The 56,049-nt window shown below is 69.5% G+C and carries 58 protein-coding genes, 1 tRNA gene and 1 other RNA gene (1 of these 60 only partly in view); 26 read left to right on the forward strand and 34 right to left on the reverse strand.

Going from position 1 to position 56,049, the window contains the following annotated elements; genetic code table 11:
• On the forward strand, nt 1-919 hold a 919-nt coding region (locus ATM97_RS09475; protein WP_218717586.1), incomplete at its 5' end, for an arabinosyltransferase C-terminal domain-containing protein.
• 62 nt (nt 920-981) lie between these two features.
• Here ATM97_RS09475 and ATM97_RS09480 read toward each other — a convergent pair.
• The 3 genes from ATM97_RS09480 to ATM97_RS09490 form a co-directional block, all read right to left on the reverse strand.
• Complete coding sequence (locus tag ATM97_RS09480; RefSeq protein WP_255587472.1) at nt 982-2,145, reverse strand: alpha/beta hydrolase family protein; 1,164 nt, start codon at nt 2,143-2,145, stop codon at nt 982-984.
• Nucleotides 2,146-2,307: 162 nt separating this feature from the next.
• Nucleotides 2,308-3,966 carry a serine/threonine-protein kinase gene (locus ATM97_RS09485; protein WP_218717642.1) on the reverse strand — a complete coding sequence of 553 codons (1,659 nt, stop codon included), beginning with the start codon at nt 3,964-3,966 and terminating at the stop codon, nt 2,308-2,310.
• Nucleotides 3,967-4,028: 62 nt separating this feature from the next.
• Complete coding sequence (locus tag ATM97_RS09490) at nt 4,029-4,904, reverse strand: PHB depolymerase family esterase (RefSeq protein WP_218717587.1); 876 nt, start codon at nt 4,902-4,904, stop codon at nt 4,029-4,031.
• 142 nt (nt 4,905-5,046) lie between these two features.
• Between ATM97_RS09490 and ATM97_RS09495 the strand changes: the two genes are divergently transcribed.
• Nucleotides 5,047-6,162 (forward strand): metallophosphoesterase, encoded by a 1,116-nt coding sequence (locus ATM97_RS09495; RefSeq protein ID WP_218717643.1) that lies wholly within the window; start codon nt 5,047-5,049, stop codon nt 6,160-6,162.
• Here the strand turns inward: ATM97_RS09495 and ATM97_RS09500 are convergent.
• Together ATM97_RS09500 and ATM97_RS09505 are read right to left on the reverse strand one after the other, a co-directional pair.
• Nucleotides 6,159-6,857, reverse strand: a complete 699-nt coding sequence (locus tag ATM97_RS09500; protein WP_218717588.1) for an LppP/LprE family lipoprotein — start codon at nt 6,855-6,857, stop codon at nt 6,159-6,161. The two genes, ATM97_RS09495 and ATM97_RS09500, sit on opposite strands and share 4 nt — an antisense overlap.
• A 230-nt stretch (nt 6,858-7,087) precedes the next feature.
• Nucleotides 7,088-7,558: a hypothetical protein gene (locus ATM97_RS09505; RefSeq protein ID WP_218717589.1), complete on the reverse strand. Its 471-nt coding sequence runs from the start codon at nt 7,556-7,558 to the stop codon at nt 7,088-7,090.
• Nucleotides 7,559-7,704: 146 nt separating this feature from the next.
• On the opposite strand from ATM97_RS09505, the gene ATM97_RS09510 reads away from it, so the two are divergent.
• The 3 genes from ATM97_RS09510 to ATM97_RS09520 all read left to right on the forward strand — a co-directional run bounded on the left by ATM97_RS09510 (nt 7,705) and on the right by ATM97_RS09520 (nt 12,386).
• Nucleotides 7,705-8,067, forward strand: a complete 363-nt coding sequence (locus ATM97_RS09510; RefSeq protein WP_218717590.1) for a PadR family transcriptional regulator — start codon at nt 7,705-7,707, stop codon at nt 8,065-8,067.
• Complete coding sequence (locus tag ATM97_RS09515; RefSeq protein ID WP_374104844.1) at nt 8,058-9,413, forward strand: permease prefix domain 1-containing protein; 1,356 nt, start codon at nt 8,058-8,060, stop codon at nt 9,411-9,413. The genes ATM97_RS09510 and ATM97_RS09515 overlap by 10 nt, the downstream gene beginning before the upstream one ends.
• 78 nt (nt 9,414-9,491) lie before the next feature.
• Nucleotides 9,492-12,386 carry a UPF0182 family protein gene (locus tag ATM97_RS09520; protein WP_218717592.1) on the forward strand — a complete coding sequence of 965 codons (2,895 nt, stop codon included), beginning with the start codon at nt 9,492-9,494 and terminating at the stop codon, nt 12,384-12,386.
• 21 nt (nt 12,387-12,407) lie between these two features.
• Here ATM97_RS09520 and ATM97_RS09525 read toward each other — a convergent pair whose 3' ends face one another.
• From ATM97_RS09525 to ATM97_RS09540, 4 genes are all read right to left on the reverse strand, one after another.
• Entirely contained in the window at nt 12,408-12,791 is a 384-nt protein-coding gene (locus ATM97_RS09525) for a DUF1304 domain-containing protein (protein WP_218717593.1), read from the reverse strand.
• A 218-nt stretch (nt 12,792-13,009) separates the two neighbouring features.
• On the reverse strand, nt 13,010-14,041 hold the full coding sequence (locus ATM97_RS09530) for an acyl-CoA desaturase (RefSeq protein ID WP_308248429.1): 1,032 nt from the start codon (nt 14,039-14,041) through the stop codon (nt 13,010-13,012).
• A 63-nt stretch (nt 14,042-14,104) separates the two neighbouring features.
• Nucleotides 14,105-15,580, reverse strand: a complete 1,476-nt coding sequence (locus tag ATM97_RS09535) for an MFS transporter (RefSeq protein WP_308248430.1) — start codon at nt 15,578-15,580, stop codon at nt 14,105-14,107.
• A gap of 576 nt (nt 15,581-16,156) precedes the next feature.
• Nucleotides 16,157-16,558, reverse strand: a complete 402-nt coding sequence (locus ATM97_RS09540; RefSeq protein ID WP_308248431.1) for a DUF1801 domain-containing protein — start codon at nt 16,556-16,558, stop codon at nt 16,157-16,159.
• Between the two features lie 260 nt (nt 16,559-16,818).
• On the opposite strand from ATM97_RS09540, the gene ATM97_RS09545 reads away from it, so the two are divergent.
• A complete protein-coding gene (locus ATM97_RS09545) occupies nt 16,819-17,106 on the forward strand; it encodes a hypothetical protein (RefSeq protein ID WP_308248432.1) in 288 nt (95 codons plus the stop codon).
• Nucleotides 17,103-17,249 (forward strand): hypothetical protein, encoded by a 147-nt coding sequence (locus ATM97_RS34860; RefSeq protein ID WP_308248433.1) that lies wholly within the window; start codon nt 17,103-17,105, stop codon nt 17,247-17,249. The genes ATM97_RS09545 and ATM97_RS34860 overlap by 4 nt, the downstream gene beginning before the upstream one ends.
• 106 nt (nt 17,250-17,355) lie before the next feature.
• Here the strand turns inward: ATM97_RS34860 and ATM97_RS09550 are convergent, their stop codons facing one another.
• From ATM97_RS09550 to ATM97_RS09600, 11 genes are all read right to left on the reverse strand, one after another.
• The gene (locus ATM97_RS09550; RefSeq protein ID WP_218717596.1) at nt 17,356-18,270 is read right to left on the reverse strand and encodes an RNA polymerase sigma-70 factor; all 915 of its coding nucleotides are present in this window, start codon (nt 18,268-18,270) and stop codon (nt 17,356-17,358) included.
• Nucleotides 18,271-18,397: 127 nt separating this feature from the next.
• A complete protein-coding gene (locus tag ATM97_RS09555; RefSeq protein ID WP_218717597.1) occupies nt 18,398-20,131 on the reverse strand; it encodes an L-aspartate oxidase in 1,734 nt (577 codons plus the stop codon).
• A gap of 62 nt (nt 20,132-20,193) precedes the next feature.
• A complete protein-coding gene (locus ATM97_RS09560; protein ID WP_218717598.1) occupies nt 20,194-20,934 on the reverse strand; it encodes an SDR family oxidoreductase in 741 nt (246 codons plus the stop codon).
• Nucleotides 20,935-21,040: 106 nt separating this feature from the next.
• A complete protein-coding gene (locus ATM97_RS09565) occupies nt 21,041-22,087 on the reverse strand; it encodes a ferritin-like protein (protein ID WP_218717599.1) in 1,047 nt (348 codons plus the stop codon).
• Between the two features lie 192 nt (nt 22,088-22,279).
• A tRNA-Ala gene (locus ATM97_RS09570) sits at nt 22,280-22,352 on the reverse strand.
• Between the two features lie 179 nt (nt 22,353-22,531).
• Nucleotides 22,532-23,272: a thioredoxin domain-containing protein gene (locus ATM97_RS09575; protein WP_218717600.1), complete on the reverse strand. Its 741-nt coding sequence runs from the start codon at nt 23,270-23,272 to the stop codon at nt 22,532-22,534.
• A 70-nt stretch (nt 23,273-23,342) separates the two neighbouring features.
• Nucleotides 23,343-24,677 carry an MFS transporter gene (locus ATM97_RS09580; RefSeq protein WP_218717601.1) on the reverse strand — a complete coding sequence of 445 codons (1,335 nt, stop codon included), beginning with the start codon at nt 24,675-24,677 and terminating at the stop codon, nt 23,343-23,345.
• Nucleotides 24,674-26,311 carry a phosphoglucomutase (alpha-D-glucose-1,6-bisphosphate-dependent) gene (gene pgm / locus ATM97_RS09585; protein WP_218717602.1) on the reverse strand — a complete coding sequence of 546 codons (1,638 nt, stop codon included), beginning with the start codon at nt 26,309-26,311 and terminating at the stop codon, nt 24,674-24,676. The genes ATM97_RS09580 and pgm overlap by 4 nt, the downstream gene beginning before the upstream one ends.
• Before the next feature lie 47 nt (nt 26,312-26,358).
• Nucleotides 26,359-26,721 carry a CrcB family protein gene (locus tag ATM97_RS09590; RefSeq protein ID WP_218717603.1) on the reverse strand — a complete coding sequence of 121 codons (363 nt, stop codon included), beginning with the start codon at nt 26,719-26,721 and terminating at the stop codon, nt 26,359-26,361.
• Between the two features lie 63 nt (nt 26,722-26,784).
• A complete protein-coding gene (gene crcB, locus ATM97_RS09595) occupies nt 26,785-27,198 on the reverse strand; it encodes a fluoride efflux transporter CrcB (protein WP_218717604.1) in 414 nt (137 codons plus the stop codon).
• 206 nt (nt 27,199-27,404) lie between these two features.
• On the reverse strand, nt 27,405-28,904 hold the full coding sequence (locus tag ATM97_RS09600; RefSeq protein WP_218717605.1) for an MFS transporter: 1,500 nt from the start codon (nt 28,902-28,904) through the stop codon (nt 27,405-27,407).
• Between the two features lie 132 nt (nt 28,905-29,036).
• Between ATM97_RS09600 and ATM97_RS09605 the strand changes: the two genes are divergently transcribed.
• The 4 genes from ATM97_RS09605 to ATM97_RS09620 all read left to right on the forward strand — a co-directional run bounded on the left by ATM97_RS09605 (nt 29,037) and on the right by ATM97_RS09620 (nt 32,085).
• Entirely contained in the window at nt 29,037-29,714 is a 678-nt protein-coding gene (locus ATM97_RS09605; RefSeq protein WP_218717606.1) for a TetR/AcrR family transcriptional regulator, read from the forward strand.
• Nucleotides 29,715-29,774: 60 nt separating this feature from the next.
• Nucleotides 29,775-31,076 carry a D-arabinono-1,4-lactone oxidase gene (locus ATM97_RS09610; RefSeq protein WP_218717607.1) on the forward strand — a complete coding sequence of 434 codons (1,302 nt, stop codon included), beginning with the start codon at nt 29,775-29,777 and terminating at the stop codon, nt 31,074-31,076.
• Between the two features lie 131 nt (nt 31,077-31,207).
• On the forward strand, nt 31,208-31,621 hold the full coding sequence (locus tag ATM97_RS09615; protein WP_218717608.1) for a heat-shock protein HtpX: 414 nt from the start codon (nt 31,208-31,210) through the stop codon (nt 31,619-31,621).
• Nucleotides 31,622-31,686: 65 nt separating this feature from the next.
• Nucleotides 31,687-32,085, forward strand: a complete 399-nt coding sequence (locus tag ATM97_RS09620) for a VOC family protein (RefSeq protein ID WP_218717609.1) — start codon at nt 31,687-31,689, stop codon at nt 32,083-32,085.
• On the opposite strand, the gene ATM97_RS09625 is transcribed toward ATM97_RS09620, so the two are convergent.
• The gene (locus tag ATM97_RS09625) at nt 32,061-32,549 is read right to left on the reverse strand and encodes an NUDIX hydrolase (protein WP_218717610.1); all 489 of its coding nucleotides are present in this window, start codon (nt 32,547-32,549) and stop codon (nt 32,061-32,063) included. The genes ATM97_RS09620 and ATM97_RS09625 overlap by 25 nt on opposite strands.
• A 123-nt stretch (nt 32,550-32,672) precedes the next feature.
• A complete protein-coding gene (locus ATM97_RS09630) occupies nt 32,673-33,368 on the reverse strand; it encodes a DUF6597 domain-containing transcriptional factor (RefSeq protein ID WP_218717611.1) in 696 nt (231 codons plus the stop codon).
• Nucleotides 33,369-33,477: 109 nt separating this feature from the next.
• Here ATM97_RS09630 and ATM97_RS09635 point away from each other — a divergent pair, with 109 nt between their 5' ends.
• The 3 genes from ATM97_RS09635 (at nt 33,478) to ATM97_RS09645 (ending at nt 35,246) form a co-directional block, all read left to right on the forward strand.
• Nucleotides 33,478-33,933, forward strand: coding sequence for a DUF4442 domain-containing protein (locus ATM97_RS09635; protein ID WP_218717612.1), 456 nt, complete (start codon nt 33,478-33,480; stop codon nt 33,931-33,933).
• A 17-nt stretch (nt 33,934-33,950) separates the two neighbouring features.
• Nucleotides 33,951-34,289, forward strand: a complete 339-nt coding sequence (locus ATM97_RS09640) for a YnfA family protein (protein ID WP_218717613.1) — start codon at nt 33,951-33,953, stop codon at nt 34,287-34,289.
• A gap of 117 nt (nt 34,290-34,406) precedes the next feature.
• On the forward strand, nt 34,407-35,246 hold the full coding sequence (locus ATM97_RS09645; protein ID WP_218717614.1) for a DUF1266 domain-containing protein: 840 nt from the start codon (nt 34,407-34,409) through the stop codon (nt 35,244-35,246).
• Here ATM97_RS09645 and ATM97_RS09650 read toward each other — a convergent pair.
• The gene (locus ATM97_RS09650; protein ID WP_218717615.1) at nt 35,224-36,111 is read right to left on the reverse strand and encodes a hypothetical protein; all 888 of its coding nucleotides are present in this window, start codon (nt 36,109-36,111) and stop codon (nt 35,224-35,226) included. The genes ATM97_RS09645 and ATM97_RS09650 overlap by 23 nt on opposite strands.
• Before the next feature lie 120 nt (nt 36,112-36,231).
• Between ATM97_RS09650 and ATM97_RS09655 the strand changes: the two genes are divergently transcribed.
• The 3 genes from ATM97_RS09655 (at nt 36,232) to ATM97_RS09665 (ending at nt 38,011) form a co-directional block, all read left to right on the forward strand.
• Complete coding sequence (locus tag ATM97_RS09655) at nt 36,232-37,398, forward strand: serine hydrolase (RefSeq protein ID WP_218717616.1); 1,167 nt, start codon at nt 36,232-36,234, stop codon at nt 37,396-37,398.
• Nucleotides 37,395-37,721: a hypothetical protein gene (locus ATM97_RS09660; protein WP_218717617.1), complete on the forward strand. Its 327-nt coding sequence runs from the start codon at nt 37,395-37,397 to the stop codon at nt 37,719-37,721. Before ATM97_RS09655 ends, ATM97_RS09660 begins: the two co-directional genes overlap by 4 nt.
• Before the next feature lie 77 nt (nt 37,722-37,798).
• A complete protein-coding gene (locus ATM97_RS09665; protein ID WP_218717618.1) occupies nt 37,799-38,011 on the forward strand; it encodes a DUF5302 domain-containing protein in 213 nt (70 codons plus the stop codon).
• Between the two features lie 45 nt (nt 38,012-38,056).
• On the opposite strand, the gene ssrA is transcribed toward ATM97_RS09665, so the two are convergent.
• Nucleotides 38,057-38,428, reverse strand: a transfer-messenger RNA (tmRNA) gene (gene ssrA / locus ATM97_RS09670).
• A 225-nt stretch (nt 38,429-38,653) separates the two neighbouring features.
• On the opposite strand from ssrA, the gene ATM97_RS09675 reads away from it, so the two are divergent.
• Nucleotides 38,654-39,946: an ABC transporter substrate-binding protein gene (locus tag ATM97_RS09675; RefSeq protein WP_255587475.1), complete on the forward strand. Its 1,293-nt coding sequence runs from the start codon at nt 38,654-38,656 to the stop codon at nt 39,944-39,946.
• Nucleotides 39,947-39,951: 5 nt separating this feature from the next.
• Here ATM97_RS09675 and ATM97_RS09680 read toward each other — a convergent pair whose 3' ends face one another.
• From ATM97_RS09680 to ATM97_RS09715, 8 genes are all read right to left on the reverse strand, one after another.
• Nucleotides 39,952-40,815, reverse strand: coding sequence for an EamA family transporter (locus tag ATM97_RS09680; RefSeq protein ID WP_218717619.1), 864 nt, complete (start codon nt 40,813-40,815; stop codon nt 39,952-39,954).
• On the reverse strand, nt 40,812-41,285 hold the full coding sequence (gene smpB, locus ATM97_RS09685; RefSeq protein ID WP_110036321.1) for an SsrA-binding protein SmpB: 474 nt from the start codon (nt 41,283-41,285) through the stop codon (nt 40,812-40,814). The genes ATM97_RS09680 and smpB overlap by 4 nt, the downstream gene beginning before the upstream one ends.
• 55 nt (nt 41,286-41,340) lie before the next feature.
• Nucleotides 41,341-42,285, reverse strand: coding sequence for an acyl-ACP desaturase (locus ATM97_RS09690; RefSeq protein ID WP_218717620.1), 945 nt, complete (start codon nt 42,283-42,285; stop codon nt 41,341-41,343).
• A 124-nt stretch (nt 42,286-42,409) separates the two neighbouring features.
• The gene (locus tag ATM97_RS09695) at nt 42,410-43,009 is read right to left on the reverse strand and encodes a YdcF family protein (RefSeq protein WP_218717621.1); all 600 of its coding nucleotides are present in this window, start codon (nt 43,007-43,009) and stop codon (nt 42,410-42,412) included.
• 223 nt (nt 43,010-43,232) lie between these two features.
• On the reverse strand, nt 43,233-43,469 hold the full coding sequence (locus ATM97_RS09700; protein WP_218717622.1) for a hypothetical protein: 237 nt from the start codon (nt 43,467-43,469) through the stop codon (nt 43,233-43,235).
• 51 nt (nt 43,470-43,520) lie between these two features.
• Nucleotides 43,521-45,512 carry a DNA helicase RecQ gene (gene recQ, locus ATM97_RS09705; RefSeq protein WP_218717623.1) on the reverse strand — a complete coding sequence of 664 codons (1,992 nt, stop codon included), beginning with the start codon at nt 45,510-45,512 and terminating at the stop codon, nt 43,521-43,523.
• 95 nt (nt 45,513-45,607) lie between these two features.
• Complete coding sequence (gene hisN / locus ATM97_RS09710) at nt 45,608-46,393, reverse strand: histidinol-phosphatase (protein WP_218717624.1); 786 nt, start codon at nt 46,391-46,393, stop codon at nt 45,608-45,610.
• Between the two features lie 133 nt (nt 46,394-46,526).
• Complete coding sequence (locus ATM97_RS09715) at nt 46,527-47,117, reverse strand: NADPH-dependent FMN reductase (protein ID WP_218717625.1); 591 nt, start codon at nt 47,115-47,117, stop codon at nt 46,527-46,529.
• Nucleotides 47,118-47,258: 141 nt separating this feature from the next.
• Between ATM97_RS09715 and ATM97_RS09720 the strand changes: the two genes are divergently transcribed.
• From ATM97_RS09720 to ftsX, 6 genes are all read left to right on the forward strand, one after another.
• On the forward strand, nt 47,259-48,116 hold the full coding sequence (locus ATM97_RS09720) for a helix-turn-helix transcriptional regulator (RefSeq protein WP_218717626.1): 858 nt from the start codon (nt 47,259-47,261) through the stop codon (nt 48,114-48,116).
• 56 nt (nt 48,117-48,172) lie between these two features.
• A complete protein-coding gene (prfB, locus tag ATM97_RS09725; RefSeq protein ID WP_218717627.1) occupies nt 48,173-49,291 on the forward strand; it encodes a peptide chain release factor 2 in 1,119 nt (372 codons plus the stop codon).
• Between the two features lie 140 nt (nt 49,292-49,431).
• Nucleotides 49,432-50,289, forward strand: a complete 858-nt coding sequence (locus ATM97_RS09730; protein WP_218717628.1) for a mechanosensitive ion channel family protein — start codon at nt 49,432-49,434, stop codon at nt 50,287-50,289.
• Nucleotides 50,276-50,425 carry a hypothetical protein gene (locus tag ATM97_RS09735; protein WP_218717629.1) on the forward strand — a complete coding sequence of 50 codons (150 nt, stop codon included), beginning with the start codon at nt 50,276-50,278 and terminating at the stop codon, nt 50,423-50,425. Before ATM97_RS09730 ends, ATM97_RS09735 begins: the two co-directional genes overlap by 14 nt.
• A gap of 71 nt (nt 50,426-50,496) precedes the next feature.
• Nucleotides 50,497-51,186 carry a cell division ATP-binding protein FtsE gene (gene ftsE / locus ATM97_RS09740; protein WP_218717630.1) on the forward strand — a complete coding sequence of 230 codons (690 nt, stop codon included), beginning with the start codon at nt 50,497-50,499 and terminating at the stop codon, nt 51,184-51,186.
• Nucleotides 51,186-52,088, forward strand: coding sequence for a permease-like cell division protein FtsX (gene ftsX / locus ATM97_RS09745; RefSeq protein ID WP_218717631.1), 903 nt, complete (start codon nt 51,186-51,188; stop codon nt 52,086-52,088). The genes ftsE and ftsX overlap by 1 nt, the downstream gene beginning before the upstream one ends.
• A 27-nt stretch (nt 52,089-52,115) precedes the next feature.
• Here ftsX and ATM97_RS09750 read toward each other — a convergent pair whose 3' ends face one another.
• Entirely contained in the window at nt 52,116-52,490 is a 375-nt protein-coding gene (locus ATM97_RS09750) for a MerR family transcriptional regulator (RefSeq protein ID WP_218717632.1), read from the reverse strand.
• 60 nt (nt 52,491-52,550) lie between these two features.
• Here ATM97_RS09750 and ATM97_RS09755 point away from each other — a divergent pair, with 60 nt between their 5' ends.
• Nucleotides 52,551-53,312 carry an alpha/beta fold hydrolase gene (locus ATM97_RS09755; RefSeq protein ID WP_218717633.1) on the forward strand — a complete coding sequence of 254 codons (762 nt, stop codon included), beginning with the start codon at nt 52,551-52,553 and terminating at the stop codon, nt 53,310-53,312.
• Nucleotides 53,313-53,319: 7 nt separating this feature from the next.
• Here ATM97_RS09755 and ATM97_RS09760 read toward each other — a convergent pair whose 3' ends face one another.
• Nucleotides 53,320-54,738, reverse strand: a complete 1,419-nt coding sequence (locus ATM97_RS09760; protein WP_218717634.1) for a glycosyltransferase family 39 protein — start codon at nt 54,736-54,738, stop codon at nt 53,320-53,322.
• A 130-nt stretch (nt 54,739-54,868) separates the two neighbouring features.
• On the opposite strand from ATM97_RS09760, the gene ATM97_RS09765 reads away from it, so the two are divergent.
• Nucleotides 54,869-56,049: the 5' portion of an acyl-CoA dehydrogenase family protein gene (locus ATM97_RS09765; RefSeq protein WP_218717635.1), read on the forward strand. 214 nt of this gene lie beyond the right edge of the window; 1,181 of the gene's 1,395 nt are visible here — the first part of the coding sequence; its start codon is at nt 54,869-54,871; its stop codon lies off the right edge, out of view.

The following is a 56,049-nucleotide window of genomic DNA, read 5'->3' on the forward strand; positions in this document are numbered from 1 at the left end:
GCCCGGCGGCTCAGGCGCGGTCGGCGCAGACCCAGGCGGCGCGGCACCCGGCGGTCCCGGTGGGCCCGCGGGCGGTCCCGGCGCCACCCCCGGCGTGAACGGCAGCACCGTCGCCCTCCCGTTCGGCCTCGTCCCCGAACGCACCCCGGTCCTGGGCAGCTACTCCACCGGCGCGCCCCAACGCACTCAGCTGACCACCCAGTGGTATCGCTTGGACCTCGCTGCCGCCCAACAGGATTCGGCGTACCGGGTGGTGATCCTCACCGTGGCGGGCCGCATCGAATCCGTGGCCCCCGACGGCAGCCCCCTGCCGGGACAGCGCTTGCGGGTCGAGTTCGCACGCCGCGCGGACGACGGAAACGTCACGCCCACCGGCGAACTCACCCCGCCCACGGTCGGCGGCGCGCCCGGCTGGCGGAACCTGCCGATCGACCTGGACGAGATTCCCGCCGGCACCACGGCGGTCCGGCTCGTCGCCGCGGCGGGCGAACCCGATCCGATGCAGTGGCTGGCGGTCACGCCCCCGCGCCTGCCGAAACTCTCGTCGCTGAACACCGTGGTCGGCACCACGGCTCCGGTGCTCGGGGATTTCCAGGTGGGACTGGCCTTCCCGTGCCAGCGGCCGTTCGATCACCGCAGCGGTGTCGCGGAGATGCCGATCTGGCGGATCCTGCCGGACAAGCTCAACGCGCAGGTCTCCGAGACCTGGCAGGGCGACACCGGCGGCGGCCCGCTGGGCTGGACGGGGCTGCTCATGCAGTCGCGCACCCTTCCGGCCTACCTCGCCGAGGACTGGACCAGGGACTGGGGCGAACTCCAGCGCCTCACCCGCCTGATCGCCGCACCGACGGCGGAGATCACGGTCCGCGCCGACGACCGGTGGGGCTGGACGAACGAAAGCCCCATCAGGACAAGCTGACCCGGCGCAAAAGAAACCGCCGTTGCCTCCATGGAGACAACGGCGGTTTCGCGCAGGAAAGACTACTTCGGCGGCTCACCCGCGGGCGGCTGGCCACCGGCGGGCGGCTGCCCCGGCGCACCGGCCGGCGGCTCCCCACCGGCGGGCGGCGCACCGGCGGGCAGCGGCTTGCCGATATTGCGCGCCATGTCCGGCATCAACCGGATGGCGACCTGCTCCCAGGTGCCCCAGTTGTGGATGCCGATGTCGGGGAAGTCGTAGCTGACGTTGGTGTATCCCAGTGCGGTGAGCCGCTTCTCGAACGAGCGGGTGTTGGCCAGCGCGATCGCCTCGAGCGGCATGCCCTGGGTGATCGCGTCGATCGAGGACAGGTCCTGATCGGCCGGCTTGGCGCTGCCCGCAGAGATGTAGAGGCGGGTGTTGTTGGCGATCAGCTTCTCGGCGAACCCGTAGGGGTCCATCCGCTTCCACTTCTCGCTGCCCGCGGGCGCCATCGCCTCGATGTTGTAGCCACCACTGGCGATCATCGCGCCGGCCAGCGCCTCACGCATGCCCGGCATGGACATGTGCAGGTAGCCCGACAGCGAGCCGGCGTAGGTGAACTGCTCGGGGTGGTAGGCCGCCATCAACAGTGCCGCGCTGCCACCGCTGGACAGCCCGACCACGCCGTTGCGGCTGTTGCTGAAGCCCAGCCGGGACTTCAGCGCGTCCGGCAGGGTCTTGGTGATGAAGGTTTCCCACTGATAGGTGTTGGTCTTGCCCTGGGTGTCCTCCCAGCCGCCGATGGCCGAACCGGAGTCGGCGCTGGGCAGCAGGGACCCGTCGGGGTTGACGCCGTTGAAGCTGCTCGGCTGGTCCCAGTCGGCGTAGAAGCTGGACTGACCGCCGACCGGCATCACCACGTTGATGTTGAACTTGGCGATCTGGGCGGGGATGGAGGTGTGCTTCTCCCAGCCGTTCAGGTCGTCCTCGGCGCGTTCACCGTCGAGCAGGTAGACCACCCGGTCGGTGTTGCCGTCGGCCGCCCGCAGGATGCGGGTGTTGATGGTGCCCATCGAGGAGTCGACCGGGAAGTCGATCGCCGCCGGGTCGGCGTCGGCCGCCGCCGGAGCGACCGTGGCCACCGACGCGCCGAACGGCAGCAACGCGGCCACCGCGGCACTCGCCAGGAGTCTGCTCGTGCGGTGTCGGCGCTCCTGCGCCCCTCCCACAGTTACGCCACGCATGATCGTGTTCGGACCTTTCCGTTGTGCGGCCGAGCCGCTCCCCACTCCATCCGGCCGCGGCGAGACAGCCTGCGGACGGATCCTGCCGGGCAGCATAGCGCGCCCCCGATCCGAGGGGCATATCGAAAACCGATGTGACGCAGTTCTCTTCGGCGCGCGCGCTCACCCGGTCGCGTCGACGCGGGAGACACAGAATCCGTCGGTGCCGTGGTCGAGGGTGAGATACACCTGCTTCGAGGCGCCATCGGCGCTGGTCACCGGCGCGCTGACGGTGACGGCCGAACCGGTCGAGCCACGCACCGTGAGCGCCTTGTCGTCGAAGCGCTTCGCCCCCGACAACGCGGTGCCCAGCTGGGCGCCGGTGCACAGCAGCGGATAGTCGGGTTCCACGTCGGCCGGATTCACCGGATACCCGACCACCCGGCTCAGATACCGCTCGGCGGTGTAGCGGGCCTGTTCGTCGGTGAGCCGCGTCGCCGACCGGTCGCTGACGATCGGGCAGCCGTAGCCGGACCGCAACTCGCTGGGGCGCAGGCTCACCTTCAGCACGTCGTTCTGCCAGTACGGACCGAACTGGCCGAGGACGCCGGGGCGGCGCACCGCGTCGGTGATCTGTTCCACGTCGCCGTACATCCGGGGGATCTCGACCGGCGACTGGGTCCAGCACTTGCGGATCAACGCGGCGATGTCACCGGCGCGGACGTCGTCGAGCCAGGGCCGCAGCACCGTCGCCGCGGTCGGGCTGTCGGGAACCGCGCCGATCTGCGCCGCCTGTGCCGGTCCCGGCGCGTTCGAATTACCGGGCGAGACAAAATCTTTGGCGGTGAGCACGGCGATCGCGGTAAGTCCGGCGACGGCGGCGGCCGCGCCGACGCCGACCAGGATCGACCGTGTCCGCGACCGGGGCCTGTCCGCGGGTCCCGGCAGCTCGGCCGACCGGGACACCAGCGTCTGGGCCGACAGCGCGGTGTCCGGCATGGTGCCCGCCAGCGCCGCGACCGCCGCGTCGGCGAGCTCGCCGCACGAGGCGAACCGGTCGCGCGGATTCTTCGCCATGGCCCGCGCGATCACCGCGTCCATGGCGGGCGGCAGCGCCGGGTTGCCCGCCGACGGACGTGGCGGCGCTTCGATCAGGTGCGCGCTGATCATCGCGGCCGGGCTGTCGCGCTGGAACGGCACGAAGCCGGTGAGCAGCTCGTAGAGGGTGCCGCCGAGCGCGTACACATCGGTGCCGACGTCGAGCGGTTCGCCTTCGAGCTGCTCGGGCGCCGCGTAGGCCAGGGTGCCGAGCACCGAGCCTGCCGAGGTGAGGCTGGTCGTCTCGCCCATGCTGCGGGCGATCCCGAAATCGGTGACCAGCACCTCGTCGGCGCCGTCGTCGGTGCGCGCGATCAGCAGGTTCGCCGGCTTGATGTCGCGATGCAGCAGCCCCTGCCGGTGCGCGTAGTCCAGACCCTTGGCCGCCTCGGCGACGATCCGCACCGCCCGCTCGGGGGTGAGGATCGCCAGGCCGTGGCGCAGCAGCTGAGCCGCGTCGAGGCCGTCCACGAACTGCATGGCGATCCACAACCGGTCGCCGTCGACGCCGCGGTCGAAGATCTGCACCACGTTCGGATGCCGCAGCCGCGCGGCCAGATCCGCCTCCCGCTCGAAGCGGGCGCGGAAGGTCGGTTCCACCGCGAGCCGCGCGTCGAGCACCTTCAGCGCGTCCCGGCGCGGCAGCCGGGGATGTCGCGCCAGATACACCGCGCCCATGCCCCCGCCGCCGAGCCTGCGTTCGATGCGGTATCCCGCAAGGCTCGCCCCTGGCCCGAACTCCATCACCCGGTCAGGCTAACGGCTGTCTTCCGGCGCCGCCGCCGGCTGGATCGGACTGCGCCGGTTCATCGGTGGTGGGCGGCGAAGAAGTCCCAGATCAGCCTGGTTGCGTCGAGGGGGCCGCGCTGGTCGGCGCCGGGCCATTCGTGTCCCGCACCGGCCACCGTGACGAGGTCGACCGCACGGCCGTCCCGGCAGGTCGCGCGCAGGGTCGTCACCCGATCGCCGGCCGTGGCGACCGGTGCCGCGCAGGCGTCGACCATCCGCCAGAACGCGTTCAGCTCCGGCACCGCCGGCCCGTCGATTCGCGCTGCGCCGCTGCCGGGCGCACCGTCGTAGCGAATGTTCTCGTCGTCGGTGCCGTGCACATGGATCACCGAAGCGGGCGCCGGATGCTCGCAGTCGCCGAGCTGGGTACCCGCGACCGCACCGACGGCGGCGGCGAGCGCGGTGCGGCACGCCATCGCGTAGGCCATCATGGCGCCGTTGCTCATGCCGGTGAAGTAGATCCGCTCGTGGTCGATCGGCAGGGCGCGGGCGATCTCCGCGAGCATTCCGGTCAGGAAGCCGACGTCGTCCACGCCGGTCCGGCCGGGAGTACCGCAGCAGTCACCGCCGGCGTTCCAGGCCCGGCCGATTCCGTCGGGATAGGCGACGACGAAACCGGCGTCGTCGGCGGCGGCGTCCCAGCCGTAGGCGCGCTGCGCCTGCGCACCGGAGCCGAGGCCGCCGTGCAGCACGACCACCAGCGGCGCACGCGCCGACAGCACTGCGGGCCGGTAGACGCGGTAGCTCCTGGTGTGGCCGTCGTGCGCGAGCTCGTGCGACGAGGTCACGGCGCCGACCGGCGTCGCGCTCCCCGGATCCTCCCGGAGTACGACGATGCCCGCGACGAGCAGCACCGCGGCGACAGCCGCCGCGGTGAGCGTAGCGATCCGCATGGCACCAGTGAACCGGCCCACGCGCCGCCGGGCAACAGGGCGGCAGATCCGGCGGCGCTAGGCTGGATGATCTATTCGTGGCCGCGACCTCACCCGGCGGCCCTGCGCAGGACGGGACCCCGTGAGACTCGCTGTACGCCTGATGTTGATGCTGTTGATTCCGGCGGTGCTGTTCGCGCTGCCCTGGTGGACGCTGGTCGCGGCGCCGTCCGGCGGCACCGGCACGCTGTTCTGGGTCGGGACCGCGGTGTGCGTCCTCGGGTATCTGTGCCTGCCCGCCACGATGTTCCTCGGCCACGGTCCGGCCCAGTCCGATCCGGCGGTGATCGTCGGCGACACCCTGCTCGGGGTGCTGTGGGTGGTGTTCTCGTGGTCGGTGCTCGGCGTATTCGTGCGCGGTGGGCTGGCCGTCGCCGGGGTACAGGGCCTGCTCGCCGCGCGGATCGTGGCGCTCGGGGTACTGATCGTCTCGGTCGCGCTGATCGCCTGGGGTGTCTACGAGGCGCGCCGGGTGCCGCGGGTCCGCACCGTCGACGTCGCCCTCCGCGGCCTGGCCGCGGGCCTGGACGGACTGCGCGTCGTGGTCGTCACCGACACCCACTTCGCCGCGCTCGATCGGCAGCGCTGGTCGGAGCGCGTGGTCGACGTGGTCAATGCCCAGCGCCCCGATATCGCCTGCCACGCCGGTGATCTCGCGGACGGCTCGGTGGTGAAGCGGCGCGCCCAGGTCGACCCGCTGGCCCGTGTCGAAGCCCCGCTGGGCCGGTTCTACATCACCGGCAACCACGAGTACTTCGGTGACGCGCAGGGCTGGATCGACCACATGGCCTCGATCGGCTGGCAGCCGCTGCACAACGCGCACCGGACCGTCGACCGGGACGGCGACCGCCTGGTCGTCGCGGGGATCGACGATCCCACCGGCGCGGGCCTGCCCGGCCACGGCCCCGACCTGCCCGCCGCGCTCGCCGGCGCCGACCCCGCGCTGCCGGTGCTGCTGCTGGCCCATCAGCCCAAGCAGATCACCGACAGCGTCGCGGCCGGGGTGGCGCTGCAGATCTCCGGACACACCCACGGCGGGCAGATCTGGCCCTTCCACTACCTGGTGCGCCTGGACCAGCCGGTGGTCGCCGGCCTGAGCAGGCACGCGAACCACACTCAGCTCTACACCAGCCGCGGCACCGGCTTCTGGGGTCCGCAACTGCGGGTGTTCGCGCCCAGCGAGATCACCGTGCTGGTGCTGCACCCGGAGCCGGTCTAGCGGTGCGGCTGGGTCACTTCCGCCGGAAGCGGCCCGCTCATCACGACCTTCGAGCCGTTCCAGGTGTAATGGATCGCCACCGGGCCGCCCTGCGGGGCGGCGAAGGGCTCGTCGCCGGCCAGCCACTTGTACTCGACGGTCACGGTGGTGTCGGTGTAGCCCACCACCGAGGTGAAGGCGTAGGCCTCGGACGTGGCTGTGCCCAACCAGTTCCCGTCGTGGAAGAACAGCACATGGATCGGCGCGCCGGCGGAGTTGCCGCCGACCGCGCGCACCCACAGCAGCTGGGCGCACTGGCCCGGTAGGTCCGCCGAGGCCTGTTGGGCGACCCAGTTGCCGTCGAGGCGAGCCAGCGCGTTGCGCACACCGGCCGAGCCGGGGTCGATGCAGCGTCCCGGACCGCTGATGTCGTTGGCCGGCTGCGGTTTCGTGGTCGCCTGCGTCGTGCCGGGCGCCACGGTCACGGCGGGTGCCTCGGTGACGGCGGGGACCTCGGTGCCCGCGGGCGCCCCGGTGCCGCCGGGAGCCTCGGTCGCCTGCGGCTGCTCTCCCGGAGTCCGCGGCGCGCTTGCCGCGACCGTGGTCGTCGCCCGGCTCGTCGACGGCGAGGTGGCCGAACCGTTTTCCGCGTTGCACCCCGCCACCGCCGCCGCGGCGACGGCGATCAGCGCACTCATCCGAACTGCGTTCTTCATGATCCCTCGACTCCTGTCCGCCGCGCCGGTAGCGCGTTCTGCTGACTCCATCGGGACCCTGAACAGCCCTGTTAGGCGTACATCGGCGATCATCACCCTAGGGTGCGAAATCATCACCCTTGCTGAGGAAATCCCCTGCGGGGTAGAGCGATCCGCGACACGGACACCCGAAGAGCCTGCCGCACACACAGATCCGGCCGAGGGCGCACCCTCGGCCGGATCGTGGGCGATCAGACGATGTCGGTGGTCCCCGAGCAGGTCACGACCGGCACCGGCACGGGGCCGGTGTTGACGACCGACAGGTCGATCCGCACCGGCCCGGTCCCGGTCGGCACGTCGGTGAAGTACACCGTGCCGCCGGTGCCGAAGAACGAGGAGATGTTCGTGTGCCCGGTGAGCGAGCCCGATGCCCCGGTGGCCAGATTGGTCCAGGTGAGCGTGGGGTGGGTCTGGTAGCCCCAGATGCTGGCCCCGGAATGCACGGTGAACGACGGCAATCCCGACTGGTCGTACAGGTAGGAGACGATCACCTGGTTGCTGTAGGGCACATCGACGATATTGGGGCTCAGCCCCAGGCAGTTGATGCCGACCAGGCTGCTCGGCAGCGCGTTCGCCGCCCCCGCTCCCGCGACCATCGTCCCCGCCACCACCGCGGCGCCCGCCGCGAGACCGGCGATCGTGGACCTCACTCGCATAGTCATACAGATCCTTCCACTCGTGTCGTGTCACCCCGCGTATCCCACCGGGACGCCACATTGTTACCGACCGAAAGCATCCTTCGAGGTCCGACACACCCATACCTAGGTCTGCTAGGTTATGACCTAGCGGTTCTAGGTATAGGAGTGCGATGCGGATAGACAAAGACCTGGTGGCGGCCTCGGCGACCCCGCTGGTGCTCGGCATTCTCGCCGAGGGCGAGTCGTACGGTTACGCGATCCTGGAGCAGGTCAACGCCCTGTCGCGGGGCCGGATGCAGTGGACCGACGGCATGCTCTACCCCCTGCTGCACCGCCTGGAACGGCAGGGCCACGTGACCTCGACCTGGCGCACCGCCGACAGCGGACGACGGCGCAAGCACTACCTGATCACCGACTCCGGCCGGGCGGCCCTCGCCGAGCGCCGCGCGCAGTGGGCCGTCGTCGCCGAGGCGCTCGACCAGGTCTGGCGCGACGCCACGACATCACCCATCGTGACGAAAGGATGGGCGTGATGGACGCCGAGACGCAGTTGCAGACCAACATCGAGCAGTGGCGCGGATACGTCCAGCGCCACCGCGCGATCTCGGTCGCCGACGTCGACGAGATGGAAGATCATCTGCGCGAACAGGTCTCGTCCCTCCAAGACGCGGGACTGTCGGCCGACGAGGCGTTCCTGGTCGCGGTGAAGCGGATGGGTAGCCTGGACGCGCTGTCGCGCGAGTTCGCGATCGAGCACTCCGAAAGGCTCTGGAAGCAGCTGGTTCTGCTGCCCGCCGAGTCCGACGAGACCGGGCGGCAGAGCAATCGGGAACTGGTGGTCGTCCTGTCGCTGGCGATCGGCGCCGCCCTGTCGCTGAAGGCCGGCTTCGCCTGGCTGCGCGGTTCGGCCGTGGGTGTGAACGCGGCCCTGCTCGTCCTTCCGTTCCTCGCAGCCTATTTCGCCTGGAAACGACAGGTGACCGCGAAGGTCGCCGCCACGCTGATCGTGCCGTTCGTGCTCGTGGCACTGGTGCTGAATCTCTTTCCCTTCGAGCCCGACGGCGCGACCGAGGTGATCGCCGCGATCCACGCGCCGATCGCGCTGTGGTTCGTGATCGGCCTGGCCTATGTCGGCGGCGACTGGCGATCGGACCGGCGCCGGATGGACTTCATCCGGTTCACCGGCGAGTGGTTCGTCTATCTCACCCTGCTGGCGCTGGGCGGCGGCGTCCTGATCGGGTTGACGGTCGGCGCGTTCGGCACGCTCGATCTGAACATCGAGCCGTTCATCGAGGACTGGGTGCTGCCGTTCGGCGTCGCGGGCGCGGTGATCGTCGCCGCCTGGCTCGTCGAGGCCAAGCAGAACGTCGTGGAGAACATCGCGCCCGTGCTCACCCGGGTGTTCACGCCGCTGACCATCCTCATGCTGCTGGCCCTGCTCGCCGCGTTCGCCACGACTCCCAGCGTGATCGACGTCGACCGCACCCTGCTCATCCAGATGGACCTGATCCTGGTGCTGGTCCTGGGCCTGCTGCTGTATTCGATCTCCGCGCGCGACCCGCTGGCCCCGCCCGGCTTCTTCGACCGGGTCCAGCTGGTCCTGGTGCTCAGTGCCCTCGCGGTCGATGTGGTGATGCTGACCGCCATGCTCACCCGCATCGCGGAGTTCGGATGGTCGCCGAACAAGATCGTCGCCCTCGGCCTGAACGTCGTGCTGCTGGTGAACCTGGTGTGGTCGGTCCGGCTGGGCATCGGATTCCTGCGCGGCCGTCAGGGATTCGCCGAGCTGGAACGGTGGCAGACCCGCTATCTGCCCGTGTACGGGATCTGGGCCGCCGCCGTCGTGATCGCCGTTCCGCCCGCGTTCGACTTCGTCTGAGCCCGAACCAGCGCGAGTAGACTCGGGGGATGCACGCGGCGCCGGCGTGCCCGGCGCCGCGGTCCACGGGAGTGGCGGATGAGCGCTGGTGACGGGTCGGAGCGGATACCCCGGACGTGGCGACTGCTACTGACGGCAGTCGTGGTGCTCTTCCTGTCCCTGCTCGTCGTACCCCGGCTGATCGGCCTGTACGTCAACTGGTTGTGGTTCGGCGAGGTCGGCTACCGCGGCGTCTGGTCGACGGTGCTGCTCACCCGGCTGACGCTGTTCGCGGTGATCGCGACGATCCTCGGCGCCGCCCTGTTCACGGCCATGTGGCTGGCCTACCGATCGCGCCCGGCCTTCTTCCCCGGCGGGCGCGACGACGACCCGATCACCCCCTATCGCACGGCGGTGAGCCGGTGGCCGTTGCGGTTCGGGCTCGGCATCGCCGCGGCCTTCGGTCTGCTCTGTGGCCTGGCCGGGCAGTCGCGCTGGCAGACGGTACAGCTGTTCCTGCGGGGCGGCTCCTTCGGCGAACGTGACCCCCAGTTCGATCTCGACGTGGGCTTCTACGTCTTCGACCTGCCGTTCTACCGGCTCGTGCTCAGCTGGCTGTTCGTCGTCGTGTTCGTCGCCTTCCTGGCCTGCCTGGCGACCCACTATCTGTTCGGCGGAGTGCGGCTGTCCGGGAAGTCGATCGGCATCACCGCGGCGGCGCGCTGTCACCTCGCGGTGCTGGTCGGCGTGTTCTTCGTGCTGAAGGCGGGCGCGTACTGGCTGGACCGCTACGCGCTGCTGTCGAGCGGGCGGCGCGAGCCCACCTTCGCCGGCGCGGGCTACACCGACATCAACGCCGTGCTGCCCGCCCGCTTCATCATGTTCGCCATCGCGCTGATCTGCGCCGCCGCGGTGTTCTCGGCGGTCGTGGTGCGTGATCTGCGGGTGCCCGCCATGGCCGCGGCTCTGCTGTTGCTGTCGTCGATCGTGGCGGGCGGGGTGTGGCCGCTGGTCGTCGAGCAGTTCTCGGTGCGCCCGAACGCCGCCGACCTGGAGAGCCCCTACATCGAGCGCAATATCGCCGCGACCAGGCAGGCCTATGGGATCGGCGCGGATCGGGTCCACTACCAGCCCTATCCCGGTGTCGGCACCGCGCCGCCACCGGAAGTCCCCGCGGACGCGACCACGCTCGCCAACCTGCGCCTGCTCGACCCGCACGTGCTCTCGCGCACCTTCACCCAGCAGCAACAGCTCAAGAACTTCTACAGCTTCCCCGACAACCTGGACCTGGATCGCTACCGGGTCGACGGGCAGCTGCGCGACTACGTCGTCACCGCCAGGGAACTGACCCCCGCCGCGCTCAGCGGCAACCAGGGGCACTGGGTCAACCGGCACACCGTCTACACCCACGGTGACGGGTTCGTCGCCGCCCCCGCGAACCGGGTCAACGCAGCCGTCGTCGACGCGGCGAGCGACAGCGCCGCGGGCAACAGCGGATACCCGATCTACGCGGTCAGCGATATCGCCACCCAACACACCGGGCACCAGGTGATCCCGGTCGACCAGCCCCGCGTCTACTTCGGCGAGGTGATCGCCAGGGGCGAGCCCGACTACGCCATCGTCGGCGGCGGCACCGAACCCCGCGAATACGACACCGACAGCACCAAATACACCTACGCGGGCAAAGGCGGTGTGCCGATCGGGAACTGGCTGAACCGGCTCGCCTTCGCCACCGTCTACACCGAGCGCAACATCGTGTTCTCGACCGCGATCGGCGCCGATTCCAAGATCATTTTCCACCGTGCTCCCGGTGAGCGGGTCGAACTGGTCGCGCCGTGGCTGACCACCGACGGCAATCCCTATCCCGCCGTCGTGGGCGGGCGCATCGTCTGGATCGTGGACGCCTACACCACGATCGACGGCTACCCCTACGCCGCGCGCAGCTCGCTCGCGGCGCTCGGCGCGGTCGAGGACCAGGGGTTGCGCGAACCCGGCGAGATCTCCTACATCCGCAACTCGGTCAAGGCCACCGTCGACGCCTACGACGGCACGGTCACGCTGTATCAGGTCGACGAGCAGGACCCGATCCTGGCCGCCTGGATGCGCGTGTTCCCCGGCACCGTCGAACCGCCGTCGGCGATCAGCGACGAGCTGCGCGCCCACTTCCGCTATCCCGAAGACCTTTTCGTCATCCAACGCGACATGCTCGCCCGCTACCACGTCGACGAACCACGAGAGTTCTTCACCAACAACGCGTTCTGGTCGGTACCCAGCGACCCGACCGTCGAGACCAACCCGCACCAGGCCCCGTTCTACGTACTGGTCGGCGACCCCCGGACCGCCGAGGCCTCGTTCCGGCTGGCCGGCGCGATGGTCGGCTTCCGCCGGGAGTTCCTGTCGGCCTACATCTCCGTGCATTCCGACCCCGAGGACTACGGCGAGTTCAGCATTCTCCAACTGCCCACCGACACCCTCACCCAGGGACCACAGCAGATCCAGAATTCGATGATCTCCGACACCAGGGTGGCCTCCGAACGCACGCTGCTGGAACGCTCCAACCGCATCCAGTACGGCAACCTGCTCACCCTGCCGATCGCCGACGGCGGCGTGCTGTACGTGGAACCGCTGTTCACCGAACGGATTTCGACCGCTCCCAACGGGTCGACCTTCCCGCAGCTGGCCCGCGTGCTGGTCAGCTACCGCGAACCCGGTACCGGCGGTGTCCGGGTCGGGTACGCGCCGACGCTGGCCGAGGCCCTCGACCAGGTGTACGGCCCGGCCACCGGCGATCTCGCCACCGCCCCCGGCGGCAGCCCCGGCGCCCCGCCACCCCCGGGCCGACGTCCACCGGCGCAGGCCCCGCCGCCGTCGGCCACTCAGGCACCGCTGGACGAGGACGCGATCGCCCGCATCGAAGCCGAACTCGACGCGGCCAGGGCCGCCCTGGAGCGGCTCGAACAACAGCTGGGCATTCTGCGCGGCCCGGACAAGTGAGCCTCACCGATCACACGCGACTCAGAGCTGGGCGAGCACCAGCGCGACACCACCGATCAGCGGCGGAACCAGCTGGATCGATGCCGCCCGCGCCTTGTCCGGCGACGACACCAGCAGCACCACCCCCGCCGCCACCATCGACCCGGCACCCGCCAGCACCAGCGCCACCCCGATCCCGGTGTCGCCGAACACGGTGAACCCCATGCCGACCGCCGCGACGACGGCGAGGAACAGGTTGTAGAACCCCTGATTGAACGCCATCTCCCGGGTCGCCTCGGCCTGCTCCGCCGAGATCCCGAACGTCGCCCTCGTTCGCGGACGCGTCCATTGCAGCGACTCCAGCACGAAGATGTACCCGTGCAACAGCACGGCGATCCCGACGAACACCAACGCCACGACCGTCATCGCGCCACCTCCAGAAGGGCAGGGCCCGCACCGGGCTTGCCGCGATTATCACCCACCACCCCACCGCGCACGCCCTCGCCGGGCCGGGTTCTCGCCCCGGAAAACCGCTGGCCCGCCATCGACGGCCGCCGAATCGCTCCCTTCGCGCTGTTGGCGGCGGAGAGCACGAGCTACGCCGGGCGTGGCGTGGCCACCCGCGCCGATCGAGGTGCGGGTGGCTAGCCGACGGGTGCGGGTGCGCGGACCTGGCGGCCGACCTCGTCGAGATGGCCCAGGGCCTGGGCGTAGGACTCGAGCAGCGACGTCTCGCAGTAGGGGACCCCGATTTCGGCGCAGAAGTCCGCGACGATGGGCTGGGCCCGATGCAGGTTGGGGCGGGGCATGGACGGGAACAGGTGGTGCTCGATCTGGTAGTTCAGACCGCCCAGGGCCGTGTCGACGAGGAAGCTGCCGCGGACATTGCGAGAGGTGAGCACCTGACGGCGAAGGAAGTCGGTGTTGTCGCCCTCGGGCAGCACCTCCATCCCCTTGTGATTGGGGGCGAAGGTCGATCCCATGTAGAGGCCGAACAAACCCTGCTGAACAGCGATGAACACCAACGCTTTCCCCGGCGACAGCACCAGGAACACCGTGCCCAGATAGGCGCAGGCGTGCGCGGCGAGCGTCAGGCCTTCGACGAGCCGGTTCGGGATCGGCCAGCGCAGCACAGCTCGCACGCTGGCGAAGTGCAGGCTGCCGCCCTCGAGCAGCAGCATCGGGAAGAACAGCCAGGCCTGGTAGCGGAAAATGAAGCGCCGCCAGCCTTTTCCGGCCCGGGCCCGCTCCGCCGAGAACGCCAGGACGCCCATGGCATCGGGATCGGCACCCTCGGTGTTGGGGTGGGCGTGGTGGCGGTTGTGATTGCTGGTCCACCAGCCGATGCTCAGCCCGATCGCGAGATTGCCCGCGATCAGCCCGTACAGGTAGTTGGCGCGCCGAGACGCGAAGATCTGCTTGTGTCCCGCGTCGTGCCCGAGGAACGCGATCTGGGAGAACACCGCGGCCAGGAACACCCCGATCCCCACCGCCCACCACGAATCCCCGAGGGCGACGAACGCCGCCCACCCGCCGAGGAACGCCGCCGCGGTGAGCGCGCTCTTCCACCCGTAGTACCGCAGGTCACGGTCCAACAGGCCCGCCGCCCTGATCCGACGCAACAAGATCGAATACTCGCTGCCACGCACCGGGGCCACATCAGAGACAACTACCACCGCACCAGCATGACGGATGCAGGCCACCACCAGGTGAACTCGGCGCATCTGCGCGAGATCGCCCTACGGCGCGTCGCTTCGGGAACGCTCCGTGTCCAGCGCCGTGAACGCCGCGGCGGCGAGAATCAGCACCGCCGACACCACCAGGGCCACATCGAGCCCGTGATGGAACGCCACCTTGCCCTCGTTGAGCACCTCCGACACTTTCGACAGGTACTTCAGATAGGGCCCGATATCGACACCCTCGGGGATACGGCCACGTTCCACCGCTTGAACCGCGTCCGGCTGCAACGTGGTTGGCAGCCCCAGTGCGTCCATCTTCTTCTTCAGATCCGACGACAGGAACGAGCTCACCAGGACGCCGAGCACGGCGACACCGAACGCCGAACCGACCTGGCGCATCGTATTGGTCACCGCGGCCGCCATGCCCGAATGCTCGGCCGGGACGCCCGACATCACCGCCGAGGTCAACGGCACCACCGCGATGCCGAAGCCGAGCCCGGCCACGCCCATCGCGGCGGCGATCCACGGATCGTGCAACGTCCCCGACAGCGCCTGGCGGGTCAGCAGGATGCCACCCGCGCCGAGCACGCACCCGAGGATCATCGGCACCCGCGCGCCGCGACGCGACACCCAGTAGCCCGCCACCAGGGAGCCGATCACGATCGCGACGGCCATCGGGACGAAGATCGCGGCGGTGCGCGCGGCCGAATACGACTGCATCACTTGCAGATACAGCGCGGTAAAGAAGAAGATCGAGAAGATGCCGAAATAGACCGCGAAGGCGACCACCAGCGCACCGCGCACGGCCCGCAGGCGCAAATAGCGGAAGTCGAGCATCGGTGCGCGCGCCCGCTTCTCGACGACGACGAACGCGGCGAACGCGATCGCCCCCAGCGCGAACAGACCCAGCACCGACGGTGCCGTGTAACCCCGATCCTGGCCGACGGTCGCGGCGTAGATCACCGCGCCGAACGCCGTGGCGCCGAGCACCGCGCCGGCCCAGTCGACCGGCGCCTGCTGCGGGTCCGCGCTCTCCGGCACCGACCACCACGCGACGACCATCGCCACCGCGCCGATCACCAGGTTGAACCAGAAGATCGAACGCCACCCGTACAGATCGACCAGCACACCGCCGAGCACCGGCCCCGCCGCCAGCGCCAGCCCCGACACCGCCGCCCACACACCGAGCGCCTTGGCTCGCGCGCGCTCACCCGGGAAGATGTGGCGCAGCACCGACAGGGTGCCCGGCTCCGACGCCGCGGCACCGAGTCCCATGATCGCGCGGCCCGCGATGAGCAGCGCGACGCTGCTCGCGAGCGCGGAGACCACCGATCCGGCGCAGAAGATCACCAACCCGACGATCATGACCTTCTTGCGTCCCCACCGGTCACCGAGCGATCCGCCCGCCAACATCAGCCCGGCGAAGACCACCGTGTAGGCGTTGACCACCCACTGCAGCAGGGTCACATCGGTACTCAACTCACGTCGGATATCGCCGAGCGCAACGCTGACCACGGTGGTGTCCAAGAAGGTCACGAATACCACTGCCACGACTGCTGCCAGAGCGACTCCCGGCCGCGCCGGTGTCCCCGGCGCCGTCCCCATCGGTCTCACGGGCACAGGTTACTGGCGAGTTCCCCCGGACGCCGACCCAACCTCGCCGACGGAGCGAACACACCGGACTTCGACGGTTCCCGTTGGGCGAGCCGACGTCTCGCCGTCACCAGTCGTAGGTCGGCGGGCCGGTCCGGCGTCCAGGTGGCGGCCGAGGCGGTGCTCAGCCGCAGGCGCTCGGTGCGCGGCCGGGCACGGAAGAAGCCGACGAGGCCGAACCCGATCAGCGTGACATCGGCCGACGTAAACTCTTGGGCGAACCGCTCTTCCGCCTCCAGCAGCGCTCGTCCCTCCCCGCAGCACACATCGATCCAGGTGACCGCGGCGTCCTGGTCGGCGCGCAGCCGCTGCGCCGACCACCGGTACGGATCGAAGCCGAGTGCCCTGGCATAGCTGTTGACCCCGACAGCCCGCGCCCGCGATTCATCGCGTTGTTCGCCACCACCGACGACAGTTCCAGCGCGGCGTCATCGAGCAGGCGGGGTGCGGATTCCGTGGTCACCCCGCCATTGTGCCGCTTCCCGCCGACGACTCGTTCAGCCCGACAGCCGCCCGCACCAGACCCTTGAATCCCTCTTCATCGAGCGCGTCCCCCTCCCGCAGATCGATCACCCGCCGGGTGTTCCCGTCCAGCCCGGAGTTGAAAACCCCACGCGGATCAGGCAATCGAGCCCCTTTGGCGAAGGTGACCTTCACGATCTGCTGGTACGTCTCCCCCGTACACGCCATCCCGTCGTGATACCACACCGGCACCCCACGCCACTTCCACTCCTCGACGATCCCCGGGTCCGCCTCGTGCACCAGTGCCCGAATCCGCGCCAGCACCTCCCCCCGCCAATCCCCCAACTCCGCGATCCGCTCATCGATCCGTCGCCCAGCCGAACCCTGATCACCCGTCACCGCCATCACCCCGGTCGCTCTCGTCGTTGTCGCAGGTCCGATCCCCGAGTATCCCCCGACCTCCAGCAGAACCCGGTCGGTCCCGCTCGAGCATGTCGACCGGGATAGTCACCTCGACCGGTTCGTCGAGCAGGAGAACTCTGCGATGGACGGTGCGTGCTCGGCAGCGTCGTCCGGACCAATCACGGCCGTGGTGAGACACACCGAGCGGGCGTTGACAAGGTGTCCTGGCTCACACGCATAGCCACGAAGGAGTCTCCATGCGTCTGCTGAAATCCCGTCCGCCCGCGATCCTCGGATCGATCATCGCGGCAGGGGCCCTCATCGCCGCCGGCAGCGGTAGCGCCGCCGCCGCGCCGCACACCGGTGAAGTGTTCCTCACCTTCGTTCGCCACGCCGAGTCCGCGGGCAACACCTCCGGCCTGATCGACACGTCGGTGCCGGGCCCCGGCCTGACCAGGGCTACCTCGCCGCCCCGATCCAGTGGCTGCAGGGCAACCGCGGCGACAAGCGGGCCGTGGTCTTCTCCCACGGCGGCGCCATCATGATCTGGGCCCTCATGTCCGTCAACAACCCGGACATGAGCAAGCTGCGGACCGACCCCCTGCACAACACCGGCCGGGTAGTCGTCAAGGGCAGCCCCGCCAAGGGCGGGAAGCTCGTCTCCTGGGACGGCCATTCCGTCTCCTGAGCCGAACAAGCAGCGGCGGGATCGCGCCGAGAACCGGTCGCGATCCCGTCGCCGAGGTAGTCGTCCAGGCGCTGACCTAACCGACGCCGACGGAGCCGACGACGTTTCACGGCGCGGCGGGCTCCCCGGGGGCAGCGGCGATATGACCGAGCTTCGCCGGATTGAAGACCCAGTAGAGCCGGTCGATCGTCTCGTCGTCGGCCGCACCGACCCCGAGCCAGGCGATGGGGGCTCCGTCGCGGCTGATCACCACCGACGCGCGACCGTTGGCGTCGACCCAGTCGATGGCGACCCCCGTCCAGAAGTGTGAGGCGAAGGCGGCCACGTACTTCGCCACGCGTGTCCGGCCGAATACCGGAATGCGCGAGGCATTGCGCACCGCGCCTCCGCCGTCGGAGTAGCTGGCGACATCGGTGGCGAACAGCGCCTCGAGTTCGTCGAATTCACCGGCGCGCGCGGCATTCAAGAAGGCAGCGAGCAGCCGTCGCTGATGCACGGCGTCGACTGATACCCGCCGATCGGACTCGATGGCCTGGCGTGCCCGGCTCACCAGCTTCCGGGCGGCTGGTTCCTTGATTTCGAGCACTTCGGCGATGCGGCCGTAAGGGTAGTCGAAAGCTTCCCGCAGGACGAATGCCGCCCGCTCGGTCGGTGTCATCTTCTCCAAGACGAGCAGGACCGCGGTCTCCAACGCCGCGGCGCGCTCCGCGCCGAGCGAGGGATCAGCAGTGGTGTCCACCGGCTCGGGCAGCCACGGACCGATATAGGTTTCCCGGCGCACCCGCGCCGTCTGCGTGGCATTGATCGCCTGCCGGGTGGTCATGGTGACGAGGAACGCCGCCACGTCACGCACAGAATCGCGGTCGGCGTAGGACTGCCATTTCACCCAGACGTCCTGGACGATGTCCTCGGCGTCGGCGACACTGCCGAGCATTCGGTAGGCGATACCGAACAGCCGACCCTTGTGCGCGGAGAAATCATCGACGGCTTTGTCCAGGTCGATACCCGTGGGTCCACTCATCGCGCGGTCGTTCCGGCGCCACCGGCAATCGCGTGATTCATATCCCCCGCCTCGATTCGGCCACCGTCGTCCACGACATTACTCGAGCCGGCCGTACGCCGGTGGCGAGTGCACCCACCCGACGCCGTCATTCGACCAATTTGCCTTCCGTCGACACCTCTCGCATGAGCCGGGCGATGTCGTCGGGGATCGCGGGGATCTCCTCGCGTTCGAGCTTGCCGGGACCGGACCACACGAGGTTCACCCGCAGCGCCGGATCCAGGTCGGGGTAATCGGACCGATTGTGGCAGCCACGTGTTTCGCGTCGCTCCAGCGCGGCTTCCAAGGTGGCGCGCGCCGCGAGCACCGAGGACTTCAGATCGAAGGCGTGCGCCAGATCCTGGAACCCGGCGGCGTCGGGATGCACGCCGATATTCGTCATGCGATCCTCGACCTCGTCGAGTTCGGCCAAGCCTGCCCGAATCCCGGTCTCGTCGCGCACCACGCCCGCGTGCTCGGTCATGGTGTCGCGCACGGCGCGTTGCAGGGCCCGTACGTTCTCCTGTCCGTCGACGGCCAGCAGCTCATCGATCTCGGCGCGGGCCTCGACGAGCGCACTGTGGGACCGACGCTGTGCGACCAGCTCGGCCGAGTACCGCGCCGCCGCCTCGCCGACGATCCGGCCGTAGACGAGCAGTTCGATCAGCGAGTTGCCGCCGAGCCGGTTGGCGCCGTGCAGACCACTCGATGCCTCGCCGATCGCGTAGAGACCCTCGACGCCGGTACCGTGATCTTCGGAGCGAACCCACACTCCGCCCATGGAATAGTGCGCCGTCGGCGCGATTTCGATCGGATCGCGAGTGATGTCGAGCATTTGCAGCTCCAACATCGTCTGGTAGACGCGCGGCAGTCGCCGCATGATCGTTTCGCGGGGCAGATGCGAAACATCCAGCCAGACAGCACCGTTCGGTGTTCCTCGACCTTCCTTGATTTCGGTATAGGCGGCCAGTGCGACCCGGTCGCGGGTCGAGAGCTCCATGCGTTCGGCGTCGTAGCGCCGCATGAATCGCTCTCCCGTGGCGTTGCGAAGAATGCCGCCCTCTCCCCGTGCCGCTTCCGATACCAGTGTCCCGGCCGCGTTCTCGGGTTCGATGAGCCCGGACGGGTGGAACTGCACGAGCTCCGGGTCCCGAATCCGGCCGCCCGCGAGTAGGGCGAGCCGGAACGAATCACCGGTGTTCTCGTCACGTCGAGAGGAGGTACGACGCCAGATGCGGGTGTGCCCACCGGCGGCGAGGATTACCGCGTCGGCCCGGACCACGGAGCGCTCGCCACTGTCGAGATCGAAACCGTAGGCGCCGAAAACCACGTTGTCCCGCACCAGAATTCGGGTCACGTAGCAGGTGTCGATGATCTGGATGCCGAGCTGCGCGGCCCGGTTCACCAGGGTCCGCTGGATCTCGAGGCCGGTGTAGTCACCGGCGAACGCGGTGCGCCGGTAGGTGTGCGCGCCGAAGAATCGCAGCGCGATCCGGCCGTCGGATTCGCGAGCGAACGGCATCCCCCAACGCTCGAGGTCCTCGATTCCGCGCGCGGCGTTCTCGGCGACCACCTGGACGGTATCGGGCCGCGCCAGCAGGTAGCTTTCGGTGATCGTGTCCGCCGCGTGCTGCTGCCAGCTGTCCTCGACGTCCATGGTCGCCAGCGCGGCATTGATGCCGCCGGCGGCGAGGGTGGTGTGCGCGTCCGCCTTCGGCCGCTTTCCTACCACCAGCACGTCGATGCCGCGCTCGGCCAGTTCGATCGCCGCACGGAGGCCGGATCCGCCGGTGCCGACGACGAGCACCGACGTCGCGATCTGACGTTCGTCGGATGTGAGCATCGCTTCGTTCCCTTCGACGGGTAGTTCGCGCGGGCGGGGCGATCGCCGCCCGCGCGAACAGTTCAGTTGCTGGTCAGCCACTCCGACAGCCGTGTCTGCGCCAGCTGCGCATCGCTGCCGGGCAGCAGCTCGCGCTGCGGCACCGCCCCGAAATACCGGGCCTCGGGATCGGTGACCACCGTGCGCGCATCCGATCGCGCGCTCAGCACGGTGCGGATCCATTCGTCGAGGGCGATGACCACCGGGCCGCCGACCTCGATGGTCCCGTTCTTCGGCTCGCTCGCCGCCGTCCGTCCGACAGCGGCAGCCACATCGTCCGCGGCCATCGGTTGCATACTGGAACCCGGCAACCGCACCTGACCGTCGACGGTCGCGGAATCCGCGATACCACGGGCGAATTCGAAGAATTGCGTGGCGCGCACGATCGAGTACGGCAGACCCGATCCCTCGATCAGCTCTTCCTGCGCCACCTTCGCCCGCAGATACCCGGAATCCGGCAATCGATCCGACCCCACCACCGACAGCGCGACGTAATGCCCGACACCGGCCGCGGCAGCGGCCTCGAGCAGGTTCGTCGTGGAGGTCCGGAAGAACTCCATCACGTCGTTGTCGGCGAACGACGGCGAGTTGGAGACGTCGATCACCACGTTCGCGTCCTGCAGTACTTCTTCGACTCCCTCACCGGTGAGCGAGTTCACGCCGGTATTGGGTGCGGCCGCAACCGCCTGGTGCCCGTGCTCACCGAGTCGTGCGACGAGCTTGGAACCGATCAGGCCGGTGCCGCCGATAACGACGATCTTCATGCTCATTCCTTTCGTTCGGACGTTGTGCGGGGCCAGCGACACTCCGCTGTATCAAGGACAGGGCAGGCGGTGATTCTGTGACAGTGCTGGTGCCGAGGCCGTTCGATCACGCTCGATCCTGCGGCGCGACGTACTCGAAGGTCGGCCCCGCAGTGGTGTGGCCGTCACCGCTGGGCATCGTCATGAGCGCTTGCGCCTGGGCCTTCAACGCGTACATCGTCCCGACCGCCTCCCGCATCTGCGACGGGCTGCCGTTGAAGGTGTCCTCCAGCAGATACAACAGCAGGCAGTAGGTGTTGTTGAATTCCACCTGCGCGCGGCGGACCGCGCTGCCCTCCGGATAGTCGGCCGTGCGGGGGTTGGGGCGCATCGGCAGCACTTTGCCGGGATCGAACAGGATCGGTGCACCGGTGGGCCCGGACTGCGGCGTATCACCGAGCTGGAACCGCTTACCTTCCTTCAGTTCGACGAAGCGATAGTAGTGAGCGACCTCGTCGCGATCGGGATGGAAGACGTCCTTCTCGCCGTCCCACACCTCGGTCCGCGCCGCGCCTTCGCCCTGCTCGACGATCTCGGCCAGCGCCGTCAGCGCCGACTTCAGATCGTGTACCGGAACGACCTGTCCGCCGCCACTGGTGAAGTGCATCTCGTTGAGCTGCCGAGCGGGGTCGCCGCAGAAGACGACCTCCTCGCCGAGGGTGTCGACCAGCGTGACGAGACCGAGTTCGACGGCCGCGTAGAACTGCCCGATCGTGTGATAGCCGTCGGATTCGGGCAGCGCGTCCGCCGAGGCGGGCCGTTCGATGTTCAGGAACAATTCGAGGGCTTCGGAACCGAACGGCGCGAGCTGTATCTGTACCGATCGATCGCCGTGCGGCAGCGGATGCGGATAGGCGGGCAGCAATTCGGGCGCGTCGAGCCTGGGCTCGCCCCCTACCGCGTTGAGCAGATTCGCCGCCAGTGCCAAGTGCAGCATCTCCTCGACGAACACGCTGCTGATGACTTGTGCCGCTTCGGCATTGGCGCCCGGCTCCAGCGAATACAGCGCGCACATGTACGGCGGTATCGTCGCGTGCTCGAGCTCGATCGCCCACTGTAGATGCCGACGCAGATCGTCCATCGTCTCGATGGCGTGCCCCGTGCTGATGTCCATGCTCGAACCTCGTCTCGACAGGTGTACCTGCGGTGTCGAGAACTAGGACAGTGCGTCCGGGAGAACTGTGACAAGAACGGGCGACTCGCCGCCGCCGAACCACGACCCAACCACAACGTGGCGTGACCGCGGGTCGGACACAACGAAACAGGTCAGGCCCGGTCTGTGACCGGGCCTGACCTGTTTCTCGAGTGGAGCTAAGGGGACTCGAACCCCTGACCCCCACACTGCCAGTGTGGTGCGCTACCAGCTGCGCCATAGCCCCGTGTTCTGTTGTTTCAGCCGCTCTCGCTGCTGCCTGAATGAAGTTACACCATGCCTCTCGGCGACAACAAATCGGCTGGTAGACGGCGGAAAAGTGGGGTTCTGGGCGGGGCGGGAGTGGCGGGCGTGGGGGGCGGGGAGGGTGGGGACGGAGTAGAATGTGCCGAACCTCACGTGGGGTCAGGGGGCGAGGGTCACGACCCAGTTCGCGTCGGTCCAGTCGATCTTGGTGGTGCCGTCGTAGATGGCGGGGGTGGCGGCCTTGTTGCCGGTGCGGGCGTCGAGGTCGTCGAGGTTCTTCTTGGCGGCGGCGCGGGCGGCGTCGAGCTGGGTGCCGTTGGTGATGCAGGGGCCGACCGACTCGGGGGCGCCGGACTCGACGGCCAGGGTGGCCAGGGCGGGGTTGCTCAGGTCGTCGCCGCCCTCCTCGGGCTGCTTGGTGGTGAACAGCGCCTCGTGGAACTTGCTGTAGGCGGGGCCAGAACCGGCCTGGGCGACACAGAGATTCGCGGCGAACGCGCGGGTGGAGTAGTCCTTGCTCTTGGACTGGGGGTCGAGGAACGTCACGAAGTGGTAGTTCACCGCCAGCTTGCCCTCGTCGATCTTCTGGGCGAGTTCCTGGCCGAAGGTCGTCTCCATGACGCCGCAGGCGGGGCAGATCGGGTCCTCGAAGATGTCGATCGTCTTCGTCGCGTCGGGCTTGCCCAGGCGGATGACACCCTCCGGCGTGGTCGTGACCTGCACGGCGGCGTCGCGCACGGCACCGTAGCCGTCGTTGCGGACCTCGGTGGGCGCCTGCTTGGTCCACTTGAACGCGGCGAACACGAGGAGCCCGATCACGACGACAGCCACCGCGGCCAAGGCGTAGGTGGTGTTGCTGGAAACGGGACGGGGATTGTGCTGGGAACCGACGCTACTCACCCGTCCACAATGCCTCGAGTGCTCGGCGATGTGCCGCCGGGGCGGTCGATCGTGCCGCTGAACTGGGGATCTATCGAGTCGGCGTGTCGGAGTCGAGCGGCTTGCGCAGCGGAACCAGCCCCGCGCGCACCACCGGCACGCCGTCGGGACAGCCATCACAGCTGCATTGCGGGTCCAGGCCGTCGCCGGCGTGGTCGAGATGCTCCGGGTCCTCGGGGTGGCGGATGCGTGACGGCTCGGGCGTCAGCACCCAGACCGTCGCCGAGACCGCGAGCACACCGCCGGTGACGGCCATGCCCACCCCGAACGAGGTGTGCTCGGCGATCCAGCCGATCCCGATCGGCCCGAGCACCGTGCCCAGGTCTGCCGCCATCTGGAACGCCGCCAGCACCGGTCCACCGCGCGAGCGGGTGCCGAGGACATCGGCCAGCGCCGCCTGCTGGGCGGGGCTGAACATGCCGGACCCGACCCCGGCCACGAACGAGGCCACCAGGAACCAGGGCAGCGACGGCGCGAACCCGAGCACCCCGGTGCCGAGCGCGCAGATCGCCGACCCGGCGATCAGGAACGGTTTGCGGCCGAACCGGTCCGACAAGCGGCCCGAGACGAACAGCACGGCCGCGTTGCCCGCCGCGAAGACCGTCAGCGCCACGCCCGCCATGCCGGATTCCTGGTGCAGGGTCTCCACGACCAGCAGCGGGACGAAGGCCATGCGCACGCCGAACACCGCGATGCCGCCGGCGAAGCTCGACAGCAGGATCGCGCGGTAGGCGGGTTCGGACCACGCGTGCCGGAAGGTGAACGCCGGTGCCGCCGCGCTCTCCTCGGCCGCCAGCACCGGCGACTCCCGCAGACCGAGGAAAACGATGAGGCACACGATCAGCAGGGCGGCGGCGTAGATGAGGAAGGGCGCGCGCAGCCCGAGCCCGGCCAAGGCGCCGCCGACCAGCGGGCCGAGCAGCGAGCCGATCAGGAAGCTGGTGGAGTACACCCCGGAGACCCGGCCGCGCGCGGCGGGCGGGGACACCCGGATGATCAGTGCCATCGACGACACCGTGAACATCGTCGAGCCGACGCCGCCGAGCGAACGCAGCACCAGCAGTTGCCAATACGTCTGCGCCAGCGCGCACGCACCCGTCGACAGCGCGACGATCAGGATGCCCGCCAGGTACACCCTGCGCTCGCCCAGCTTCTGCACCAGCCGCCCGCTGGCCGGCGCGAACAGCAGCCGCATCAGGGCGAACGCGCTGACGATCGCCGAAGCCGCCGCGATGCCGACGCCGAACTCGCGCGCGTACTGCGGCAGCACCGGGGCGACCAGCCCGAAGCCGAGCGCGATGACGAACGCCGCCGCGATCAGGACCCAGATCTCGGCGGGTAGCCGGACCTTGGCGGGTGCGCTCACTCGCTCAGCGCCTGGGTCACCATCTCCTCGGCGGCGGCCTGCACCTGGGTGAGGTGCTCGGCGCCGAGGAAGGACTCGGCGTAGATCTTGTACTTGTCCTCGGTGCCCGACGGGCGGGCCGCGAACCAGGCGTTCTCGGTGGTCACCTTCAGCCCGCCCAGCGACGCGCCGTTGCCGCGCGCGGTGGTGAGGATGCCGGTGATCTCCTCACCCGCGATCTCGGTGCCGGTGATGGCCTCCGGGGTCAGCGCGGCGAGCTTGGCCTTCTGCGGGCCGGTGGCCGCGGCGTCGATGCGGGCATAGGCGGGGCTGCCGTACTGGCGCTCGAGCTCGCCGTAGCGGGCCGACGGGGTCTGCCCGGTGACGGCGGCGATCTCGGCGGCCAGCAGCGCCAGCAGGATGCCGTCCTTGTCGGTGGTCCACACGGTGCCGTCCATCCGCAGGAACGACGCGCCCGCGCTCTCCTCACCGCCGAACGCCAGGCTGCCGCTGAACAATCCGGGCACGAACCACTTGAAGCCGACCGGGACCTCGTAGACGTCGCGGCCGAGCACATTGACGACCCGGTCGATCATCGACGAGCTCACCACCGTCTTGCCGATCTTGGTCAGCGCGTCCCACCACATCCGGTTGGCGACCAGGTATTCGATCGCCACCGCCAGGAAGTGGTTGGGGTTCATCAGGCCACCGTCGGGGGTGACGATGCCGTGCCGGTCGGCGTCGGCGTCGTTGCCGGTGGAGATGTCGTAGTCGTCCTTGATGCCGACCAGCGCCGCCATCGCGTGCCGGGAGGACGGGTCCATCCGGATCTGGCCGTCGCTGTCGAGGGTCATGAAGCGCCAGGTCGGGTCGACGAACGGGTTGACCACCTCGAGTTCGAGATCGAACCGCTGCCCGATCTCCTCCCAGTAGTCGACGCTCGCGCCGCCCATCGGGTCGGCGCCCATCCGGATGCCCGCGCCCCGGATCGCGTCCAGGTTCAACGCGTTCGGCAGGTCGGCGACGTAGTGGTCGAGGTAGTCGTAGCGCTCGACGTGGGTGCTCAGTGCCTGCACCAGCGGCACCCGCTTGACCTCGGCCAGGCCGCCGCGCAGCAGTTCGTTGGCGCGCGCGGCGATGGCGTCGGTGGCCTTGGTGTCGGCCGGGCCGCCGTGCGGCGGGTTGTATTTGAAGCCGCCGTCGCGCGGCGGGTTGTGCGACGGGGTGACCACGATGCCGTCGGCCTGGTGCTTGGTGCCGCCCCGATTGTGGCGCAGCACAGCGTGACTGAGTGCCGGGGTCGGGGTGTAGCGGTCGCGCGCGTCGACCACCGCGGTGACGTCGTTGCCCGCGAGCACCTCGAGCGCGGTGGTCCAGGCCGGCTCCGACAGCGCGTGGGTGTCGCGCGCCAGGTAGACCGGGCCGGTAATCCCGCGGGTGGCGCGATACTCGACGATCGCCTGGGTGATCGCCATGATGTGCGCCTCGTTGAACGCGCAATCCTCGCTCGAGCCGCGGTGTCCCGAGGTGCCGAACACGACCTGCTGGCTCGGTTCGGCCGGATCGGGCACCCGGCTGTAGTACGCGGTGACCAGGTGGGCGATGTCCACCAGGTCGGTCGGGCGGGCGGGCCGTCCGGCGCGATCGTGGGCCATGGTGGGTGTTCCCTTCCGTGTCGGCTGCGCGCGGCTGGTCATGAGGATCATGCGCACAACCACTGGGTAAGGGACGCGGCGGCGTATACCGCGGCCAGGCTCGCCGCGACACTGATCACGACGTTGCCCACGGCATACACGTAGGCGCCCTCGGTCACCAGACGGATCGTCTCGTAACCGAACGTGCTGAACGTGGTCAGCGCACCACAGCAGCCGGTTCCCGCGAAGGCGAGCAGCGTACTGCCCGCACTCGCGCCGATCAGACCGCCGAGCAACGCCGAACCGACAATGTTAACGGCAAGCGTGCCCCACGGCAGCCCAGTGGGAAAGCGCGCGGACACCGACCGATCGACCAGGTAACGCGCCGGTGCGCCGAGCATTCCGCCCGCCAGGACCAGTGCCGTCGTCATGCCCGGCCTCCCCGTCCCCGCGCCCACATCTCGATCATCGGATGGCACCTTCCGTCGTCGGATTCATGTGGTCCGCCCCGCCACCCACCTGGTCGCGCCCATGGCCACGACGACAGCGCCGAGCCCGGCGAGCATCGACAGCCCGAGATAGGCCACCGCCGTGGCCGCCGCGCCGGCGTCGATCAGTCTACGAAGCTCGAGGGCGAAGGTGGAGAAAGTCGTGAACCCGCCCAGCACACCGATTCCCAGGAACGGGCGCACCAGCTTCGGCGCCGCCCACAGTTCGGTGACCGTCACCATCAGCACACCGATGGCGAAGCAGCCGACCACGTTGACCGCCAGCGTCGACCACGGGAACTCCCCCGGCCGGACCGGCCACCACTGCGCGACGCCGAAACGCGCGGTCGCACCGAGGCCACCACCCACCGAGATCGCCGCCAGGACGGCCGGATCGAGCGCCGGGGGCCGCGATGCCATGCGCTGCCCTCCCCTGCCGATCCGATGATGGTCGTTGCTCATGGTATCGAGAAGCACCGACAGCCGGACGGGCGGTCGCCCGCAACGACGGCGCGAGCGCGGACTCGGGCAAACTTCCAGCACCCACGCGGCGGCACCCGCCGGGAACGCGAAACACGACGGCCCGGACCGATCTCGGTCCGGGCCGTCGTGGCGTTTCCGGCAGGTCAGTGCGCGAGCACCGGCTCGCCTTCGGCGGGCGCGGGCACCGTGTTCGGCATGAGCAGACCGATCACGATCGCGCCCAGCACGAACGTCGCTGTCGCCCACCAGAAGCTGGTGGTGTAGCTCTCGATCGCGCCCTGCGCCATGGTCAGCGGGCCCGGCTGGTGCGAGGACACGTAGTCGGTCATCGCCGAGGCCGCGATCGTGCTCAGCAGCGCGGTGCCGATGGAACCGCCGACCTGCTGGCTGGTGTTGACCATCGCCGAGGCCACGCCCGCGTCGTCGTGGTGCACACCGGCGGTCGCGCCCTGGAACGCCACCGACATCGCGCCACCGAGGCCGAGGCCCAGCAGGATCAGCGCGGGCAGGATGTGGGTGACGTAGCCGGTGTCGAGACCGATCCGGGTCAGCCACAGCATGCCCGCCGCGGCGACCAGGAAGCCGCCGCTGATGACGACCTTCGGCCCGACCTTCGGCAGCAGCAGCGAGGGCGCGGTGGTCGAGGAAGCCACCATGCCCGCGACCATCGGCAGGAACGCGACGCCGGTCATGATCGGCGAGTAGCCCAGGGTCAGCTGCATGTAGTAGGTGAGGAACAGGAAGATCGCGAACATCCCGATGCCCATGATGAACACGGTCAGGTAGGACGCGCCACGAGTGCGGTCGGCCACGATGCGCAGCGGCAGCAGCGGATGCGCGACCCGGGTCTCGATCCAGGCGAACGCGGCCAGCAGCACGGTGCCACCGATCAGGAAGGCCAGGGTCGACGGCGCGGTCCAGCCCTCGGTCTCGGCCTGCGAGAAGCCGTAGACGATGCCGAACAGCGCGGCGGTGACGGCGATCGTGCCCGGCCAGTCGAGCTTGGGCCGGGTGGTCGAGACGTGCTTGGCCAGCAACAGCACGGCACCGACCAGGGCGACCGCGGCGAAGATCAGGTTGACGTACATCGCCCAGCGCCACGACGCCCATTCGGTGAGCGCGCCGCCGAGCAGCAGGCCGATGGCGCCGCCGGCACCGGCGACCGCGCCGAAGATGCCGAAGGCCTTGGCCCGCTCACCGGGTTCGGTGAAGGTGACCGTCAGCAGCGACAGTGCGGCGGGGGCGAGCAGCGCGCCGAAGACACCCTGGCCGACACGGGCCGCGACGAGCATCTCGAAGCTGGTGGCCGCGCCACCGATGGCCGAGGCCAGCGCGAAGCCGATCAGGCCGATGATGAAGGTGTTGCGGCGGCCGAACAGGTCGCTGAGCCTGCCGCCGAGCAGCAGGAGGCTGCCGAAGGCCAGGGCGTAGCCGGTGATGACCCACTGCCGGTCACCGTCGCCGAAGCCGAGGTCGGCCTGGGCCGCGGGCAGGGCGATGTTCACGATCGTCGCGTCCAGCACGACCATCAGCTGGGCGATGCCGAGAACGGCAAGCACCCACCAGCGCAGGGCGTGGGACCCGCGGCGGCCGGTGTCCGCGGCCGCGGGACTCTTCGTCCCGGTCTCGAGTGTGGTGGTCATAACTCCCCTTGTAGGTCGGCTGGGTTCGGTGCGAGTGGCATAATCGGAGATACCGCCTCCGCTTCATTCGAAGCTACCAGATTAACGGAGAAACCACCTCCGCTTAATCCCGTCGATTGGTAGGATGTACCTGTGAATCACGCCACCACGACCGCCTCACCGCCCCGCCGACTGCGTGCCGACGCCGCCCGCAATCAGGCGCGCATCGTCGCGGCCGCGCGTGAACTATTCGCCGATCACGGCCTGGAGATCACCCTCGACGACGTCGCCGAGCGCGCCGGCGTCGGCGTCGGCACCGTCTACCGGCGCTTCGCGAACAAGAAGGAACTGATCGCCGAGGTCTTCGACCAGCACATGGTCGACTTCGCCGACGCCGCCGACGCGGCGATGAACAACCCCGATCCATGGCTGGGCCTGGTGGAGTTCTTCGAGGACGCCTGCCGGCACCTGGCGACCAACCGCGGCTTCGGCGAGGTGATGCTCGAACTCGAGGAGGACCCGGCCCGCTTCGCCGAACTGCGCGACCGGATCCGCCCCTCGGTCACCGCGATCATCGATCGCGCCCGCGACGCGGGTGCCGTGCACCCCGACGTCACCACCACCGATTTCTTCGCGCTGATCCACATGGTGAACGCCTTCGCCGAGTTCGCCGGCCCGGTGAATTCCGAAGTGTGGCAGCGCTATATGGCGATCACCCTCAATGGTGTGCGCACCGACGCGGTACCGCGCAGGCCGCTGCTCGTGCCCCCGCTGACCGATGACGAGGTCGAGCGCGCAAAGGCGGCCGGCTGCCTCGGCCGACGCCGCTGAGCAGTACTTCTTCCCGCGACGAGTAGCGCGCGTCACAGTCCATCCTCTACAGTTGGACACATGACCAAGAGCACCTGGGTGAACTGGGCGGGCGAGCAGCGCTGCTCACCCGCCGTCGTCGCCGCACCACGCGACGTCGAGGAACTGGCCGAGATCGTCACCGCGTCCGCCGCCGCGGGCCGGACCGTGCGCGTCGCGGGATCGGGCCATTCGTTCACCGATGCCGTGCTCACCGACGGCACCCTGATCGATCTCGGCGGCCTGGACCGCGTGCTCGACGTCGACACCGCCACCGGCCGCGTCCGGGTCGAAGCGGGCCTGACCCTGCACACGGCGAGCCCGCTGCTGCACTCGCACGGCCTGGCCTTCCCCAACCTGGGCGATATCGACACCCAGACCATCGCGGGCGCGACCGCCACCGGTACCCACGGCACCGGCGCCAAGCTGCGGAATATCTCCGCCGCGCTGCACTCGGTGCAGATCCTGCGCGCCGACGGCACCACGGTCGAGCTCGCCGAGGAGACCGATCCCGACGGCTGGCGCGCGGCGCGGGTCAGCATCGGCGCGCTCGGCATCGTCACCGCGGTCACCCTGCAGCTGGAGCCGTCGTTCGTGCTCGACCTCGTCGAGCGACCGGTCCCGATCGCCGACGTGCTCGCGAATCTCGACGAATTCGCCGACGGCAGCGATCATTTCGAGTTCTTCGCCTTCGCGCACGCCGACGTGGCGATGACCAAGTCGAGCAACCGCAGCGTCGAGCCCGAGCAGCCGCGCGGCAAGGCGGGCGCCTGGCTCAACGACGTCCTGCTCTCGAATCATCTGTACGACACCATGTGCAAACTGGGCAGACGGGTCCCAGCCACAGTCCCGGCGATCCACCGGCTCGCGACCAAGGCGGGCAGCAACAATCGCAAGATCGACCGGTCCTACCGCGTCTTCGCGACCCCGCGCCTGGTGAAGTTCAACGAGATGGAATACGCCATCCCGCGCGAGCACGCGCGGGCCGCGATCGGCGAGATCCTCGACGTGACCAAGCGATTCGGCACCCCGATGCCGATCGAGGTGCGCTGGGTGGCCCCCGACGACGCGCTGCTGTCCCCCGCGGGCGGACGCGAGACCTGCTACATCGCCGTGCACCAGTACGAGGGCATGGTGTGGGAACCGTATTTCCGCGCGTGCGAAGCGGTGTTCGACCGGTACCAGGGCAGGCCGCACTGGGGTAAGCGGCACTTCCAGACCGCCGAGACGCTGCGCACCCGCTACCCCGAATGGGACCGGTTCGCCGAGGTGCGCCGCCGGTTCGATCCCACCGGCGTGTTCGCCAACGACTACGTGAACCGGGTGCTCGGCCCGCTGAGCTGACGCGGCCGAGGCGGACATCCGCCGGACAACAGTGTCGCCGGTCGGCCCCACACCCACCGTGACGGATGGAATGATGGTCGGCGATACCCGAAGCGCCACAAGCACTTCGCCCCTGCGCCGAAAGGGCGACCATGGCCCACACTCCCAGCGTGTTGTTCGTCTGCGTCCACAATGCGGGTAGATCGCAGATGGCGGCAGGTTTCCTACGGGCGATGGCGGGCGACCGGATCGACGTCCGGACCGCGGGCAGCGACCCGGCGGCGGCGCTGAACCCCGCCGCCGTCGCGGTGATGGCCGAGATCGGCATCGACATCGCCGGGGAACGGCCCAAGCCCCTCACCGACGACGCCGTCGGCCTGTCCGACGTGGTGGTCACCATGGGCTGCGGCGAGGTGTGTCCGTACTTCCCGGGGATCAGCTACCGGGACTGGGTGCTCGCCGATCCGGCCGGGCAGCCGATCGAGGTGGTCCGCAGTATCCGCGACCACCTGCGGATCCTGATCGGCAATCTCATCGCCGAACTGGTGCCGGTGCCTGCCCGCTGAGATCGTCGGCGGCGACGTCCGATTCGTTCAAGACGACTCCCCACGACCGTGTCTACGCTGCGGACATGACTCCTCAGCTCGATGTCGTCTCGATCGTCGTCTCCGATATGGCCGCCTCGGTGGCCTTCTACCGCAAACTGGGGCTCGTGTTCCCCGAGGGCGCCGAGTCCGAGGTCCACGCCGAGGCCCACGTCGGTAATGGCCTGCGGCTGGCATTGGACACCGAACAGGTGATCGCCTCGTTCACTCCCGGCTGGCAACCGCCGACCGGCTCCGGCCGCAGCGGCATCGCGTTCCGCTGCGCCGCCCCGGCCGAGGTCGACAAGCTCTGGGCCGAACTCGTCGACGCCGGCTACCACGGTGAACTCGCGCCGTGGGACGCCGTCTGGGGCCAGCGCTACGCCACGCTCGCCGACCCCGACGGCCAGGGCATCGACCTCTACGCCCCGTTGCCCAGCGAATAGGCCGACCAGCCGCCCGGGTCGCGCCGACGCTGCTGATAGCGGCCCAGGATCTCGCGGACCTCGTCGCTGACCGGTGGTTCGCCGGTCAGCCTGGTCCACAGGTGGGTGTCGTGGTCGGCGAGCGTCACCGGCCCGGTCGCGGCGACATCGACGACGAAGGTGAACTGGCGGGTGCGCGCGCCACCACCGGACAGATAGTCGAATTCGCCCAGGTAGTCACTGATCCCGGTGACCTCGAGACCGGTCTCCTCGAAGACCTCGCGCGCCACCGCGTCGTCGAGCGACTCCCCCGGCTCCACGACCCCACTCGGCAGTTCCCAGCGACCACTCAGCGAATCCGATCGTCGGCGGCGGAGGATGAGCACCCGGTTGTGGCGGACGACGACCGCTCCGACGACAAGTCGACGGACTTCGTCTCTTTCGGCCTCGATACGGAGCGTGGAGTACACGGATACGTCGATCATCGGGTTCACATCCTCTCGTCGGTGGTTCGGACTTGCCTGGCACATACGACGGGGCGTGCCCTCTGAGCGTAACTCGCCGGTACGACCTTGCCGAATGAGACTTTCCGGGCGCGGACGGCGCGATCACCCCGCCTGCAGCGCGCGAACTGAACATCCGGCCAGGTCACGGACCTCCCGGGACAGATGCGCCTGGTCGGCGAACCCGGTGATCGCGGCGGTCTCGGCCGCCGGAACACCAGCGCGCACCGCCGCCAGCGCCCGCTGGAACCGCAGAATACGGGCCAGCGTCTTGGGTCCGTAGCCGAAAGCGGCCAGTGAGCGCCGGTGCAGCAAACGCGCGGACATCCCCGCCGCGGCCGCCGTCCGCGCCACCGACGCGCCCGCGGCGATGGAGTCGACGATCCCGGCGAGCGCCGGATCGGGCGGTGCCGTCTCGGCGGCGAATCGCAACGCGATCGATTCCAAGGCCGCAACGCGGTCGGGCGCGTTGTCCACCCGGTCGACCAGGGTGCGGACCCGGCGGCCGGGGAACAGCTCGGCCAGGTCGACCCGTCGATCGAGCAGTTCGACGGCGGGAGTGCCGAGCAGCGCGGGCGCGATACCCGGCGCGAACCGGATACCGACGAACTCCGCGGCCCTGGCGGTGGGCACGTGGACGGCGCGACTGTCCGGACCGGCCACCATCAGCGTGCCCTCGGTCCAGATCAGGTCCATGCAGCCGTCGGGGAACACCGTGACCGGGCCGCTCGGGGCGGTCACCGCGCGCGTCCAGACCACGGCCCGATCCAGCCGCGCGGCGCGTTCCCGGTACTCCGTCACGCTTCGACGGTAACCCCGGCCACCGACGAACCGCTCCGCCGCGCGCCCGCCGTCGATACCCTGACGGCGTCGGGACAGTGAGGTCCCGTTTCGCGAAAGGACGCGGCCCATGCCCGCAGACGACTTGGTCGACACCGTCAACAGCGCCATCGAGGTGGCCGTGCCCGTGGCCGCGACCATGGGCGTCCGGGCGCTCGAGGTGCGGCGCGGTTACGCCGTCACCACCGTGCCGAGCGAGGGCAACGGCAATCACTTCGGCGCCATCTACGCGGGGGTACAGTTCACCGTCGCCGAGGTGCTCGGCGGTGCGATCACCGCGGGCAGTTTCGACACCTCGGCGTTCTATCCGCTGGTGAAGTCGTTCGACATCTCGTTCCGGGCGATGGCCCGCAGCGATCTGCGCGCGGAGGCCACCCTGAGCGAGGACGAGATCGCGCGCGTCAGCGCCGAGGCCGCGGCCAACGGCAAGGCCGATTTCGTGCTCGAGGCCGTCGTCACCGATGCCGCGGGCACCACGGTCGCCACCTCACGCGGGCTCTACCAGCTGCGAGCCTTCGGGCGCTGAACTCGTAGGGTCGCGGCATGACCGTGCTGCGCTCTGTCCTGCTGTTCCTGCTGGCCGCCGTCGCCGAGATCGGCGGCGCCTGGCTGATCTGGCAGGGTGTGCGCGAGCACCGGGGCGTGGCATGGATCGGCGCGGGCGTGCTGGCGCTCGGCTTGTACGGCTTCGTCGCGACCCTGCAACCCGACGCCCACTTCGGCCGCATCCTGGCGGCCTACGGCGGAGTGTTCGTCGCGGGATCGCTGCTGTGGGCGATGGCGCTGGACGGGTTCCGGCCCGACCGCTGGGATGTCCTCGGCGCGCTGGTCTGCCTGGTCGGGGTCGCCATCATCATGTACGTGCCGCGCGCGGCGAGCTAGGCGTGTCCCCGCGGCCGACCAGGCCTGACTGCCGCCCGGCGCGGAATCGGTCGTAAGATCTGGCGGCACAACGTTTCGGCTCGGCGGAGGGGTGGCTCCATGCAACCGGCAGGATCAGTGCAGCGGCCGCGCGTCGCGGGCTTTCCCGGCCCCGACATCGACGACGAACCCGACGTCTGGTCGGGCGCGGCGATCGACGACGACCGGATCAGAGCACTCGCCGTCGGCGCCTACTACGGGCGCAGCTGGGGCGCGTACTGCGACGGCGTCGCGTTCCTGCCCGAGGAGGACGACAGCACCTCGACCCGGCGCGAGACCGCGATCGAGGGCCTGCACGAATCGTGGGGCGTCGACAACGCCGACGACGCGCGCGACACCATCCGCAGGCTGCTCGCCGGCATGCACGCGCCGCTGTTCGAGCTGGTCCACCCGCTGGCGGTGGCCGCGGCCACCGAGGCCGGCCGGGTCGACCGCGCGGGCCTGGCCGACGAACATCGCGAATTCCTGCACACGCTCTCGGGTTTCCGCGGCTACCGCGGCCCCGCCGGCATCGACCGCGACTACGACGCCTGGCTGCAGGCCATCAAACTCGGCATCACCGAGAGCCTGCCGACGCCGCTGCAGACCGACGCCACCGCCTGGGACCTGGCGCGGCTGGTCTTCATCGCCCGCGCCGCCTGCACCGCCGGGTATCTCACCGAGGACGAGGCCTGGGAACACATGCTGACCGGCCTGGATCGCGCCCGGCAGCACTACCGCAACTGGCGTCAGTTCGGCGACGGTTTCCTCACCGGCGCCATCTTCTGGGCCGCCGCGCAGGATCTCTCGGCCGCCAGGACCCAGATCGCCGAACGCCGGCGGATGATCGCCGGACTGCACCTGCGCCCGTCGAGCCCGTGGCGGCGGGTGGCCCTGCACCGGGGCGCGCCGGTGTTCAGCCCGGCATCGCCAGCATGATGCCCACGGCCTGACGCCGGAACGGATCGTCGGCGACCATCCCCAGCTTGCGCCGCTCCACCAGCAGCTGCCATTCACCGAACAGATCGGCCGAGGACGGCAGCGACGGCGAGATCGACCCGTCGACGTGCTCGATCTCGCAGGCCAGCCGCAGCGCCTCGGCCACCCGGCCGAAATCCTCGGGCTCCCAATCCAGGAAGTCCAGGTCGCTGCCCGCGCCCGACACGCGCAGCGTCACCACCTGTCCCGGCACGGTGCGCACCTCGGCGCCGGTGAGCACGGCGACCGGGAACTCGTAGATCGCCCACGCCGAGACGAACAGCAACCGCAGCGTGGTGATCGCGACCAGTCCCGGCGCACCCTCGTGCCCCGCCTGAGCCAGTTCGAGCACGTATTCGTCGGGGCGTGCGCAGCCGTGCAGGATGTCGATCTCGCGGACCGAGTTGCCCGCGAAGCGCATTCGGCCCGCCGCGGCCGAGACGTCCGGGCGCCGCGGACCGTTCGGGCCGGGAACCGGGCGCGGCGGCACGAGATTCGGGCGCGGCGGGAACACCCGGCGCAAACTGATCAGATCGCGTTCGACCGCCCTGATCAGCACCTGCGCCTGCTCGCGTAGCCCGGTCTCGAGGAACACCGGCACCGGATGCCGGTCGGTCGCCGACCCGTTGACGCGAAACTCCGACGACCGGAAGAACAGCAGCATCGCCAACTGCTCGTCGTCGGTCGTCGCGAGCGCGATCCGAGCCAGCTCGGCCACGCCGACATCGAGCGCGGCCTCGTTGTCGGCCCGCAGCGGTGTCGTCACCAGCCTGCCGTCCGCGTATCGCACCGCGACGCGCGCACCCCACACCTCGATCACAGCCACATCCCTCCTGGCCCGCCCCGCCTCGCAGGATCCTACCGATGGGCTGTCGCGGCGGAAGGGGGCGGCGTAGATTCGACTGCGCTGCTCGGGTGAGTTTTCTTCCACGAAGGGATCGCCGTCATGAGCGTGTCACCCCGGTATCGGGGGCACCGCGGAGCGTCCGCGGTGCTCGCGTTCCTGCTCGTCCTGGCCGCCGCGGCGTGCGGGTCCGACAGCGATTCCGGGTCGTCGACCGCGCCGCCGGACAGTCCCGAGACCACGGCGATCACCGATATCGTGCGCGGCAAGGTGACCGAACTCGGTGTCAGTTCCGCCGTCTACGGCGTCTGGCGGGGTGAGGAACAGCTCGCGCTCGGCGCGTTCGGCGGCTCACCGCTGGGCGTCCCCGCGACCCCCGACATGAAAGTGCGCGTCGGCCAGCCGATGGAGCCGATGCTGTCGACCGTGCTGTGGCGCCTCGACGGCGACGGCGTGCTGAAAATGGACGAACCGATCGCCCGCTGGCTGCCCGATTTCCCCCGCGCGGACAAGATCACCCCGCGCATGCTCGCCGACAGCACCTCCGGCATCGCCGACTACGTGACCGATCCGGAGTTCCTGAAGATCTTCGCCGAGAACCCGATCCGCGAGTGGACCGCGACTCAGCTGTTCGAACGCGCCAACGCCCGTCCACCGCTGTTCGAGCCCGGCACCGACTTCGGCTACGCGCACAGTGATCTCGTCGCCCTCGGCGAGGTCTTGCAGAACGCGACCGGCAAACCCCTGGGCGAGTTGATCGCCGAGCACATCCTCATCCCGCTCGGCATGCACAACAGCAAGGTCGTGTTGAATCCCGCGATCGACGAGCCGTACCTGCACGGGTACACCAACGAACGAAACGGCTTCGAGGACTCCACCTTCTGGAACCCGACCGCCTTCCTGCACAGCGGCAACATGAACGCCCCCGTCGCCGACATCGGCCGCTGGGTCCGCGCCCTGGCCACCGGCGAACGCCTCACCCCCGACCAGTTCCAGCAGATGATGGGCCCCTCCACCGCGGGCCTCGGCCCGTTCACCCCCGAGAAGTACTTCGCCTTCGGCGTGGTCCACCTCGCCGACTGGCTCTACATGAACCCCGCCTACGGCGGCTACGACGGCATCGCCCTCCACGACACCAAGACCCAGACCACGATCATCGTCTACACCACCCACGGCCCCACCTCCCCCGCCACCAACAACGCCATCCCCATCGGCGCCGCACTGGCCACCCACCTCGTCCCCGACCGCCCACCCGCGATTCCCGGATGACCACCTCGCGCTCAGCCACCGATCCGGACGAACCTCGGGGCGATCACCGTCCCACACCGGCGGACGGGCCGTTCACTCTGAACATCGACGACGAGATCTTCACTGTCACGATCTCGCCGGACGGTCGCTCGGGTTATGCCTGGGACTCCGGCCCTAACCCCGGCTACGGATTCGACGGCTTCGCACCGCGGTCCACCCACCCGCCCGACGGCTATCGGCCGAGTGCCGAGCCGATCCGGTTCCCGACGATCGAGGAGCACCGCCGGTCCATCCGCACTTTCCTCGACCAGGTCGACCCATCGACCGGCTACATCGAAGAATGAGCCGAGTCCCACCGAGGAACGGCGGGCGTTGCGCGGCCGGGGATTCGAAGATCACCCGGAGGTGGCAGGCTGTGCTGATGGCCGACGAACTAGAACCCGCCACCGAACACTCCGGTGGCGAAGCAACCGAGTCGCAGGAAGATGCGACCAAGCGGAAGTTCCGCGAAGCACTCGAGCGAAAGAACGGAAAGGCCGGCGTCGGCGGGGCCGCGCACAACGCCGCCAAGGTCCGCGGCACCCAGTCCGCGGCAGGTGGCAAGCGCACCTTCCGCCGCCGCGCGGGCGGCTAGCCGATACGACAAAGCCCCTCACCTGGATTCCAGGTGAGGGGCCTCGAGTGGAGCTGCCGGGAATCGAACCCGGGTCCTCCGCCGCGTCTTCAGGGCTTCTCCGTGTGCAGTTCGCTAGGTCTCTGCTCGGATCTCCGAGTCTCGCGAACAAGCCCGGATGACGATCCCAGTCGCTGTTGGATGTCCCGTCCGACTCCGCGACCGAGCCGAACGGTAATTCCCTCTAGCTGATGCCAGGGTCCGGGTCGAGGGACGAACCCGGTCTGACAGAGACGACCTGCTACTTAGGCAGCGAGGGCGTACTCGCGCTGATTGGAATCGGCGCTTAATTGGTTGCAACGACGCTTACGGTGGTCTCTTGCCTGCACCGACACGCTTCCCCTGAATCAACGTACGCAGTCGAAACCGTTCAGCCCCGTACGTGCCCGCACCGTGCGGGCTAGTCATGTTAACACTGCCGTCGCCGGGAATCTTCCCGATATTTCTGCCAGCGCGCGGTGTCGCCGATGTGACTCGTCAGCGAACCACACTTATTCGCACCGCCGATCCGGGGAGATGCGCCGGTCGACCGGGGTACTGTTCTCGATCGGCTGGACCGGGACGCGCGAGATCCCGTGTGCGGCTGGAACAAGGAGTTACCTCATGGCATTCACCAGCCGGCTGCGCCGGTCGGCCGCCGTGCCCGTCGTGGCCGGCCTCCTCCTCGCCGCGGCGTGCTCCGCCGGCGATTCGACCGCCGGGCCGGGAGTCACCAGCGCACCGTGTCCCGGATCGACGCACAAGGACCGCGGGTGCATCTATCTCGGCGTCCTGTCGGACCTGGCGAACGGCCCGTTCTCCGCCCTCGGCTCGTCGATGAACGAGGGCCAGCTGGCGTTCTGGAACCAGGTGAACCAGGCGGGCGGCATCGGCGGCTACGACATCGACATCACCACCAACGCCCGCAATACCTCCCTCGACCCACGCACGCATCGCACCGCCTACGCCGAGATCGAGCCGCACGTGCTCGCGTTGGCGATGAGCTTCGGCACCGCCCAGACCATCGCGATGCTCAATCAGATGGACACCGACGACATGGTCAGCGTGGCGGCCACCCAGTGGTCGGGCTGGAACTATCGCAGCGCCGACCGCAATCTGGTGCTCAGCGCGGGCTATTCCTACTGCACGGAGGCGGTGACCGGCCTGGACTGGTTCACCCGCACCCACTACGCCCCGCGCAATATCGCCATCGTCGCCTACCGCGGCAATTACGGCGGCGACTACGCCAGCGGCGCGCTGAAGTGGGCGGTCGCCAACGGTGCCACCATCGCCGACCGGGTCGACACCGGCCCCAACGGCGAAGTCGGCAACCAGGACGGACCGGTCGAGGAGGTCCTGGCCGCCGATCCCGACCTGGTCCTGCTGGCCACCGGTCCCGCCGAGACCGCGGAGATCGTCGGCAAGCTGGTGAAGTCGGGCTACACCGGCCGCTTCCTCGGCTCGCTGCCGACCTGGAACGCCGCGCTGTTGCAGACCGCCGCGGCCCCCGCGCTGACGGCGCTCTACAACTACACGACCCCGGTCGACAGCTGGAACGGCGACAGCGTCGGCGCCCGGCACGCCCGCGCCGCCGTCGATCGCGCACCGGCGAACTTCGGCTACTCGCTGGGCTGGGCGATCTCCTATCCGCTCAAGGCCCTGCTCATCGCCGCGGCCGAAGAGGGCGAGCTGACCCGGGCCGGGTTGCGCCGCACGATCGAGGACCTGCGCCCCGATGGCGAGGGCATGGTCGTCATCCATCCGGCGGGCGCGGTCCAACCCGATCTGAGCGGTGAGTGGACCTCGGTGTTCGAACCGGACAAGGCCGCGCCGATGGGCGCCAGGGCGATCGAGGTCGGCTATCAGGGCGAGACCCTGGGCAAGCTGGACCTGCACGAGCCCTGCACCCGGCTGTAGTGGCCTCAGCTCGCGGCGATCATGGCGACCGCCGCGAGCGCGAGCACCATGCCCACCTTCTGCGTCCCGCTGATCCGTTCGCCGAGCAGCACCATCGCCAGCAGCACGGTCGCGGCCGGATACAGCGAGCCGATCACGCTGACCACCGACAGCAGCGACCCGTGGAAGGCGTACAGCAGCGCCGCGTTGGCGATCACATCGAGGACGCCGACCGCCAGCGCCAGCCGCAAGGGTTCCCCGCGCAGGCCGCGGAACTGGCCCGCGGCCAGCGCGGAGGTCCACACGACGGCCGTCGCGGCGGCGCGCTGACCGAGCAATGGCCACAGCCCGGCGCTCGCGCTGGTCTCGTGCAGGAAGAAGAACGCGAAGCCGAACGCGGCGCCCGAGCCGACGGTGAGCAGCGCGACCCGACGGGTGAAACGCAGTTCCCGGCCGCCGATGATCTCCTCGGTCGTCTCGTCCGGCGCTTCCCGGCTGACCAGCACCACCGCGACCAGCGCGAGCGCGATTCCCGCGATCGCGGCGGGCCCCGGTCGCTCGCCGAGGAAGAACCCGGCGATCACCGGGATGCCGGCGACCAGCACCGCGGTCACCGGCGACACCACCGACATCGGACCGTCGGCGAGCGCGGCGTAGAACCACCACACCGCCAGTCCGCTGGCCACGCCCGCGGCCAGGCCCCACAGCATCGATGCCGCGTCCGCGTGCCCACCGACCAGCGGCGCGATCAGCAGGACCAGCAGCACCGACCACGGGTAGGACACGACGACCACCCGCAACGCGGTGACCCGCCGGGCGGCGATCCCGCCGAAGAAATCGCTGACTCCGTACCCCGCCGCCGCCACGAGGGCGAGCAGGACGGAGATCAACGCATGCCTTTGACCCGCCGACCGATCTCGCGCGTGACCTCACGCTCGGCCTGCCTGCGGGCGAGGTCCTGACGCTTGTCGTAGTCCTGCTTGCCCTTGGCGAGCGCGAGCTCGACCTTCACCTTGCCGTCGGAGAAGTACATCGACAGCGGCACCAGCGTCTGGTTGCCCTCCCTGGACTTGCCGACCAGGTGCTCGATCTCGCGCTTGTGCAGCAGCAGCTTGCGGGTGCGCCGCGGCGAATGGTTGGTCCACGTGCCGTGGCTGAACTCCGGAATGTGCAGGCCGCGCAGCCAGACCTCGCCGTTGTCGACGGTCGCGAAGGCGTCGACGAGAGACGCCTTGCCTTCGCGCAAGCTCTTGACTTCGGTGCCGACCAGCGCGATCCCCGCCTCATAGGTGTCGAGGATCGTGTAGTTGTGCCGCGCCCGGCGGTTGGTCGCGATGACCTTCCTGCCCTTTTCCTTCATAACGGTCAACTCTAAGTGACCGCGCCAGCCGTTTATTCCAAGGTCCGTCCCACCCTCAGCTCGCCGCGCGCTCGAGGGCGCGGGCCAGGGCTCGGTCGCGTTGTTCCTCGAATCGGGTCGCCTTGGCCTCGAGGTCGAGCAGGTAGGCGTGCAGCTCGTCGCGGGCGCGTTCGCCCTCGTCGCCGAGATCGGTGCGGTCGAAGACCTTCCAGGTGCGCAGCACCGGCTCGAGCACGACGTCGAGGTGCTGGCGCAGGTCGTAGACGCCGTGCTTGGCCAGCATGACCGCGTTGCGACGGAAGTTCGGCTGGTTGAGGCCGGGCATCTGGAAGCGCACGACGACGTCGGTGATGGCGCGCATCGTCGCGTCGGGGGTGAGGTCGAGGGCGGCCGCGCACAGCTTGCGGTAGAAGATCATGTGCAGGTTCTCGTCGGTCGCGATGCGCGCGAGCATGCGGTCGGCGATCGGGTCGTCGCACAGCCTGCCGGTGTTGCGGTGGCTGATCCTGGTCGCCAGTTCCTGAAAGGTGACGTAGGCGACGCCCTTGAGGAACTGCGAACCCTTCTCCGGCTTGGCGATGCCGGCGGTCATGTGCGCCATCCTGGCTTCCTCGAGCGCGACCGGGTCGACCGCGCGGGTCACCACCAGGTAGTCGCGCATGACGATGCCGTGGCGGTTCTCCTCGGCGGTCCAGCGCCCGACCCAGGTGCCCCAGGCGTTGTCGAAGCCGAAGGTGTCGGCGAGCTCGCGGTGGTAGGAGGGCAGGTTGTCCTCGGTGAGCAGGTTGGTGATCATGGCCGCCTTGGCCACCTCGCTGAGTCGCGACTGCTCCGGGTCCCAGTCGATCCCACCCATCGCGGCGAAGTTGCGGCCCTCGTCCCACGGCACGTAGTCGTGCGGGTGCCAGTCCTTGGCCTTGGCCAAGTGGTCGTTCAGGTTCGCTTCGGCGGTCGGTTCGAGCTCGGCCAGGATGTCGCTGTCGGAGAGCTGGAGCGTCAAGATGTCACCTCGGAGTTGGCGGGCGGGAAAGGCGGACCCCCTGCGCCCACCATGCTGTGTGGACGCGTCCGCGGCGGTCACATGACGAAACACTGTGTTCGCTCACAGGAACCGACCGTCCGGGCTAGGCGGGCGGTAGTGCCGGACCGAACTGATCGATACGCAGGGGCAGGGCGGGCCACGGGGTGCGGTCGGGGGTCAGCTCGCCGACGACCAGCACGCCCGCGGCGTCGAAGGCGGCCCTGGCCCGGTCGAGGTGGTCACCCGAGGTCACCAGCACCGCGGCGCGCAGCTGGTGCTCGGCCATCAGCGCCGCCGTGAAGCGGGCATTGGCCACGGTCGAATCGGCCTGCGGCTCACGCAGGATCCGCGCCGGGTCGATGCCCGCCGCCACCAGCCAATCGGCCATCGCGTCCGCCTCGCTCAGCCCGGCCCGTGGATTGCCGCCCGTAACGATGATCGGCGACCACGGCGCGAACACCGCCTGCACGAGGCCGGCCCGTAACCGCCGGACCAGTTCCGGGCGCACGGTGCCCTCTGGCGTCAGGCCGTAGCCCAGGATCACCACGGCGGTGTCCTCGCCGTAGGTGCCGGGCAGCGACGGCGTCAGAAGGCGGGGCAGGTCTCGCACGCCGATCGGCGACGAGGGCTCCGCGCTGCCCGATGGTGCTGCCGCACAGACGATTCCGGTCGCGGTCAGGACCGCGCACACCCCTCGCGTCACCCAGGTCACCCACACCGTTCCCGTCGCCTCCTCGGGCCGGGACCGATCGCCGCGATCGGTCGAGGAGGCCTACAGTGCGCCGGGAAGCGGGCCGCAGGCAGGGCTATGACCTGCGGCTACCACAGGTCACAGCGCTCGGCGTCATCCACTGGTCCGCAGCATCGCAAACATTCCGGAACCGCTCGGGTACCGAAACGCCGTGGGCGGGCGCGTGGATGAGAGGTCAGCCGCCGGGGCGCAGGGCCAGATAGAGCGCCAGCGCCGAGGCGAAGAGGAGGAGCAGCGCGACGGTCGACCAGCGCGGCCTGCCCCGGTGGACCACCGGCTGGTGACCGCCGAGCAGGCTCGGCGCGACGACCGGGTCGATGTGCCGGTGCGGCAGCGGCGGCAGCGGAGCGTCGGCGCCGCCCGAGCTCGTGCCGCCCGACGAGTCGCTGTCGGAGCCTTCACCGTTCGCCATGGCTCGACAGTATCGCGCGCCACCCCGGTTCGTCGCGCGTTCCTTTTCCGCTCACTGTTCGGCGAGCGCGGCCAGCACCCCCTCGCCGTAGCGGGCCAGTTTGTTCTCGCCGACGCCGCCGACGGTACCGAGTTCGGCGAGCGAACCCGGTTTGCGCGCAACGATTTCGCGCAGTGTCGCGTCGTGGAAGACCACGTAGGCGGGCACGCCCTGCTCCTTGGCGGTGGCCGCGCGCCAGGCCCGCAGCCGCTCGAACAGCGGCAGATCGGTCGCGGGCAGATCGACGGCCGCCTTGGCCGATTTCGCGCTGCGCGCGGGCCGGGCGGCGCGTTCGGGCTCGCGGCGCATCGGCACCTTCTTACCCTCGAACAGCACCTCGTTGCTGGCGTCGGTGAGGGTGAGCACGCCATACTCCCCCCGCACCGCGAGCAGTCCGCCGGCGAGCAACTGCCGCGTCACGCCCCGCCATTCGGTGTCGCGCAGGTCGGTGCCGATCCCGAACACCGACAGCTCGTTGTGCCGGTGCTGGGTGATCTTCGGATTCGTCTTGCCCAGCAGGATGTCGATCAGGTGGCCCGCGCCGAAGGCCTGTCCGCGTTCCCGCTCGAGCCGCAGCACCGTGGAGAGCAGCTTCTGTGCCGGGACCGTGCCGTCCCAGGTCTCCGGCGGGTTCAGGCACACATCGCAGTTGCCGCAGGGTTGGCCGGGCTGCCCGAAATAGTTCAGCAGCTGCACGCGACGGCAGCCCACTGTCTCGCACAGCGCGAGCATGGCGTCCAGATGCAGTTGCAGCTGTCTGCGGTGCGCGGCGTCGCCTTCGCTCGAGTCGATCATCTTGCGCTGCTGAACGACATCGGCGAGGCCGTAGACCATCCACGCGGTCGACGGCTGGCCGTCGCGGCCGGCGCGACCGGTCTCCTGGTAGTAGCCCTCCACCGACTTGGGCAGGTCCAGATGGGCGACGAACCGCACGTCGGGCTTGTCGATGCCCATGCCGAAGGCGATGGTGGCCACCACGATCAGGCCGTCCTCCCGCAGGAACCTGGCCTGGTTCTCGGCGCGGGTCCGGTTGTCCAGGCCCGCGTGATAGGGCACCGCGCGCACGCCGTTCTCGTTGAGCATCGCGGCGGTCTTCTCCACCGAATTGCGCGACAGGCAGTAGACGATGCCCGCGTCGCCGGCGTGCTCGGCGCGGATGAAGTCGAGCAGCTGCCGGTCGGGGCGGTTCTTCGACTCGATCCGGTACTGGATGTTGGGGCGGTCGAAGCTGGAGACGAACTGCTTCGCCGCGCCCAGGTCGAGCCGCTCGACGATCTCGGCGCGGGTCTTCTCGGTGGCGGTCGCGGTGAGCGCGATGCGCGGGACATCGGGCCAGCGCTCGTGCAGCAGCGACAGCGCGAGATAGTCGGGCCGGAAGTCGTGGCCCCACTGCGACACGCAGTGCGCCTCGTCGATCGCGAACAGCGCCACCGTGCCGCGGTCGAGCAGCCGCAGCGTGGACTCCAGGCGCAAGCGTTCGGGCGCGAGATAGAGCAGGTCGAGATCACCGGCGACGAACTGCGCCTCCACCGTGCGCCGCTGATCCGGGGACTGGGTGGAGTTGAGGAACCCGGCCCGCACGCCGAGCGCGCTGAGCGCGTCGACCTGGTCCTGCATGAGCGCGATCAGCGGGGAGACGACCACGCCGACGCCGGGGCGCACCAGCGACGGCACCTGGTAGCACAGCGATTTACCGCCACCGGTCGGCATCAGGACCAGCGCGTCACCGCCGCCGACGACCTGCTCGACGATGGCGGCCTGGTCGCCGCGGAAGGCGTCGTAGCCGAAGACCCGGCGCAGGACCTCCTCGGCGGTCTCCGGGCGAGCGGGGGCCGCCGCGCGGCCGGGCGTGGCCGGAGCGAGGTCGTCGAAGTGGAAGCCGCCGGTGTCGTCGAAATCGTGCTCGGAGACATAGCCACCGTCGGACGGGTACGCGTCGTCGGGCGGGAAGTCGTCGGGCGGGAAGTCGTCGACATCGGGGGCCGTGGCGCCGGAATTGCTCACCGGGCCATCCTACGAGCGAGGGCCGGCACCGCAGCCCGTCCGCCGGGCCCGACGACGTGGTTCACCGGCCCCCGCTCACCTGTGGATAACCCCGATCAGCCGCGCAAACGGGCGAGGACCTCGTCCTGGAGCAGGCCGTTGCTGGCCACCGCGTCGCCGCCGTGCGGACCGGATCGGCCGTCCAGGGAGGTGAACGCGCCACCTGCCTCACGGACCAGGATGTCGAGCGCGGCCAGGTCCCACAGCGACACCTCCGGCTCGGCGGCGATGTCGACCGCACCCTCGGCGACCAGGCAGTAGTTGAAGAAATCGCCGTAGCCGCGAACCCGCCAGACCGCGTCGGTGAGATCGATGAATCGCTCCCGAAGCCCGCGCTCGTGCCAGCCCGACAGGCTGGAGAAGGCCAGACTGGCCGAGTCGAGAGCGCCCACCGCCGACACGGTGATCGGCTTCGGCGCGCCGGGGTGCACCTGCGCCCACGCGCCCGAGCCCGCGGCCGCCCACCAGCGCCTGCCCAGCGCGGGCGCGCTGACCACGCCGACCACCGGCACACCGTCGACGAGCAGCGCGATCAGGCTGGCCCAGACCGGCACGCCACGGACGAAGTTCTTGGTGCCGTCGATCGGGTCGACCACCCACTGCCTGCCGGTGAACTCCGCGTCGCCGCCGAATTCCTCGCCGAGCACGGCGTCGTCGGGGCGTTCGGCGGCGAGCACGCGCCGGATGACCTGCTCGACCGCCAGGTCGGCATCCGAGACCGGCGTCAGGTCCGGCTTCGAGTCGACCTTCAGATCGACGGCGCCGAAACGCACCCGCGAGATCGCGTCGGCCTCGTCGGCCAGTCGGAGGGCAAGGTCCAGGTCAGCGGAGTAGGCAGCCACACAGCCAGTGTATTTGGGTGCGCGGCGGCTCCCGACGCCGCGGCCCGCGGACGTGCCGCTCGGCCGGAAGCACGCGTGCTCACGGTGGCCGCCGGGTGCGCAGCGCGGCCTCACCGCCGGGCCGAGCACACGCTCAGGCCGCGACCTGCGCCGCCCGCGCCGCGACCAGAGCGCTCGCCCACCAGTGCACCTGGTCGAGCAGCGCCTGCGCCGCGGCCTCGAACTCCTGCGGCTCCCGCAGCCGCCCGTCCTCGTCGAAGAGCAGGTAGTAGCGCGGGAAGGAGACGTAGTTGCGCACGGTGTGGGCGTTGAGCTCGTTGAACACCTGGCGCAGGTGCTCGATCGCCAGCAGTCCGCCGGAGCCACCGCTGTAGCCGACGAAGCCGATCGTCTTGGCGTCCCACTGGGTGTAGTGCCAGTCGATGGCCGACTTCAGCGCGGCCGGGTAGCTGCGGTTGTAGTCGGGCGTGACGACGACATAGGCGTCGGCGGCGGCCAGCCGTTCGGTGAACTCGGCCATTCCCGCCGGACGCGGCATGTCGGGGTCCACCGCGGGCGGCACCGGCGGCAGCGCGGCGGGCAACTCGGCCTCGGCCAGGTCGATGATGTCGACGTCGAAGCGGTCGTCGACCTGCTGGGCGAACCAGCGCGCGACCACCGGCCCGAACCGGCCCTCGCGGACGCTGCCGATGATGATCGCGAGCTTCAGTGGCTGTGTGGACACCGTGTTCTCCTCTGTCGTCTGCCCGGCCAGATCGGCCGGTGTGTCCACCGTCGCCGTTCGCGACGCTGTCAGGGAGACCACGCTGAGAGTGGTAGTGGCACGGCCACTCTCCGGGCCGCGCCGGTGGGTACCGTCGATCGGGTGAGCGACAACGAACTCGGTCTGTTCCTGCGGACCCGCCGCGAGGCCGTCACACCCGCCGAGGTCGGGCTGCCCGCCGGGCCGCGCAGGCGCACGCCGGGGCTGCGCCGCGCGGAGGTCGCGATGCTGGCGGGGGTCAGCGTGGAGTACCTGATCCGGCTCGAGCAGGGTCGCGACCGGCACCCCTCGCCGCCGGTGCTGTCCGCGCTGGCCGAGACGCTGCGGCTGAGCCCGCGCGAACGGGTGCACCTGCACCAGCTCACCAAGGGCATGTCCGGTTTCAGCTGCGGCGCCGCCGAGAACGGCCCGAACCGCACGGTCCGGCCGACGATCCGCGCGATCCTCGACCAGCTCGAGCCTGCGCCCGCCGCGATCACCAACCGGTTCACCGAAGTGCTGGCCTGCACCGCCGGCTACCGCACGCTGATGGCGCCCAGCGGCCTGTTCGAGCAGGGCGAACCGGCCAATGTCGCGCGGTTCGTCTTCACCCATCCCGGCGCGCGCGAGCTGTATCCGGACTGGGACGAGGCCGCCGACAAGCTCGTCGCCTCGCTCAAGCAGGGCCCGTTCCGCGCCGACCCGATGGTGGCGGCGCTGGTCGACGAGCTGACCGTGACCGCGGGCGCCCCGTTCACCGACCGGCTGGCCGCGCTGCCGGGACTGCCGCCCTCGGGCGGGATCAACCGGATCAGTCATCCCGAGGCGGGCACGCTGCGGCTGGCCTACGAATCGCTGGATCTGTCCATCGACGACGACCAGTCGCTGTATGTCCTGCTGCCCGCCGACGAGGCCAGCGCGACGGCACTGGATCGACTGCTCGGGCGACGTCCCGGCGGCCTGCGCGCCATCGCGAGCTGACCCGCGCGGGTGCGCGTGTTTCACCGTGTCGGAGCCGACCGGTAACCTTGGGAATCGTGCATCCTGACGTTATCGCCGACCTCGCCGACCTCGACACCACGCTCAAGACGGTCGAGTCGGTCCTCGATGTCGAGGAGCTACGCCGTCGTATCGACGAGCTCGAGCACCAGGCGGCCGATCCCGAGCTGTGGAACAACCAGGACCACGCCCAGCAGGTGACCAGCGAGCTGTCGCACGCCCAGAGCGAGCTGCGCCGCGTGGAGGAACTGCGTCAGCGCCTCGAAGACCTGCCGGTGCTCTACGAACTGGCCGAGTCCGAGGAGGGCGCCGCGGCCGAGGAAGCCACCGCCGACGCCGACAACGAGCGCGCCGCGCTGCGGGTCGACATCGAGGCGATGGAAGTGCGCACCCTGCTCTCGGGCGAGTACGACAAGCGCGACGCGCTGGTCAACATCCGTTCCGGCGCCGGTGGCGTCGACGCCGCGGACTGGGCGCAGATGCTGATGCGCATGTACATCCGCTGGGCCGAGCGGCACAAGTACGTCGTCGAGGTCTACGACACCTCCTACGCCGAGGAGGCGGGCATCAAGAGCGCCACCTTCGCGGTGAAGTCGCCCTACGCCTACGGCACCCTCTCGGTGGAGATGGGCACGCACCGGCTCGTCCGGATCAGCCCGTTCGACAACCAGGGCCGTCGCCAGACCTCCTTCGCCGAGGTCGAGGTGCTGCCGGTGGTCGAGACCACCGACCACATCGAGATCCCCGAGGGCGAGGTCCGCGTCGACGTGTACCGCTCCTCGGGCCCGGGTGGGCAGAGCGTCAACACCACCGACTCCGCGGTGCGCCTGACCCACATCCCCACCGGCATCGTGGTGACCTGTCAGAACGAGAAGTCGCAGCTGCAGAACAAGATCTCGGCCATGCGCGTGCTGCAGGCCAAGCTGCTCGAGCGCAAGCGCCAGGAGGAGCGCGCGCAGATGGACGCGCTCAAGACCAACGAGGGCGCCTCGTGGGGCAACCAGATGCGTTCCTACGTGCTGCACCCGTACCAGATGGTCAAGGACCTGCGCACCAACTATGAGGTGAACAACCCCTCGGCGGTGCTCGACGGCGACATCGACGGCTTCATCGAATCCGGAATCCGTTGGCGCATGCGGGAACAGGCCGACGCGTAGCCACCTGTTCGCTCGGCCGGTGTGACGCTGTTCGCGTTTGACCGGGCACCGTGACCCCGCTGTAACCTTTCGGGTGTGTGTTCGAGCGAACCGGAACTGTGCCAGCGCAAGCCCCGTCGACTCTCGGCCGGGGCGAGGCGATGAGCGGCGTCCTGGCGATCAACACGGCACCGGAGATCACCGCGTGGCTGCGGTCCAGCGGGCTCGAGATCGTCCTGCTGGTGGTCGGCGCGATGCTGTTCGGCCGGTTCGCGGCGTTCGTGCGCGACCGGGTGACCACCAAGATCGACGCGGGCTTCCACTCGAGCGACGCGCTGGTCCGCACCGAGGCCGCCAAGCACCGGCACGCCCTGGCCCAGGTGATCACCTGGGTGGTGCTGACCATCGTCTACGTGCTGGTCGGCATGGAGGTGCTGCGCAGGCTCGGCTTCGCGGTGACGGGTCTGGTGGCGCCGGCGGCGGTGCTCGGCGCGGCGCTGGGTTTCGGCGCGCAGCGGATCGTCCAGGACATCCTGGCCGGGTTCTTCCTGATCACCGAGCGTCAGTACGGTTTCGGTGACGTGGTGCGGATCGCGGTCACCGGATCGGCCGACGCGGCCGAGGGCACCGTGGAGGACGTGACGTTGCGCATCACCACGCTGCGCAACTCCGACGGCGAGGTCATCACCGTCCCCAACGGGCAGATCGTGAAGGTGACCAACCTGTCCAAGGACTGGGCACGCGCCGCGATCGACGTGCCGGTGTCGGCGCAGGCCGACATCACCAAGATCAACGAAATCCTGCACGAGGTGTGCACCAAGGCCTACCAGGACCGCCGCCTCAAGCCGCTGCTGCTCGACGAACCGTCCGTGATGGGTGTGGAAGATCTCTCGCTCGACGAGATGAACATCCGGATGGTTGCCCGCACATTGCCGGGCAAACAATTCGAGGTGGGGCGCGAGCTGCGCGTGCGCGTCGCGGCCGCCCTGCGTAAGGAAGGAATCAGTGAAACCACGTAAGTCGACGGCGATCCTCATGGCCACCTGGGTGTCCACGTTCGTCGTCTATCTGTTCGTCAAGCCCGCCGACACCACCAGCACCGGACCGGTCTCGCTCCTCAACGCCGTCCCCACCTGGGTCGATCAGACGCCATAGGGTTGCTCGACGCCTCGCCGAGGCCGTCGGGGCCCGGTCACCGGGGAGGTCGCTGGCTACACTGGCTCCCCGTGATCACCATGCGCAACGTCACCAAGTCGTACAAGACCTCGACGCGGCCGGCGCTGGACAACGTCTCCGTCGAGGTGGACAAGGGCGAATTCGTCTTCATCATCGGCCCGTCCGGTTCGGGGAAGTCGACCTTCATGCGACTGCTGCTCAAGGAGGAGTCGCCGACCGCGGGCGAGATACGGGTGGCCGATTTCCGGGTCGACCGGTTGCCGGGGCGCAAGGTACCCAAGTTGCGCCAGCGGATCGGCTGCGTCTTCCAGGATTTCCGGCTGCTCCAGCAGAAGACCGTGGAACAGAACGTGGCCTTCGCGCTCGAGGTGATCGGCAAGCGGCGTCAGTTCATCGAACGCACCGTGCCCGAGGTGCTCGACATGGTCGGGCTCGGCGGCAAGGGCAATCGGCTGCCCTCGGAGCTGTCCGGTGGTGAGCAGCAGCGCGTGGCGATCGCGCGCGCGTTCGTCAACCGGCCGCTGGTGCTGCTCGCCGACGAGCCCACCGGCAACCTCGACCCCGACACCAGCGCCGACATCATGGCGCTGCTGGAACGGATCAACCGCACCGGCACGACCGTGTTGATGGCCACCCACGACAACCACATCGTCGACGCGATGCGCAGGCGGGTGGTGGAGCTCGACCACGGCAGACTCGTGCGTGACGAAGCGACCGGTGTCTACGGGGTGGGGCGATAATGCGACTGAGTTTCCTGTTCACCGAGGTCGCCGACGGTCTGCGCCGCAACCTGACGATGACCATCGCGATGATCCTGACCACCGCGGTCTCGCTGATGATGCTCGGCGGCGGCATGCTGTCGGTGCGGATGGCCGACAAGACCGAGAACTTCTTCATCGGCAGGCTCGAGGTGCGGTTCTATCTCGACGACGCCGTCTCCGACACCGACCCGGACTGCGCCGCCGACCCGTGCAAGTCGCTGCTCGCGGATCTGAAGGGCACCTCCGGCGTGGAGAGCGTGCAGTTCCTCAACCGCGCCGACGCGCTCGAGGAGGCCAAGAAGCTGTTCGCCGATCAGCCCGAGATGGTGCAGTACATCGCCGACTCACCGCTGCCCGCCTCGCTGCGGGTGAAGATGACCGACGCCGATCAGTACCAGCACATCTACGACAGCTTCGCGACCAGGCCGGGCGTGCGGATCGTCGCCAACGACAAGGAGTTCGTCGACCGGCTGGTCAGCCTGTTCGACGGCCTGCGCAATGCCGCGTTCGGTCTGGCGCTGGTGATGGCGCTGGCGGCGATGCTGCTGGTGCTGAACATGGTGCAGATCGCCGCGTACACGCGGCGCACAGAAGTCGGCATCATGCGCCTGGTCGGCGCGACCCGCTGGTATACCCAGCTGCCGTTCCTCTTGGAGGCGGTCGCGGCCGCGTTCGTCGGCTCGGTGCTGGCGATCCTCGGGCTGGTCATCGCCCGGCCGCTGGTCATCGACCGCGCGCTGGGCCCGCTGTTCGACAGCAATGTGTTCCCGCGCATCACCGGCGACGACATCGCCGTGGTCGCGCTGACCATCGCCCCGATCGGCATCGTGTTCGCCGCCGTGACGGCCTATCTCACCCTGCGCTTCTACGTCAGGGAGTAGTCCCGACACCGCGCCGGCGGGGACCTGTTATCGGGTCCCCGCCAGCGGCGTCTGTACGCCGAGTGAGGCGTCGAGTTGCGCGGTGAGTTCGGTGCGCTGGCGGTCCAGATCGGCGATGCGCCGGTCCAGCTCGGCGGTGCGCTCGGACATGATCCGTACCGACATCTCGCATGCCTGCACCGGTCCGTCCGGTTCGGCGCACGGCATCAGCTGAGCGATGTCCTCGGTGGTGAGGCCTGCCGCGAGCAGCTCGCGGATCTTCGCCACGGCCGCCACCGCCGATTCCGGATAGCTGCGATAGCCGTTCGGGTCGCGGTGCGGATGCAGCAGCGACTGCTCCTCGTAGTAGCGCAGCAGCCGCGTGCTGACCCCGGTCCGGTGCGCGAGCTCGCCGATCAGCATGTGATCGCCCGCACGTTCGCCTTGACCTTCACACCCATGTGAATCCCTAACCTCCGGCGCATGACAACGATTCCCCTGCGGACCACCGTCCACGGCTCCGGCCCCGGTCTCGTGCTCGCCCACGGCGCCGGTGGCGCGATCGCGAGCAACTTCGGCGTCGTGCTCGCCGACCTGGCCGCCGAGCACACGGTGGTCGCCTCCGACTATCCCGACGACGACACCCCGCTCGACCTCGATACCCTCGCCGACGCACTGGTGGCGGCCGCGGTCGAGGCGGGCGTGCCGACCTTCACCGTCATCGGTTTCTCCCTCGGCACCGCCGTCGCCGTGCGCGCGGCCGCCCGGCATCCGCAGCGGGTCACCGGTCTGATCCTCACCGCCGGGTTCGCCGCCCCGGACAACCGCGCCCGGCTGGCCGTGCGGGCCTGGCAGGAGCTGCTCGCGCGCGACGCCTCCGACAGCTTCGCCCGGCTGGTCCTGCTGACCGGGTTCTCGCCGGAGTTCGTCAACGCGCTGCCCGCGGCCGCGGTCGACGAGCTGGTCGCCCAGACCGCCGCCTCGATCCCGGGCGGGACCAGGCAGCAGGCCGCGCTCATCGAGACCGTCGACACCACCGCGGACCTGGCGGGCATCACCGTGCCGACGCTGATCGTGAACACCACCGCCGATCTCCTCGTCGACCCGGCCAATTCCCGCGCCCTGGCGGCCGCGATTCCCGATGCCGAGTACACCGAGATCGACGCGGGTCATGTGGTGATGGCCGAGCAGCCCGACGAATGGCGCAAGGTGCTGCTGGAGTTCCTGACGCGACGCGGTCGGTAGTCCGCGATCAGCCGAGGGCGCGCAGCCGCGGCCACACCTGCGACCACGGCCGCACCGGCTCGCGGCAGACGAACAGCGGTGCGCCCTGCTCGTCGTTGTCGAGGCCGAGTCCGTTGTCGAGCACGCCCGCCGGTTCGACGACCGCGCACAGGCCGTCGAGCCGGTCGCGCTCGATGCCGACGGTGAGCACCGTGGTCGCGGTGTCCGGCGGCGGGCCCCACCACCAGTAGGCGTTGTGGCCCGAATACGGTGTCGGCAGACCGTATTCGGCGCCGTAGCGTTCGATGGCACCCGCTTCGCCGTAGTTCGCGGTAAGCACGGCGGCCCCCGGTGGCCGGGCGGCCGCGATCTGCGCGACATAACCGGGCCAGCCGACGGTCTCCCCGGCGTCGTAGTTCACCGCGAGCACCGGCGAGTCCGGCAGCTGCGCGACCGGGAGCACCGGCAGGAACAGCATCGCCGACAGCACCGCGTTCACCGCGACCACCGAACCCACTGCCACCCAGCGCTTTCGCGAGTCCCCGAGCACCGTGGCGAGCCCGACCGAGCCGGCGGCGAGCAGCACCGGATACATCCCACCGAGGTAGTACGCCTTGCCACCCGCCACCAGGAACAGCACGAACAGCAGGCCGTAGGCGAGCGCGAACGCCTGATACCGCGAGCGCCACAGCCGCCACAGTCCGTATCCCCACAGCGGCACCAGCAGCGGGCCGAACAGCCCGAACTGCAAGAGCACGAACATGATCGGCGAATCCGAGGTCCCCGACGACCCACCCGCGATCGCCCGGCTCAACGCCCACTGCGGCCAGCCGTTGTCGGCCTGCCACCACAGATACGGCGCCGCGAGCACCGCCGAGATCCCGAGCGCGACCGCGAAATACCCGGTGGCGAAGACTCTGCGCCGACCGGTCAGCAGCAGCGCGAAGACGAGCGCGCCGACGGGCACGACGATCAGCACCTTGTTCTGCACCGCGAGCCCGGTCACCGCGCCGACCGCGAGCCACCATCGCGGATCGGCTCCGCGCACCAGCTTCAGCACCAGCAGGCAGATCAGCGACCAGCCCGCCAGGTCGAACACCGTGGTTCCGAACAGATGCCCGGCCGCCTGCACCATGGCCGCGCTCGCCACCGCGGCGGCCGCCAGCGCCCGCGCGCCGCGTCCGCCGCCCAGTTCTTTCGCCATGAGCCCGGCGCAGACCACGACGAAGGTCGCGGCGGCCACCGCTGGCAGCCGCAATACCCACAGCGCATCGGGGTCGATCGTGGCCATGAGCCGGGCGAGCGCGGGTGTCAGTGGGGGCTGATCGGGATATCCCCAGTCCAGCCGGCGGCCCGCCGCCAGGAAGTACATCTCGTCACGGTGGTAGCCGTAGCGCGTCGTGGTGATCAACAGAACAAGGGCGAAAACCGACGCGATCACGGTCACTCGTCCAGACTGACACGAAATCCCCGATTTCGCGGACATCGACGAGCTTCTTACTCCAGAGTAAGATAGTCTTACCGAGGAGTAAGATAGCTGGGGTCCACAGCGCCCCGACAGCCGAGGAAATCAGGTGATGATGAGCACTCGAGACAGCGCGACGAAGCGACGTCCGAACGACACGTCCGCGGTCGGCCTCAGCCAGCCCAAGCGGGACTGGATGGGCGCCGCCATGCGCGCTTTGACGACCATTACCGGGTCGGAGCTCGCCGAGAAGTACAACCTGCGCAAGCCCATCGAACGCGTCACCTACGAGGGCACCAAGACCGGGTTCCGCACCCTGGGCGCGGCGACCCGGACCTTCGCCAAGGTCACCGGCGGCGGCCAGCCCAAGCGGCTGCCCGACAACGAGGCCAAGACGAAGGACTACTTCGACCTCACCCCCTCCGACGAGCAGCAGATGATCGTCGAGACGGTGAAGGACTTCGCCGGTGAGATCCTGCGCCCGGCCGCCTACGAGGCCGACAACGCGGCCAAGGCGCCGCGCGATCTGCTCGAGCGCGCCGCCGAACTCGGCATCACCCTGATCAACGTGCCCGAGGAGCTCGAAGGCGCGGCCAGCGAGCGTGGCGCCGTCACCAACGCCCTGGTGGCCGAGGCCCTCGCGCACGGCGACATGGGTCTGGCGCTGCCGATCCTGGCGCCCAGCGGCGTGGCCGTCGCGCTGTCCCAGTGGGGCACCGACGCCCAGCAGCAGACCTATCTGCCCGCCTTCACCGGCGAGAACGTGCCGCAGGCGTCCGTGGTGATCAACGAGCCGCGCGCGCTGTTCGACCCGTTCGCCCTGCAGACCAAGGCCACCCGCTCCCCCAGCGGCTTCCGCCTCTCCGGCGTGAAGAGCCTGGTCCCGGCCGCCGCCGATGCCGAACTGTTCATCGTGGCCGCCGAGCTCGACGGGCGCCCCGCGCTGTTCATCGTCGAGTCCGACACCGCCGGACTGTCCGTCGAGGCCGACCCGAGCATGGGTCTGCGCGCCGCGGGCCTGGGTCGCCTGGTGCTCGACAACGTGGCCGTCGGCGCCGACGCCGTGCTCGGCGACGGCGACGCCAAGGCGCGCGCCGAGGAGTACGCCGACGCGGTGCAGCTGGCTCGCCTGGGTTGGTCGTCGCTGGCGATCGGCACCGGCCAGGCCGTGCTGGACTACGTGATCCCCTACGTGAACGAGCGCGAAGCGTTCGGTGAGCCGATCTCGCACCGTCAGGCGGTCGCGTTCATGGTCGCCAACATGGCCATCGAGCTCGACGGTCTGCGGCTGGT

It is taken from the genome of Nocardia sp. MH4 (assembly GCF_019266065.1).
Taxonomy (GTDB): domain Bacteria; phylum Actinomycetota; class Actinomycetes; order Mycobacteriales; family Mycobacteriaceae; genus Nocardia; species Nocardia canadensis.

Excerpts from the sequence above, each read along its gene's own strand:
- ATM97_RS09480 (WP_255587472.1), bottom strand. The coding sequence starts at position 2,145 with ATGCGTGGCGTAACTGTGGGAGGGGCGCAGGAGCGCCGACACCGCACG.
- ATM97_RS09485 (WP_218717642.1), bottom strand. The coding sequence starts at position 3,966 with ATGGAGTTCGGGCCAGGGGCGAGCCTTGCGGGATACCGCATCGAACGC.
- ATM97_RS09490 (WP_218717587.1), bottom strand. The coding sequence starts at position 4,904 with ATGCGGATCGCTACGCTCACCGCGGCGGCTGTCGCCGCGGTGCTGCTC.
- ATM97_RS09495 (WP_218717643.1), top strand. The coding sequence starts at position 5,047 with ATGTTGATGCTGTTGATTCCGGCGGTGCTGTTCGCGCTGCCCTGGTGG.
- ATM97_RS09500 (WP_218717588.1), bottom strand. The coding sequence starts at position 6,857 with ATGAAGAACGCAGTTCGGATGAGTGCGCTGATCGCCGTCGCCGCGGCG.
- ATM97_RS09505 (WP_218717589.1), bottom strand. The coding sequence starts at position 7,558 with ATGACTATGCGAGTGAGGTCCACGATCGCCGGTCTCGCGGCGGGCGCC.
- ATM97_RS09510 (WP_218717590.1), top strand. The coding sequence starts at position 7,705 with ATGCGGATAGACAAAGACCTGGTGGCGGCCTCGGCGACCCCGCTGGTG.
- ATM97_RS09515 (WP_374104844.1), top strand. The coding sequence starts at position 8,058 with ATGGGCGTGATGGACGCCGAGACGCAGTTGCAGACCAACATCGAGCAG.
- ATM97_RS09520 (WP_218717592.1), top strand. The coding sequence starts at position 9,492 with ATGAGCGCTGGTGACGGGTCGGAGCGGATACCCCGGACGTGGCGACTG.
- ATM97_RS09525 (WP_218717593.1), bottom strand. The coding sequence starts at position 12,791 with ATGACGGTCGTGGCGTTGGTGTTCGTCGGGATCGCCGTGCTGTTGCAC.
- ATM97_RS09545 (WP_308248432.1), top strand. The coding sequence starts at position 16,819 with ATGCGTCTGCTGAAATCCCGTCCGCCCGCGATCCTCGGATCGATCATC.
- ATM97_RS34860 (WP_308248433.1), top strand. The coding sequence starts at position 17,103 with ATGATCTGGGCCCTCATGTCCGTCAACAACCCGGACATGAGCAAGCTG.
- ATM97_RS09550 (WP_218717596.1), bottom strand. The coding sequence starts at position 18,270 with ATGAGTGGACCCACGGGTATCGACCTGGACAAAGCCGTCGATGATTTC.
- ATM97_RS09555 (WP_218717597.1), bottom strand. The coding sequence starts at position 20,131 with ATGCTCACATCCGACGAACGTCAGATCGCGACGTCGGTGCTCGTCGTC.
- ATM97_RS09560 (WP_218717598.1), bottom strand. The coding sequence starts at position 20,934 with ATGAAGATCGTCGTTATCGGCGGCACCGGCCTGATCGGTTCCAAGCTC.
- ATM97_RS09565 (WP_218717599.1), bottom strand. The coding sequence starts at position 22,087 with ATGGACATCAGCACGGGGCACGCCATCGAGACGATGGACGATCTGCGT.
- pgm (WP_218717602.1), bottom strand. The coding sequence starts at position 26,311 with ATGGCCCACGATCGCGCCGGACGGCCCGCCCGCCCGACCGACCTGGTG.
- ATM97_RS09590 (WP_218717603.1), bottom strand. The coding sequence starts at position 26,721 with ATGACGACGGCACTGGTCCTGGCGGGCGGAATGCTCGGCGCACCGGCG.
- crcB (WP_218717604.1), bottom strand. The coding sequence starts at position 27,198 with ATGGCATCGCGGCCCCCGGCGCTCGATCCGGCCGTCCTGGCGGCGATC.
- ATM97_RS09600 (WP_218717605.1), bottom strand. The coding sequence starts at position 28,904 with ATGACCACCACACTCGAGACCGGGACGAAGAGTCCCGCGGCCGCGGAC.
- ATM97_RS09610 (WP_218717607.1), top strand. The coding sequence starts at position 29,775 with ATGACCAAGAGCACCTGGGTGAACTGGGCGGGCGAGCAGCGCTGCTCA.
- ATM97_RS09615 (WP_218717608.1), top strand. The coding sequence starts at position 31,208 with ATGGCCCACACTCCCAGCGTGTTGTTCGTCTGCGTCCACAATGCGGGT.
- ATM97_RS09620 (WP_218717609.1), top strand. The coding sequence starts at position 31,687 with ATGACTCCTCAGCTCGATGTCGTCTCGATCGTCGTCTCCGATATGGCC.
- ATM97_RS09625 (WP_218717610.1), bottom strand. The coding sequence starts at position 32,549 with ATGATCGACGTATCCGTGTACTCCACGCTCCGTATCGAGGCCGAAAGA.
- ATM97_RS09635 (WP_218717612.1), top strand. The coding sequence starts at position 33,478 with ATGCCCGCAGACGACTTGGTCGACACCGTCAACAGCGCCATCGAGGTG.
- ATM97_RS09640 (WP_218717613.1), top strand. The coding sequence starts at position 33,951 with ATGACCGTGCTGCGCTCTGTCCTGCTGTTCCTGCTGGCCGCCGTCGCC.
- ATM97_RS09655 (WP_218717616.1), top strand. The coding sequence starts at position 36,232 with ATGAGCGTGTCACCCCGGTATCGGGGGCACCGCGGAGCGTCCGCGGTG.
- ATM97_RS09660 (WP_218717617.1), top strand. The coding sequence starts at position 37,395 with ATGACCACCTCGCGCTCAGCCACCGATCCGGACGAACCTCGGGGCGAT.
- ATM97_RS09665 (WP_218717618.1), top strand. The coding sequence starts at position 37,799 with ATGGCCGACGAACTAGAACCCGCCACCGAACACTCCGGTGGCGAAGCA.
- ATM97_RS09675 (WP_255587475.1), top strand. The coding sequence starts at position 38,654 with ATGGCATTCACCAGCCGGCTGCGCCGGTCGGCCGCCGTGCCCGTCGTG.
- smpB (WP_110036321.1), bottom strand. The coding sequence starts at position 41,285 with ATGAAGGAAAAGGGCAGGAAGGTCATCGCGACCAACCGCCGGGCGCGG.
- ATM97_RS09700 (WP_218717622.1), bottom strand. The coding sequence starts at position 43,469 with ATGGCGAACGGTGAAGGCTCCGACAGCGACTCGTCGGGCGGCACGAGC.
- ATM97_RS09730 (WP_218717628.1), top strand. The coding sequence starts at position 49,432 with ATGAGCGGCGTCCTGGCGATCAACACGGCACCGGAGATCACCGCGTGG.
- ftsX (WP_218717631.1), top strand. The coding sequence starts at position 51,186 with ATGCGACTGAGTTTCCTGTTCACCGAGGTCGCCGACGGTCTGCGCCGC.
- ATM97_RS09750 (WP_218717632.1), bottom strand. The coding sequence starts at position 52,490 with ATGCTGATCGGCGAGCTCGCGCACCGGACCGGGGTCAGCACGCGGCTG.
- ATM97_RS09755 (WP_218717633.1), top strand. The coding sequence starts at position 52,551 with ATGACAACGATTCCCCTGCGGACCACCGTCCACGGCTCCGGCCCCGGT.